The organism is Bacteroidota bacterium (assembly GCA_016711505.1).
GTDB lineage: Bacteria > Bacteroidota > Bacteroidia > AKYH767-A > 2013-40CM-41-45 > JADKIH01.
On sequence record JADJSV010000012.1, the window covers coordinates 1 to 51152 of the forward strand.

Genomic DNA, 51152 nt, shown 5'->3' on the forward strand with positions numbered 1-51152 from the left:
TCGATCCTGAGGTTCTGGAGGCAATGCTTCCTTTCTTCAATCAGCATTTCGGGAATGCAGCAAGCCGTTCGCATGCATATGGCTGGATAGCTGATGAAGCTGTAAAAATTCCCGTTCTGTTATTGCAGATTATATCGGTGCAGAGGAAAATGAAATTGTTTTACCAGGGCTCTACTGAAGCAATTAATCTTGCCATTAAGGAGTCGCTGAAGCCTATGTTACAAAACGCAAACACATAATTACACTTGCCACTGAACACAAAGCAGTTCTAGATACATGCAAACACCTTGAATCTCTTGGGCACAGAGATCACTGTACTTCCTGTTCTTGAAGATGGCATGCTCGACCTTAACGTTTAGATCGGAGTATTCGCAACGATACCATTCTTGTTTGCGCTATGCTTGCAAATAATGACTGGCGTAATCCTACCAATTGACCAGATCGCAGACATTGTTCATTCGAAAAATTCAATTCTGTTTTGTGATGCAACTCAGGCCGGTGGAAAGATCCGTAGCGATGTTTCAGAATTGAAAGCTGATCTGCTTTGTTTATCTGCACACAAAATGTACGGACCAAAAGGTATCGGGATGTTGTATGTGAGAAGAAAAAATCCGCGGGTTACACTTATTGCTCAGATCGATGGTGGTGGACATGAACGTAACCTCCGCAGTGGCACAGTGAATGTTCCGGGAATTGTTGGTTTTGCAAAAGCCTGCGAACTGGCCAGGAAAGAATTCATGCAAATGAATGGAACGATTTCAATTTTAAGAACACGCCTCGAACAGGAACTTTGTGATCTAGGAGCATCGATCAATGGTAATATCAAACATCGTTTACCAAATACATCCAACCTGACATTCCCGGGAAGAAAAGCAGATGAAATTATGAAGGCTCTTCCGAATATTGCAATGGCAACAGGCAGCGCATGTTCTTCAGCATTACCGGAACCTTCACATGTGTTGACTGCAATGGGATTGAAGGAGAAAGATGCGTATGCTTCGATTCGATTTTCTTTGGGGAGATTTACAAGTGGAGAAGAAATAGAAAAAGTAATCAGGATGTTTGAATCTCACTTGAGCAATCACTGAATCTCATCTATGCATTTTAATAAATTTCTCCTGATAAATACCAGCTTCTGTTTTTATTTTCATGATGAACAATCCCGGTAAAAAGTCAGTAACATTTATATAGATAGCTTCTGTTTCATCATAATTTTGTTCAAAAACTAAATGTCCTATCAGATCAAATATTTTACGCTTTCCATTTTTCCTTTTTCTGACTTGATATACATATCAGAAAACCTACCGGGTTAGGATATATGTAAATGTTATCATCAGAAATAATATCATTTCTATCAACCGTAGTTTCAATTTCAAGAATTACAGTATTGGTGGCAATTGGCAAATTATAATCAAAATAAATATGAGCAGTGTTTTTAATTAATGTACACTTCCGGTAAATTCTGATCTTCTGATCCTGTAAACAATATGTCCATGGCTAAGTTCTTCATTGGTAAAGCTATCAGCCAGATTGATATTATTATAATTAAAGCGAAGAATATTGCGGGTAAAGTTGCGTTACAACATCATGACTTGAATAAATTAATTCGAAACTCTGTGGATCCAGATTCATATCAATTGTGTCAACGATAAAAATATTTTCTGCAGACGCATTTCCTGTATTCTGAAAATTGATCGTATAAGTAAATTCATAAACAGAAGTATCTGCGTATTCCGGGAAAACCAGTTTGTTATTCGGATCAAACGAAGTCCTGACAGGCGTGCATTCTGAAATAAAATTATTAGTGGTGTCGGAATCAGCAAAAGGCTCCACCGACAATTGATAACATACTGTATCCGTTATTCCTGCTGTAGTATCCGTATTACTTTTAAGGAAAAAGACCGCCACGGGTCACGACAGAAATATCAGGAACCGTCCAACGGATGGTATCACCCGAAATTATATCGGGTGTAAGTGCTCCCCGGTGAAGGAAGGATACTTGAAAAAGGACCCCTGCAATATTACTGTAACGACAGCTGTATCATTGTAGCATTTCATTCCATATATTGAAAAGCTTCTCCGGCTCTGAAATAAACAGTTGTTTGTCTTCCCGGAATAAATGGCGAAAACCATAATACCACCGGCAAACAAATCAAAATCCGATTACACTTTACACCAAATTCCAATGAATCTGATAATGAATCACCCGGCGTCAGGCTTACATTTAAAATTCCATTTGAAGGACATTAATAAAACTTAACGAAGAATTTGTTGTATCAATTCTGACTTCATAATCTCCTACCGGTACACGAAATGAAAAAGTTCCGTATTGATTTGTATATGAAATTTGTTTTAATATTCCTGCAGAGTCAAGTCTGACAGGAATATTTTCCAAAGACGATTCCAAAGATTCTTTAACACAATTTGCATTCTGATCATCATAAACAGAACCCTGAATATTCCATCGGATGACGCAACCGTCGGAAGGCTGACAAAGCGGTAATTGATTAATAGTGCCACCATTGGTTATATAATTGGGAATGCAATTTATATTGGAATTATTAACAGTAATATTTCCTACAAATGTTATCGGAGGTAAACAAGTAAGCGGACAATTGCTAAGATCGATATTGTACATTGAGTCCGGTAAATAATCCAGTTCTGAAAGGTCAGAACTTTGCGCCTGCAAATAACCTAATGTAGAAGGAACATGTGGTAAAATCGAAATTCTCGAATTGGACATAAACAAAGCTTCAAGGTTTTCCGGCAATGACGGAAGCGAAGTTAAAATTGTATTATCCATCATAAGTGTCGTCAGCATTCGAGGGAGAGAATCTATGTTTACGATTTGTGTGTTACTTATATTGAGGTATTGAAGCGAATTATTTAACTGAGGAAGATATCTCAAACTATCCAGATCTATCGCAAGACGTTCAAGCTGCGCAGGCAATTCCGGAAGTGTATCAATAAGATTATCTCCGATATAGATCACTTTTAATGAATCAGGAAATGAGGGAATCTGGGTGATCCTGTTATCGCCCAGAGATAAATATTGCAATGAATCAGGCAAAGCCGGCAGAGAATTTATAATGCAATTTGAAGCATTTAAATATTCCAATCCTTGAGGAAGAGCCGGAAGAGAGGTAAGTGGATTTGCAAATACTTCCAAGTGAACCATGAATCAGGCAATGATGGAAGTATATTGATCCAGTTATGTGAAATATTTAAGTTGAGGAGTGGGGACGGAAAAGCAGGGATTGAACTAATCTGATTATATGACAAATTTGCCTCTTCAAGTACCGTAGAAAATAGACAGCAACATCAGGAATTCTGTTATGAGCTGCAATCCAGATACTTTTAAAAATTACCGCCCGCTGACATTGGAACTTGCATATTAATTAACTTGTTAACTGCAATTGAGGTATTCAATGGATGCAAGGTAATCTAGATCAGTAATATTGTTGTATGAACAATCCAGCTTTCAGGTTTGCCGGCATATACTGTAGATACGTTAAATTATTCCTCTGCAATAAAATTCTTCAAGATTTGGAAAATACTGAAGACCTTCTATAATATTAATTCCCGATAGAGAACAATCCATAATGGTTATATTGGAGAGTGCCGGACAGGTAGTATCCAGCGAATCATTGGCAATACATGATGACAATCCGGATGCAAGGAGATGATTTCTCCATAATGTATCCTGCAGAAAAATCTTCTGGCAAAGCGCATTACCCGAACACACCATTAAGAATATCAATATTAAATATAATCTGAAATTTTTCATTGCCATTGTAGTTAAAATAATAAATGTAATACAAAATTCATCTCCTGAAAACAGATAAGTGTTACAATGTATCGATTTTTTGAAAACCTGATTTAATATTTGGCCAACTAATCTGTTTGTGTTGTAAATAATTAACAGGTAAGGTTAAAAAAGTTTCCTTTATTACAACCTGATAAAATTGGCATCTGCCAATCTCTTCCAACTCAAGAATAATAATTCAGGCTTTAGGTTTAGATTTTATTGCTTCATTTTTTTAAGACTTAGATCACTAAAAGTTAGCTTAGTATTGAATTTCCTTCGTCCGATATAGATAAAAATCCGGAAGATTAAATATATTCGCAGCCTACATGAACAATCTCTAACTACCGATCACTTGAATCTACTAAATAGACTAAAAAGACTTTTACCCGAAGGCTTAATAATTTTTGCGCTCATTTTATCGATCAATAATTATTTTGGAAATGAATCAAAGGTCATAAAATCGGATGGAGATGGATACTACGACTACCTTCCTGCTTTAATGATCTATGGCGATCTGCCCAAAGCCACAGACTCTATCGCCTCTGAACGGATCCGGAATAATGGGGTTTACATTTCTTATAAAGACCATAAATTAAATAAATATCCTTGCGGAACTGCGACATTAATGTTGCCGTTTTTGTCTATGCCCATTTAACTGCACCCATGGGATTTTCAAATGATGGATTTACACTTCCTTATCAGAGAGCCGTCTTTATGCTGCAGTCGTTTATCTGTTGTTGGCCCTGGTTTTCTTACGAAAGCTCTTACTACTTTATAATACATCGCGAACGAATATTTTTCTGATCCAATGTCTGGTTGTTTTTTCAACCTCAATAATCAATTACATTTATTACGACCCCTCATTTAGTCACGTGTATTCATTTTTTGCGATTACTGCATTCTTGTATTTTGTGAAAGCATATTTTACCGATAAAAAGCAAAGTCACTTTCTGTGGGCATGTTTGTTTTTCGGATTGATTTTTATTCTTCGCCAATTGAATATTCTTATACTTTTCTTTATCCCGTTTCTCGCAGGCTCACCTGAAGAGCTCAAAGGTTTTTTTATGCGACTCTTCAAAGATCTGTGGTTTACATTCAAAGGTTTAATATTATTTTTAATCGTTGTATCAATTCAACTTTATTTCTGGCATTGGCAAACGGAGAATGGTTAGTTTACCCTTATCAATCCGAGTCTTTTAATTTTCTCAAGCCTGCATTCATGGATATTTTATTCAGCTACAGAAAAGGGTTATTCATTTATACACCCCGTTCTTTTTTGTCGCTGTTTGCATTGTTCATTTATATAAAGAAGAAAAAAATATTATTTACTCATTACCTGGTCTGCTTTCTTTCTTTTTTTTAACTTATGTACTCTCTTCTTCATGGTGGAGCTGGTTTTATGGTATGAGCTACGGATTAAGAGCGTATATCGATTTTTACACAGTGTTCTGCATCTTACTTGCAGTTTTACTCGAATCAAAAAACGACTTGTGATAATTCCGGCAGTGCTATTGTTACTGCTCACAATACCGGTGAATCTGATCCAGACTCTTCAGTATAAAAAGCAGATCCTTCATTGGGATAGTATGGATAAACAAAATACTGGACGATCTTTTTTGGAAACAAAGCATCAATTCAATGGAATGGTATGGAAAAGGAATTTGTTTTTTCAGAGGAGAAAACTAAACAACTGTACACATCAGCCACCGGAGACAAACGGGCAAAATCCAATTCATCTGTGGAAGTATATTTTCAGAATGCAGCACAGATCCTTGATTTCGAAAAAAACAAATATCATTCAGGTCAGTTTTAAAACAATTTTTCTCCGAAGGAAGATGCTTCCATTGAGCTAACTGTTAAAGGACATGATTAGTGGTGAAATAGCTTATAGCCATAGTGTTCCCTTAATTCACTTTCAGGAAAAGGTTTAAATACAGAGCAAACAGGAGTTTTCAATTACGAAGTACCAACAATGACAGCTGAAAACAAAGAGTATCGTTAAAAGTCTTTACGAAAGAGGAAATTGCTGAATTGAAGGATTTAAAAATTAGTTACATAAATTATAAATACTGACAAAAAAAGTTTTAAAGTAATACTTATTTTAGTATTTAAACACCGACGACAAGAGTTAAACGTAAACTCTTTGTCTCTTGTTTAAGATTCGCATTATGATTTCCATTTTAAAACCAGTAACAGTGAAATCCAGTCTTTCGTCATATGCAATTCTTGTCAGCGTGATCGTTTGCTTTATCATCAATTTCAGCTTTGATAGATTCCAGAAAACCAAAGATGTAATCAAGTACGATATTGTAACATATTACGAATATCTTCCTTTGATATTTATTTATGATGACATCCGGGTAGAAAACACTATGGCACTGAAGAAACTAAAGCCTGTGTTATCTGGACAGTTCCGACACCCGAAGGAAAAGTGTTATTAAAATGACAATGGGATTGTCTATCCTCTACTCCCCGTTTTTCTTTAGCTCACCTAATAGCTCAACCATTTGGCTATCCGGCTGACGGATATTCGCAACCATATATACAACTCCTTTGTTTGAGCACTATTTTTATTTACTGCTGGGAATGTACTACCTGAAAAAAATTCTACAACACTATTTATTTTCAGATTCAACGATAGCCATAACCATTTTGTTTATGGGAATAGGAACGAATATTTTATGCTACGCTTCACAATCAGCGCCAATGCCACATGTTTATTTGTTTTGTATGATCGCCATTTTCTTTTACTATACAACACAATGGAATCATACTCCAACAATAAAAAACTCCCTTTTGATTGGCCTTACATCGGGCTTGATTTCTTTGATCCGGCCATCTGACATTATCATTGTATTACTCTTTGCGCTTTACGGCGTAACCGGTCTGAAAGATTTGAGGTCGCGTGCGGCTTTTTTAAGAAAAAACTTTTATGATCGTACTGATAATTTTTTCTGCCTTTCTAGTCTGGCTTCCTCAATTTATTTATTGGAAAATTGCAACAGGCCATTTTATATACTATTCTTACAACAATGAAAGATTCTATTTACGCAACCTCGAATTATAGAAGGACTTTTCAGTTTCAGAAAAGGCTGGCTGCTTTACACTCCAATGATGCTTTTTGCATTTGCCGGTCTGTTTTTACTGAAAGATGAACTGAAAAAAATTCAAACGGGAATCTGGCTATTTATTCTCCTGAATATCTACATCACTTTTTCATGGTGGTGTTGGTGGTATGGCGGAGCTTTCGGCATGAGAAGTATGATCGATAGTTATGCAATTATGGCTTTACCACTGGCATCTACAGTAAACTACTTCAGAAACAAAAAGAGATTAGTACGCATTTTATTCTTCTCATCAGCCATCTTTTGTCGTGCTGAATATTTTCCAGACGTACCAATACGAAAAAAAAGAATTCTCCGATATGATGGGATCAACAGAAAAACTTTATTTCAAGATCTTTGGAAAACAACTTATAAACCCGGAGTACGATGAGCTTGCAACACAAATCGATGCCCGCGAAGCCGTTCTTGGCCGTAATAGTATATATATGAACCTTCACCTGTATATCCTTCCTTTCGAGTGAAGATTCGGTTTACATTCAATCACAATCAGGAAGATATCTCACATTGAGTTCAGATGAAAACAAGATCGAATTGTTGGCCGAAAATTCGAGACCGGTGAAAAAGGAGATCTTTGTATTTAAAAACTTCAAAATGATCTATGTGCTATCTCTGCACAAAATCATATGTATATTTCAGCTAATCTATACAAAAATGGTGAAGTCAGAGCAGAGGAAGAATCAATGTTAATATGGGAAACTTTTTCACTTATAAAAGTCGATAAATTCATTCGCTTTAAAGGCATCAAATGGAAAATATATTTCTGTTTCGAAAAATTCATTCCGACTCATTGCAAAAGCGATACAATCGAGATTCTGAAAATTTCATTTGCTGAAGACAAAATAGCCTGACAAGAGAAAATAAAATGCAGCACAGATACCCTCTTTCTTTGTCAACTATTTTTCTTCTGACAATATTTACAAGTACTAAACTAATTATCAGATGGCCTCTGCCTTCTCTCACGCCTTGCAGCTTTTGCAATCGGCAAATCAACACTAAAAAGTCCTCAATCAAAATTGCAGTACTCGGAATGCTTTGCGCAATTTTCCGGACATCGATGTCCTGAGCTTTTATTTTGGAATCCCTTATGAATCTTCTGGAAATATCGTGGATTCATTCATTCAATACCATTTGCACTTATCCTTTCACTTCGATCACAACTTTATTCTTCCGGTCGGAAAATATTTTTCAAGATCGTGGTACAGCTTGGTTGTCTTCTTTTTTATTGCAACCGTTTCACATGGAGTTTTAGATGCAATTACTAACGGCGGACTGGGAGTTGCTTTCTTTTCTCCATTTGATAATAACAGATATTTCTTTCCATGGCGTCCTGTACAGGTTTCACCTGTAAACGTCCATAGCTTTTTTAGTGAATGGGGAATCAGAGTATTGAAAAGTGAGTTTGTTTATATCTGGATTCCATCGATCATGCTCATGGTTATTTCGAAATCAGTTGCAAAAAAATAAACTCTTTTTTCAAACACAAGTATCTATGCAAAGAAAAACGTTGAGAACCCAAAGGGTTTTAAACAGTCTTTTCAAGTACTACCTTGAATGCTGTAAACTTATAAACTCAACGCTATGAAAACAAATGTAGAAATGTTCTCTGAGAAAGTCAATCAATTGTATGTTGGATTAGATGTACACAAAAATCAATGGTCAGTTTGTATGCGGACGGAGGAATTTGAACACAAAACCTTTACTCAGCCACCAAATCCTGAGATTTTGTACGATTACATCCAAAAGAATTTTTCAAGTTATCAAGTTATATGTGCTTACGAAGCCGGTTTCTGCGGTTACTGGATCAGTGAACAGTTAAAATCGTATGGTTTTGAATGCTTGGTATTAAATGCAGTTGATATTCCCGGAAGCGATAAAGACATCCAAAGAAAAACCGATCGTGTTGATTGCAGGAAAATAGCCCATGAATTAAGCAAAGGTGAAGTACAGGGAATCTTTCAACCAGACAGAGCACAACAAGGATTTCGAAACTTGTTTCGTCAGCGAAATAAATTAGTAAAACAATTGAGGTTGTAAAAAACAATATTCGTTCTCTTCTTTTTTAACGGGACTCAAATCGAAAAGGAATACGAGAATGGAAATTGAGTCTTTCGTTTAGAAAATGGTTGCAAGCAATACCAATGGATACAAATACTAATCGCCTAAGTCTTGATTCCATGTTACGTCGATTGGACTTTTTGCAGCAAGAATATTTAGTAGTAGTAAAACAATTGTTATCCTACGTGCAAAACTAATCACAAGGAGAATTATAAATTATTGAACACTATTCCCGGCATAGGCAAGATTGTTTCTATCGCTTTACTATGCGAAATAGGAGATGTCAATAGATTTAAGAGAGTAGATGAATTCTGTAGTTACATGGGATTAGTACCCAACATATATCAATCAGGAGACAAATTAAGAGTACGAGGACTAACCAAACGATGTCAATCAGTTCTACGTTCGTATATAATTGAAGCTGCCTGGACTGCAGTTAGAAAAGATCCCGAATTAATTGAGTATTACAAAAGACATGTTGGAAAAAAAGTAACAGGGAAAATAATAGTAAAGGTTGCAAGAAAATTATTGGTAAGAATCTATTATACATTAAAATTTAAGCGACCATATATTATAAATTACAATCAGATCAATCCAAAATAAAGTGACCGCAATTAGTGAACTGCAGCGCCTTCATGGAAGACTGCTCACACAAGTAGGCGGCCTTTATTATTACAATTAATAAATGCTTGCAGCTTCAAAACGATGACTGCTTATTGGAGTTTACCCAACTAGGTATGGATTGCTGATCTTATTAATTGCCAGAAAAACGCTTCACACGAGGCCTGGCCATGTTTTTTCCGGCAATTAACAAGACACCATCAAATAATAAATTTTTAAAATAATTTGGATAAATTCTTTCATTGGAGTTCACTAAAATTTGTCACAAGAACACTGATGCTACCCTTAAATCAACCTGATGTGCTCTTGTGCTGACTTTTAGTGATCTCGTATGTTTGAAAAATAAAACACAAAGTTCACTAAAATTCGTCACAAGAACACATAATTGAAACTTCACTTATGCTCTTGTGCCAAAAACTTAGTGATCTTAGTGTTAAATTAAGCAGCAACATTTTAGAAGCACAAGTGCAATCAAGGTTGATCAGAAACAATAGCCAATCGATATTCCCCCAAACCTGTGACTTAATCCTGATATGAACTCCTTCGAAACATAAGACTGAAAATATTCCAGAACCACTTTTCTGATCTTGATATTAATTCCCAGGGTATGTTGCACTTTAAATAAATTTATCTCTTCTGAAGAAAGTACATATTCGCTTTTTTTATTGAAAATTCCACCGCTCAAAGTTGAATTGTAAAAATTACAATTTAGAGTGCTTTTTCCAAACAAAAATATAGTGGATTTTTTATCAGAAGTTTCATAGAACTTTCCTGATTTAATTTGCACACCGGCTGCAACATCATCACGCAATGTACCTGCATTAACAGTCCCAACTCCTGCAAAGTGAAATTTTCCCGGAACCTTAATGATCATTCTTTCATAATTCAACTGGTAGTTCAAAAGAAAATCATTCCTAATCTGATGATCCCAACCTAAAGGTAAAAGATTCTCCAGCCACGTATGTATAGAAGTCTGCATCTCTTTGCCAAATGCCGCCGGACCAATAAAACCCAAAGAAATGGATGAACTCACTACACTTCCGGATTTGGAATCGTAGGATCTTACGTAAGATTTAAAAAGCAAAAATGCAGAGAACGGATGATCGCCATAAAGTATCTCATCATGACGAATGGAAGAAGGCGTAAAAACATTATGCTCTATCGATAAACCATATACCCTTTGCAAGGATGAACCTTTTACCAGTAGAAAATTCAAAGGATTATTCTTTAATCCGGGTGATTGAAATTCGAGGTTAATACCTTGTGTGTAATAATAATCCTGGGCCGTAAAAAAGTCGTTGTCGTAATAAAACCTCACCCCTTTATCAGATCCAATTTCACGAAGTGAGGTCACATTATCGATATTTTGTCCGTTTACACCATGAGAAAAGATGATGAATAGAATTAACAATCGATGGATTGGATTTTGCATACTATCTTTTAAATTTATACTTTAAAAACAAAAACATGAGCCAGGCATTTGTAAAAGAAGAAGACGGACAATGGTTGCACGATATCGCTCCAACTATGCCCGCTTTACTAAATTACCTCAGTCGTGAGAACAATGGTATTACCATCTACGAAAAATCAAATCATACGGATCCTCTGACAGGAAAAGAAGTTTTTACTATGAGCAATGGATTGGCTTATACTATTGGACCAGAGGGGAAATGGGAGATGGTGGATTGAAACTAGGTCAAAGGTCAGAGGTCACGGTGCTTACAAGTAAACAGCGTGACCTCTGACCTTTGACCTTTGACCTCTTTTAAAACATCTTCTTCAATCCACCCATCAGATCATCAACACCTTTTCCGCCTGAAAGAGAACCAACGATATCTTTCAAATCAAAACTTTTATCATTGGGATCGTTTGTTTTTGAAACGAAGGCGCCCATTACTTTTGGAATTAGAGATTGTACGATGCTATTTGCCTGTTCAGGACTGATGCCAAATTTCGATGCAAGATTTTTTGCAACGCTTGCACTGATGTTTTGTATCATTGGATTGTTTGCTGTATTTCCTCCGCTGAACATAGATGTAAGTTGACTTATTCCACCACTGGCAACGGTCGACTTCAATTGGTCCATTATTCCTGTGGTAGCTTCTTTTATTGCAGCATCATTGTGCTGATTGGGAATTGCAGGATTGTCTACGATTGCAGAGCCGGCGTGTTCTTTTACGAGGTTGAGGAGATTTTCGAACATGATGTTTTTGGATTTATGTAAGTGAAGATAATCAATTTACTATTTACAAAGTGATGTGTAATTTTAAATGCATTACTTTATTTTTTTAAAACACTGAGAACACAAGAGGTCAGGAAGTTTTGCAACAACCTATTCTTAAATTTCCATATTGTCTATCAATCGAACATTTCCACAAAAAACAGCAGCGAAGATCCTGGCTTTTTTTGAATCATCATTTTCTGAAATCGGTTGCAGGTCACTTGCATCTGCGATCTCGAGATATTCTACTTTCAGTGGCGGGTGCGAATTGATTGTATCGATTGCATTTTTCAATGCTACACTTGCACCTAACTTCTTATGGTTATCGCGGACATACTTCATCGCTTTGTAGATCTGCGTTGCTGTTTCTCTTTCTTCAGGAGACAATCTTAAATTTCGCGAACTCATTGCCAGACCACTTTCTTCACGCATTGTTTCACAACCGATAATTTCGATTGGGTAATGAAGTGCGCCTGTCATTTTCCTGATCACTGCCAGCTGCTGATAATCCTTTTCTCCGAAATAGGCTTTTTGCGGCTGAACGATTTCAAACAATCTTGAAACCACCTGTACCACTCCTTTGAAATGACCGGGACGGTGAGCACCTTCCAGTACATGCTCCAGCTTTCCCAGGTCGATCTCTTTACCTTCCTGCAAACCGTGAGTATAAATTTCGTCAACGGAAGGCTCAAATAATAAGTCAGCACCTGCAGCCTTTAATTTTCTGTGATCATCTTCAGGTGTTCTTGGGTAATTCTTCAGATCTTCAGGATTATTGAATTGTGTTGGATTAACAAAAATGCTCACAATTACCAGATCGTTTTCCCGTTTGGCCTTTTCTACCAAAGAAATATGTCCGGCATGAAGCGCCCCCATTGTAGGAACAAAACCCAGCTTAAGTCCACTTTCACGTTGTTTTGCAATAAAACGAACGATTTCCTGAGTTTTGGTATAGATCAGCATCTTTTATAATCAATTTTAATTTTAATAATCATTAAGCACAAAATGATAAGAATTCCTCCTTAGTAATCAACTAGTTAGATGCAGTTACTTCATTTTAACTGTCACCTTCTTCAAGGATTACCGTTAAAACCACTTGCAGATTTGAAGAACTGCTCTATATTCACTATCTTTGCGTCAAATTTATAAATCCAATCTCAAGAATGAAGAAAGCGAAAGTTTTATTTATTTCACAGGAAATTACACCGTTCCTTGAGTTGACTGAAATTTCGAAAATTGCCCGATTCCTTCCCCAAGGAATTCAGGAAAAAGGAAAAGAGATCAGAACATTCATGCCACGCTTTGGACTGATCAATGAAAGAAGAAATCAGTTACATGAAGTAATTCGTCTTTCAGGAATGAATCTTATCATCGACGATTCAGATCATCCATTAATTATCAAAGTTGCTTCTATCCAGAGTGCGCGGATGCAGGTTTACTTTATCGATAATGACGAGTATTTCCAACGAAAATCAATCTTCCGCGATGCGAAGAAAAAATTCCACAAAGACAATGAAGACCGTATGGTATTCTTCTGTCGTGGAGTATTAGAAACCGTTAAAAAACTGGGCTGGGCTCCCGATGTTATCCACTGTCATGGCTGGATGACCTCTCTGATCCCTTTCTTTGTTAAAACCGGTTACAAAGACGATCCGATGTTTAAGAACAGTCGTGTTGTTTACTCTTCTTACTATCAGGATCTGGACGATACAATGAGTCCAAACCTTATCAAGAAGTTGAAAATGGACGGCGTAACTGCTGAAGATTCGAAACTTTACAAAGAACCTTCTATGGTAAATGTAAATCTTGCAGCTATGAAGTTGTGTGATGGAATTATCAAAGGTTGTGATGGTAAAAACGCAGTATTAGATACATATCTGAAAAAAGCCGGTAAGCCTGTATTGGATTATCAGAATTTTGAAGATGAAAGCGCTTTCGTAGCGGCCTGCTCTGATTTTTATGATGAACTTTTAGAACAAGAACCTGTTCTTGCTGAATAAACTATGAATCAAAAATTTCCGGATGCCTCCCCATCTAAAGGAAATCTTGTAAACAACAATTTACAGAACCTTACGAATTCAAATAAAAAGACTTCCTCTACCCTTTGGTGGAGGAAATCTTTTTTAATAATTCAACCTATATTGGTTGGAATACTCCTTTTTTCAGGATGTAAAGATCCTGATGAACTGGGTTTGAATGTGCTTCCACCCGGAGACCAGTTACAAACTGAGTTTTCGGATACAAGTACGTTGATCACAACTATTCTTCTTGAAGACTCCCTGCAGACTGACGAACTTTCGCTGCAATTACTGGGATGCATCAACGACCCGACATTTGGAATTGCAAATGCTTCGATCTATACTCAGGTTAATCTTGCCGGTACTCCTGCATTTGGTACAAATCCGATTGCAGATTCACTGGTACTTGTTCTTGGCTACAATAGCATCTATGGCGATTCATCAGAGGCTCAATCGGTAAATGTTTATCATCTTACCTCAGACATGAGCATTGACAGTACTTATTACTCTTACTCGACCTTTGCATATGATCCGACATCAGTTGGTAGCACTACTTACCTTCCTTCATTGAAGAATGTAGTTCTCGATTCAGATACAGCAACTAAACTGGCACCTCATCTCAGAATAAAATTAGATAATTCGTTGGCCGATCTTATTCTATCACAAAACGGATTAAGTACATTGAACAGTAATGCTGAATGGCTTGCTTTTTTCAAAGGATTAAAAATCGAAGCAGGATCATCAGTAACTTCCGGTAAAGGAGCAGTTTCAGCGTTGAACTTCTTCAATTCCACCATGACACTTTATTTCCATAATGACACTGTACCTAAAAAATACAATTTCTCCCTTGTTAATGCACGGGTAAATAATTTCACACATAACCTTGCCGGATCAGTTGTCGAACCTTACGTAAATACAGGCACAACAGATTCTCTTTGTTTTGTACAAGGAATGGCAGGAGTTAAGACTAAGATTTCAATGCCTCATTTGAAACATTTTAACGACTTAGGCAGTATTGTAGTAAATAAAGCAGAGTTATATATCACTGCTCAAAGTAATGTACCGGCATTATATCCTGTTCCGTCACGTTTATTCCTGACAACAAAATCTGACGCCGGATCAATCTTGTTTCCAATCGACTATTACGAATCGAGCGGATACTTTGGGGGAGATTATAATACGTCTACGAACGCTTACGTATTCAATATCGCACGACAAGTTCAGGGTATCCTGGATGGAACATATAGCAGCACTGATTTTTATCTCGTTGTTGCCAGTGCAGGTGTCGTTCCTAACAGAGTCGTAATTGGAAGTAGTACGAATGCTGATTACAAATTGAAGTTATCTGTTTACTACACCAAAATAAATTAATTACACACCATGTGCGGAATCGTTGCATACATAGGACACCGTGAAGCCTATCCTATCATTATTAAAGGACTTCAAAGACTTGAATATCGTGGATATGATAGTGCAGGTGTTGCCATTTTAAATGGAGACCTGAAAGTTTACAAGAAAGCCGGAAAGGTAAGTGACCTTAACGACTTTGTTAAAGGAAAAGATGTTGTCGGAAAGATCGGAATGGGACATACCCGTTGGGCTACCCATGGAGAACCGAATGACAGAAATGCTCACCCGCATTATTCTCAATCATCGAAGTTTGCAATCATTCATAACGGAATCATTGAAAACTACTCTTCCATCAAGGCTGAGTTAATTAAACGCGGACATACTTTCAATAGCGATACCGACACAGAAGTTCTTATTCACCTGATAGAAGATATCCATGAAAATGGAAATGTTAGTCTTGAAGAAGCTGTACGTTTAGCATTAGGCGAAGTAATCGGTGCTTATGCAATCGTCGTTCTTTCGAAAGACAATCCGAATGAATTGATCTGTGCACGTAAAGGCAGTCCGATCGTTTTAGGAGTCGGTAAAAACAAAGACGAATATTTTGTTGCATCTGATGCAACACCGATCATTGAATATACAAACAATGTAATTTATCTGAATGATGGCGAAGTTGCTTACATCAAAGATGGCAAGCTGACTGTAAAGACTATCGAAAATCAGGTAAAGACACCATATATCCACGAACTTGAAATGAAACTTGAACAGCTTGAAAAAGGCGGTTACGAGCATTTCATGTTAAAAGAGATCTACGAACAACCACGTTCGATCTGGGATAGTATGCGCGGACGTATCGATGCCAAAAAGGGCTTCTTACGTTTGGGTGGTATTGCTGAATACGAAAATAAATTTGTTAAGGCTAAACGTATTGTCATCATCGGATGCGGAACTTCATGGCATGCCGGATTAGTTGCAGAATATCTGATCGAAGATCTTGCACGTATTCCTGTTGAAGTTGAATATGCATCTGAATTCCGTTACAGAAATCCTGTAATCTATGAAGATGATATTGTGATCCCGATTTCTCAGTCTGGAGAAACTGCAGATACGCTTGCCGCAATTGAATTAGCAAAATCAAAAGGTGCAACTATATTCGGTGTATGTAATGTTGTCGGATCATCGATCCCGCGTGCTACACATGCCGGTGCATATACGCATGCCGGTCCTGAGATCGGTGTTGCTTCCACAAAAGCATTTACAGCACAGGTTACCGTTCTTACTTTAATGGCTCTTCAAATGGCTCGTTCAAGAGGAACCATTACTGATTCCCGTTTTCATCAATTGCTGAATGAGCTTGAAGCAATTCCTGCAAAAGTTGAACGTGCATTACTTGCCAATGATGCTATCAAATTATTAGCTGAACGTTTTAAAGACGCTCCGAATGCATTGTACCTTGGTCGTGGTTACGGATTCCCTGTAGCGCTTGAAGGTGCATTAAAGCTGAAAGAAATCTCTTACATACACGCTGAAGGTTATCCTGCTGCCGAAATGAAACACGGTCCGATCGCTTTGATCGACGAAGAAATGCCGGTAGTTGTGATTGCAACCAAGAATGAGACTTATGAAAAAGTAGTTAGTAACATTCAGGAAGTAAAAGCCCGTAAAGGTATTGTGATAGCCATTATCACCGAAGGTGATGAGACTGTAAAAGGTATGGCAGATTATTGTATCGAAGTTCCTGAAACCGATGATATCTTAGTTCCATTGATCTCTGTTGTTCCACTTCAATTGCTTTCTTATCACATTGCAGTGTTAAGAGGATGTAATGTTGATCAGCCGAGGAATCTTGCGAAGTCAGTGACGGTGGAGTAATCGTCTTTGAACATATTTAAAAATCCCGCTTTGAAATTTCAGAGCGGGATTTTTTTTGACATGCAAATTCAGGCTATTGGTCAAAAGTCAAAAAATAAACACAAGACCACAAGTCCACAAGAAGAACACGGAATATTGAACTTAAAAAAACTCTGCGCAAAATCTGCGGGATCTGCGAGATCTGCGGGAAACAATAAGCATAAAAACAACCCGGAATGTGTAATAATTACAGACTATCTCCAGAATTACAAGCCATGTTTTTGCTTAACTTTAGCCCAACCAAAAAAAATCCATTTAACTGATATGAAATCAAAACTGTTTTTGGCAGCTACATGCCTGCTTTTTGCAAATGCTGCATCGGCATTGAATCCGTCGAAAGAATATGCTACCAAACCTGAGAAGTATGGTATGACTTATAAAGAAGAAAAAGTTCCTACAAAAGACGGTGCTTCTTTGAATGCATGGTTCTTTGAAACTGCGAAGAAGACAACAAACTGGGTAATCATAAGTGGCAGCGGAGATGGAAACATGGCCGACAACATTGAGATCGCAAGTCAGTTTTTATCTGCAGGCTGGAATGTTGCCATGTACGATTATCGTGGTTATGGAAGCAGCAGCGATTTTGCTATTGATCCTGAAACATATATTTATCCGCAATTCATCGCTGACTTAAATGGTGTTGCAGATTATTTACGCAAGTCGAGAGCGATCACAAAGTTTGACTTATACGGAACAAACATAGGCGCAGGATTATCGCTTGGTGTAGGTTGTAACCGTACTGAGACAAGAAAGATCATCGCCGACGGAAGCTGGACAGGACTTGAATTGATGAAAAAGAAATTCAAAGATGTACTTGCTAAAAATGTTGTCATCCCATTTGGTTACGATAAAAATTACGAACCAATGTATGCATGCGACCGTTCCCGTCCTACAATCAAAGGTGTAATGCTTATCGTTTCTGCAAAAGATTCAATGATCAATCCGAACGACATGAAACTTCTGAAATGTCAGACAACAATGTATATCGTAGCAAACAGTCCTTCGAATGCAGAAAATTTCAATACAGATAAGAATGTTTATTTTGAGAAGGTGAATAAGTTTTTGAATCAGTAAGTAGCACTGCATACTTTCTGTAAATTACTTTTTCTGATTAAAATATTATAGGGGTTTAAAGTAGCTAACGCGCTTTGAGCCCCTTTTCTTTTATTTCAACGACAGACTATAAACTAAGTGGTAAAACAATCGCATTGAAAAACTCGCACGATAGGCGGAATATTGAGCGGAAATTAAGATCACACTTTCAAATTAAGGACATCATCAAGCGGTATTCCGCCGGGGAGTTTGGAAGTGTTCAGTTTTAAAAAAATCCATTCATGCATGACAGTGTATTCCTAATTCCCCGGCGGAATACCGCTTGAAATTTTACTGGCATGAAAATGCATATTTAATTTCCGCTCAATATTCCGCCTATCATTCTACCTTTCTATTAATTTCGAAATGTATGAGAATAGTTTTTGGAAAGTTGTTTTTTAAAAATTCCGGTGATTGGGAGATTAGAAAAATACTAAGCGTAGAATAAAATCCTATGTACTTAAATAAAAAATTTACACATTCTAATCAAAGCAATTCGAATTACGAATCCCGAATTACAAAAAACTAAACCTCATCCTCCGCAACTGCCACTACTCTTTTGATCTCAGGAACCATCTTCAAGATCGTTTGTTCAATACCGGCTTTCAAAGTCATCGCACTCATGCTGCATGAACTGCATGCACCATGAAAGCGGAGGCGGACAACCATATCGTCTGAGATATCAACTAATGAAACATCGCCATTGTCTGATTCCAGATAAGGCCGCAACTGACTTAATGCTTCTTCAACTCTTGCGCTCAATTCCATTTCGTACTCTTTCGTTATTTCTATTCTATTAATATGCTATTGCTGAAACTCGTTCTGTTGGCGATTGATTTGCATTTCGAATTGCAACTTGTCTGATCATATTGTCTGCCACTTCACTGAATGCTTTTGATACTGCAGTATCGTCATCCAGCGAAACAGGAATTCCTGAGTCACCACCTTCACGAATACTTTGTACCAATGGAATTTCTCCAAGGAATGGAATGTTCAGTTCTTTTGAAAGATCGGCAGCGCCTTCTTTACCGAAAATATAATATTTATTGTCAGGTAATTCTTCAGGAGTGAAGTATGACATATTTTCTACCAAACCCAATACAGGAACATTTACACTTTCTATCTGAAACATGTTGATTCCTTTTCTTGCATCAGCTAGAGCAACATGTTGTGGTGTACTCACAATCACTGCACCGGTTACCGGTACTGCACTCACAAGTGTAAGGTGGATATCGCCCGTTCCCGGAGGAAGATCGATCAGCATATAATCCAATGCACCCCACTCTGCATCGCTGAATAATTGTTGCAATGCTTTTGATGCCATTGGTCCGCGCCACGGAATGGCTTTGTTCGGATCGACCAGCATTCCGATCGATAAAACTTTTACTCCGTATTTTTCAATAGGTATCATATATGAAACACCATCGCGTTCGTTGACGAACAATCGTTCGTGCTCAGCACCAAACATGATGTGTTGTGATGGTCCGTAAATATCTGCATCGATCAATCCGACCTTTGCACCTTTTTTTGCCAGTGCTATCGCAAGGTTAGCCGCAACAGTTGATTTTCCAACTCCGCCTTTACCGGATGCTATAGCAATAATGTTTTTACCTCCGGCAACAATGCACCACCTTTTGCACGGGCACCACCTGTTGTGCGGGCAGTCATGTTGACTGTCACATTCGCTTCCTGATCTACAAAATGGATGATGGCATTGATGCATGCTTGCTGGATCATTGCTTTCATCGGACAAGCGGGAGTGGTAAGGACAACCGTAAACGACACATTTTTCCCTTCTGCTTCAATATTTTCGACCATATTGAGAGTGATCAGATCTTTTTTCAGATCCGGCTCGATCACATTTTTGAGGGCTTCTACAACCTGTTCTTTCGTAATTGACATGGTGCGAAGGTAGGGGTATTTTGATAGAAATACATGGGGATATAAAGGTCAAAAATCAAAAGTTAAATGCAAGTCAAAATGAACGAAATATTCACAACAATTTGAAATTGTATTATCAAATTCGGCTAAGATGTCGGATAGATGTAAGCTTTGTTTCTCAAATATGCGACCCCTTCAGGGTCGGGTGTTTTTAATTTCCAGTGTTTTTTTTATCGAAGTAGCGGTTAACATATTAAGGTGTTTGAAATAAATTAATCACCAATGCGATCTTCAATTATTCACCGCCAATTTGAAATTGGAGCGCCATTTCATATGCGACCCCTCCGGGGTCGGTTCGGTTTGTGCTTTGTTTTTCTACAAATATGCGACCCCTTCAGGGTCGTGCGTTTTTTAATATCCGGCGTTTTTTATCGAAGAAAACTTTGACCTATTAATTCGTTTGAACTAAATGAAGGACCTATACTATCTTCAATTATGGACACCCCATTTGAATTTGATCGTCCATTTCATGTGCGACCCGCCGGGGTCGGGTCGGGGGTTGGTTTCGTTTTTAAAGCGCCCCCCTCGGGGCCGCGCCTTTTCCGGGTTTCAGACTGAATTAACGTTGTTAACTTATCAGTTGTTGAAGAGGGGGTCTCCTGGAAAGGCCGCGTTTTTTTCTTGTGTTTTTAGACCCTGAATTAACATCAGACTGCCGACCCCGGAGGGGTCGCATATGAATTATGAATTATGAATTTTAAATGGAATTAAAATCAAAATCGATATGCATTTTCTATCGCCGGAGAAGTCTTTATTCCAATCGGGAAAAATATTACTACAGACTCAACTCCACCATCGGATCCCAATACAACTCTTTAAATTTAACAACCTTATCATCTTTCACTTTGATGCCTTCCTTTTCGAGGAGGATCTGCATCGCTTTTGGTGTTCCGAAATGATGTTTGCCTGTCAATAATCCGACCCGGTTAACAACACGATGTGCAGGAACTTTCGGTTTGACATTGTGGGCACCATTCATTGCCCAACCAACCATCCGGCTCGATTTAGCAGTGCCGAGATATTTCGCAATTGCTCCATAACTTGTTACGCGCCCTTTCGGAATTAAGCGGACAACGGCATAGACCTGATCGAAGAAAGATTCTAAATTGGAAGATTCTTTGGCCATTGCTGGTAATTTGTAATTAGTAAATGTAGAGTTTAAGCGTTTAAACTGAATTGAAGGTAACAAATTTTCAATCCATCTTTTAACCACATTTTTTCATAGGTGGTTTTGATCGATAATACATCATCCAGAATTTCTGAATTGTAGAGATCATTAGTTTGTTTGAAAGTGGTTAACTTTTGTTCGGCGATCATTTCAAGAGTGTAATCGTAGAAAGCACGACTGTCTGTTTTCAAGTGCACTATTCCATCGGCTTTCATAAACTTTCTATACAGATCAAGATAACGTGGAGAAGTCAGGCGTTTTTTCGCTCTAGATTCCTCTAAATTCGGATCAGGAAAAGTGATCCATACTTCACTCACTTCATTGGGACCAAACAGGGCTGCACAATTCTGGATCTGCATTCTTACAAAACCGAGATTGGCAATATTATTTTCTACTCCGGTTTTTGATCCGCGCCATAAACGTGCGCCTTTCCAGTCGATACCGATAAAATTCTTACCGGAAAATTTTTCAGCAAGGTTCACTGCATATTCTCCCCTACCACAACCTAACTCAACAACGATTGGATTCTCGTTTTTGAAAAAATCCTGATGCCATTTGCCTTTCAATTCATGGTCTGCCGGCGGATAAGAAAAATTTGGTTGAATTAAATTCGGAAAATTCTCATTTTCTGCAAAACGTCTTAGTTTGTCTTTTCCCATAGGTTGGCGAAAGTAGAATATTTCCCGCAGAATACGCGGAATACGCAGAAATTCCGCAGAAATTCCTGCGGAATTAAGTATGAAAATTAACTAATCATAAATCAAGTTGGTTTGTAAAAATTTTATTAAAAACAATTTTTAATCTCGCAGAGATCTCTGCGGATTTTCTGCGTATTCCGCGTATTCAGCGGGAAAAAATTGACTCTGATTAGAGAATGCAATCAAGTCCGCTGCATGTATCTCGTTAAATAAATTCAATCTTCCTTCCTAAACCGAAACACCACTCCCCCATTAAATAAAAACGACTCTGTTGTTTTACGAAAGACACTATTCGAAAGATCGGTTTCAATATTTTCTCTGAAAAGCTGAAAACTCCGGCCATAGGTTCCTCCGGCTTCGGCAAAGATAACAAGATGCTTTGTGAGATAATAATTCACATATAACTTGAGTTGATTATGCCCTACTCCTTTTTCACCTTCTCTTACGAAATCATTTGCAACAGCAGTACTATTGGTGCGATAAGAAGTTGTTATTGAAAGATAGATCAGTCCGGCGTAAATTTTTTTATTGAATTTCTTTTCAAGGTTTAATGAATTTGGCAAGTCGCCGAAAAAATTTAATGTCTTGTTGATCTTCCATTCAATTCCAACAAACGGAATAAAAAAGTTACCGAAATATTCACGGTTGTAATAAAGCCCAATTCGATATCGAACATTGTCTTTGTGCTTGTAATTGAATAACAATACTCCGCCATATTGCATATCAGTTGATGCTAAATCATTCAAGCCCGTATTTGCTCTTGTAATGAAAAGAAAAAGTGTTTTCCATTTTTTATTTTTCCATTGCTTATTATAACCAACATGAATACCATGAGATCTCAGTGAAGTAGAAAAGGATGTATCACCTTTGACATTAAAATTTTGTAAAGAATAATTCATTCCAATAAGAAACACATCTTCATTTTCTCTTACAATTGGGGCAAGCAAACTCGTCTGCCATTGTGTTGCACTAAGATTCTTCTTTGATTCACCACTATAACTTATTCCCGGAAATGACTGGAATCTACTATTGAACAGGTCAACAAATGGCTGGCTTATACCTTGGGCTGAAAAGAGAAGTAAATATAGGAGCAGCTTTAATTTAAATGTCATTTTGGGCTAAGATATTATAATTTATTTAATTCATACTGGGTGATATTCGTGTTTTAGTTGGAGAGTCTACAACTTCGATTTTTTTTAAACACTAAGAGCACAAGAGTGTACGGCTTAATTTTTACAATACAGATCAATCCGTGATCTTATAGTGTACCGATAGCTATCGGTATTGTATTCTCAGTGTTTTTTTTAAAGCAGTCCCGAGAATTTCCAAAAAAATCATTCTCAGTTAGCCGCTTTTTTCTACCTTCATCTTCTCAAATAAACTTCGATGAAAAGAAATCTACTCCTAGCCCTATTACTTGCCACTTCAACTGTATTCGGCCAATTTTCAAATGATCCTGCAGTGAATGCAGTTGTCAGAGATTCATCCGGACCGGGTTGAACCCATTGTTCGGCACAACGTATGTAAGTTGGTTCAATCAGAATGCTTCCTCATCATACGATTTCAGCATGCAAGCTATGGATGAAATGGGATATCAGTTACTACCGTCTTCCGGATTGACAGTCAGTAATTACCCTCAAAGTTCTGCAATCTTTGTCTATGATACAAAGGTCGATCATGAGAACAATATGGTTTCTGCTTTTCAGGATGAACGTTCAGGTTTATTAGACATAGTTGCTTATCGTGTAGATGCTCTTGGCAATTTCAATTATGGAAATGCCGGTATAAGTCTGACAGATTCTGCCGCTTCCGGTGGTATTGCTCCGAATGTCGGAATTCTTGCAAACAATGATGCAGTGATTGCATGGATCGCCTCTGGAAATCCGAAAGACTGGATCTCTTTTCAGAAAATAAGTCCTGCAGGAATTACTGCTTACTCTTCGCCTAAGCGTATCATCGATTCTACAAACGTTGCAAGCTATAGCAGACCGCAAGTTGTTTCAATGCTGAATGATGACTTTATGATCTTGTATATTGAACAAACAGGAAGCGGACTTCCTGCAAGTAAAATGTTCATGCAAAGATTTAATGCCGCGGGAAATTCTGTCTGGTCGGCGCCTGTTCAAATTTCTTCCAAGCTAATTGGATTCGCAGCATACCCATCAGTTGTTCCGGATGGAAATAACGGCGCATACATTGCTTACTCATCCGGCAATCCAACAAATCCTTCTTTCAATGATGTCTACGTTCAGCACATCGATGAAAACGGAGTTTTATGGAGTGTTGACGGAACAGAAGCGTGTACTTCAACTCTTACTCAACGGATGTCACCTAAGGTTCGCTTCGAGAACGGCATGACGAATCCAATGGTATTGATAAAAGAAACAGACGGCTCTCAGGGAAGCGCCGGAGTTACAGTGCAGTCATTCGACAGCGTTGGTAACCGTTTGCTTGGTCCGGATGGTGTTGCTGTAACACCTATCACTGCTGCTTATGATGAGCCTTACGATATGCGTAAGACAAGTGATGGTATGATCATCCTTTATGCAGAAGGTCTTTTCGGTAATCAGCAATTGTATGCAACAAAGATCGACATGAACGGCAGCCCGTTGTGGACGCCGGCGAATGTAACTCTCTCTTCAGTTGCAAGTAATAAATCAAGAGCTCAACTTACACCGGCTTATATTAGTCCAACGATTGAAAGTGTAATCGCTGTCTGGGAAGACGACAGACAAGATGTAGGAATTTATACTCAGAATATCAATAACGATGGAACGATTGGAATCATAACCAATGTCTCTGCATTATCAGCTTCAGGATCTGCTGCAATTGTATTTCCGAATCCTTCAACAGACGTTCAAAGTTTATTGATCAATTCTACTGCATCTGACCTTGTTAAAATTAATCTGTATGATGTAACAGGAAAGTTGATCTCTAATTCAGATAACCAACAAATAATTTCCGGTTCAAATGAATTTACATTCGAAGAACTTTTCGGAAATACAAAATTATCTCCTGGTGTTTACACAATCAGAATTTCCGGAACGAGAATTTCGGAGAATGCGAAATTTGTTGTAAGGTAATGCCGATCAAAATACACTTAACTCATTACCCTCTTCAATGAACCATGCCCACAGAAAATAAAAAGAAAATTCTCTTTGCGTGTATGGATTGGGGACTTGGACATGCTACACGTAGCGTTCCATTGATCAGAAAGTTTCAGAAGGAAGGACACGAGATTGTTTTAGCCTCAGCCGGCAGTGCTTTGGGATTCTGGAAAAATTATTTTCCTGAACTAATTATACTTGAAAAACCGGCATATAACATTCGGTATTCCATTAACTTTTCTGTAAGTGCAATGCTTTTCTTTCAGTCGCTGGCCTTTCTGAAAACTATTAAAAAAGAAAATCTGTGGCTGAATAAAATTATTGATGAGCATGGATTTCATGAAGTCTATTCAGACAATTGTTATGGTTTGTACAATCAGAAAATAAATTCCACTATCATTACTCATCAATTGATGGTAAAATGTCCGAAGTCGTTACGCTTCCTTGAAAAATCCTTGCATAAAAAGATTCTGAGTTTTACCGATAAATTCAATAAGGTTTTGATTCCGGATTATAAAGGTGAAGGCAATCTTTCAGGAGATCTTTCACATAAATATCCGGTTCCGGAAAATGCCACTTTCATAGGTCCATTGAGCAGATTTGATCAACGGGAAAATGAATTCACAAGCAAAGAATATGAGTTCTGCGCCATACTCAGCGGACCGGAACCACTGCGGACTGATCTGGAAATTCAGTGCATCGACCTTTTCCAAAAGACAGAAAAAAAATGCCTGATCATCAGGGGACTTCCTGAAAATAATGATTCGATACAAGTAGAAGGTCTGGAGATTCACAATCACCTGAATGATGAAGAATTCAGAAAAAAAGTAATTGCTTCAGATAAGATCATTTGCCGTTCCGGGTATTCAACGATCATGGATCTTTATGCATTGAATAAAAGAGCAATTTTCATTCCCACACCCGGACAAACAGAACAGGAATATTTAGCAAAGCATCATAGCGGTTAAAAGGATTGCGGATTGCGTGCTTTCCAGTTAACAGACATACTAAAATCGGATACTTCAATCCGAAAACCCGCATTCTGAAATACTATTTTAAATTTCCCGCAGACTTGCGCAGAATACGCAGAAAAACCGCAGAAGCCTCTTCGAGGCTATTGGCCATTTACTTTTCTTAAGAAGTGTTTTTTGATTGCATCAACATTCATGAATCTAAATTGCTTTTGTTAATGGAAAAATGTTTGAGAGCTCTGCGGTTTTTCTGCGTATTCTGCGCAAGTCTGCGGGAAATAAATGACGATTAACTGAAAAACTCAAATCGAAGCATCAATCCGAAATCCGCATTCCGAAATCCGAAATTTTAAACGAAGTGATTTTTAAATTAACTGAAAAAAGGCAGATCAAGGCAGCATTCCTTAATCCGAAATTTTTCTAAACTTACTGCGTGTTTACAATAATATTTGAAGTCTTAATAGTATTGCTTGCATGCAATCCTCGGTCATAAATAAAAATTTCATAATAAAACGTATCATTTACAAGTCCGACATTCAATGGTAGTTCTCTTTCGATCTCGCCTTTCAGCGCCTTGTTACTTCCATCCGGTGTGAGATATGGAATTCTTGCGCTGATGTCAACTGTATCAATCGTCCAGACGTTATTAATCAGATGATACGTTTTCACTTTAAAGTTAGTGTAGTACGGATTCGTTGCATCTGCAGGTACATCGAAGATGGGATCATTTAGTCCCGATTCAGGAGTATAATATCCGATATCACCGTCACCATCTGTAAATCCTATTGTAACAAGTAAATACTGATCCCTTCCATTGACATCCTTTACACCTTCAATTTTCTTAAAATCAATCGCCGGGATGATCGGATATTCCAATGGCTTTTTACAAGCGCTAAATGCAATAGCCGAAATGCAGATTAGAGTAAATATTTTATGGATACTTTTCATAGTATTTTTGAAAGTATAAATTTAAAGAATATTTCGTTTATTACTAACGAATATTTCCAATTCCTTATTTTACAAATATACGACACCTTATGGCACTATTGCTTCCCGTTAAAAATGTTAAGCCACAGTTTGGTAAAAATTGCTATTTAGCGCCCAATTCGACCGTTGTCGGCGATGTTGTAATGGGTGATGATTGCAGTGTATGGTTCAATGCTGTTATCCGGGGTGATGTTAACAGTGTCCGTATCGGCAACAAGGTCAATATCCAGGATGGAGTAATTGTACATTGTACCTATCAGAAAGCAAAAACAACAATTGGTAATAATTGCAGCATCGGACATAATGCCATCGTTCATGGTTGCCATTTGCACAATAATGTTCTGATCGGAATGGGTGCGATCGTAATGGATCATGCAATCATAGAAGCCTTTTCGATCGTCGCTGCAGGATCCATAGTTTTAGAAAATACCATTGTAGAAAGCGGATTCATTTATGCCGGAGCTCCTGCTAAAAAAATAAAACCTATTTCCGACGAACAAAGAAAATTGCTAGAGCTATTGCCGGATCGGTATGTGATGTATGCGGAGTGGCTGAAGTAGAAGGTGGGGAATAGGACCAGGAGTATTTAAAAAATTGTCTTCCTTTTTTCATGGGTTACCTTTTCAGATAAAAGGTATTAAGAGGTATAATCCACTAAACCCAATGAAAATACTCGCCCTCCTGACCTATATTATGTTTGCACTCTTTGCCGTTAATTGTGGGCAAATGCAAAATCAATTGAAGACATCCTCATTGAAGGAAGAAAAAACTGATTTGTATAGCCCGAAAAATACAGCTATAAAAACTGGTTTTGAAAATGGATTTCAATAGTCCAGTTATTAAAAATTCCGATAGCATAAAAACCGCCTCAAAAGGAATTATACGTGCAATAGATATTGTATATTCAGATTATCCGGCCGGTTTTTCTTTTTCTAAATTGATAAAAGAACGATTAAAAAGTTTAGAAAAGATATGTCCTGAAATTTTTCTTGATCATAATATAAAATGGAGATTGATCCGCCAGTCTAGTGCTAAAACTGAAGAAACAGCAAGAAAATTATTTCATGGAATTGTGATCTCCTATCGTCCTGCTCAATGTTGTTTTGATTCTTTTCATCAAAAGTGGTGAATGGTCTCGGTGAAACAAAAATACAAAGAAAGGACTATTTCATCTTTTTTCAAAACCAGATACTGCAATTGTAACTCGTAAACCAACATGGAAGGATATGCTAATTGTAGCTGATGTAACTGGAAGTATGTCGCCCTATACAGCACAACTTCTTGCCTGGCTGCAGCTGAATTCACTGGATGGTAAATTAAAGCAGTTTGTTGCCGAAGGATGAAAGGGGGAATCGGGCTTCAAAATATTGGAAGTGTGATGATTTCGAAGGTCCGCGGTGGCGGACAGAGAACGAGGATGCGCTCGGCGAATTAATTCATTGCCGACATTGGGCACCTATGCGCGTAGTTCACCCTTATAAAGTAAAACCGGTAAAAATAAGGTGTGGTGGTGGACACGGACTTGCTGTACTGGCGGATCTGTTCATACTATTGAAAATGATATTACAGATCTGTCAAAGTTAAATGAAGGTCAGCAAGTAAATATCGGAAGTTTTACCTATAGTAGGGGGAAGTTCGTTTCTGTCAAACGGCGCAAGTCAAAATCAAAAGTCAAATGAATCATTTGTCGGTTCGTTAAAGGCATGTGTTACCGAGTCGGGTTTTGCTTGTTTTTGACTCCCCACCTATTTCCAAAAATCCACCTTCTCCAGATGAATCTTATTCTTAAAAAAGAAACGGGTACTTTCTTCGAAAGATTTTGTGAAGTCAGAAACATAAAAATGATGGACCGGATTTTTCTTTTTGCCTAAAAGATTGTTTTTCTTCAGAACTGCCTTAACGCTGTCGGCAACAACTCCGGCTGTGTCAATAATATTTACATCACCCTTGTAATATTCTTCAACTTCAGTTCTGATCAATGGATAATGAGTACATGCTAAAATCAGGGCATCGATCTTTGCAAGTTTTCTGCTCGACAAATAAGAAGCGATCACAGATCGTGAGATCTTATTATTAAAAAACCCTTCTTCGATCATTGGCGCCAGTAATGGTGTTGCGAGAGAAGCAACTTCTTTTTTTGAAGCAGCTTTTATCTTCTTAGCATAGATATCACTCTTGATAGTTCCTTTTGTTCCGATCACGCCTACCTTGTGAATCGAATTTGTATGTGTGACCAGATCAACGACCGGACTGATCACATCGACCACAGGGATCTTTCCGCCAACAAAGTCCTTTACTGTCTCATAGGCAATTGAACTTGCAGTGTTGCATGCAATGACGATCATTTTACAATTATTCTGCATTAAAAATTGTGCAATTCGGATCGAATAGTATTTTATAGAATCGGGTGACTTATCACCATACGGTAAATGGGCAGTATCCCCAAAATATACCAAAGATTCGTTTGGTAAAACTTTCTGTATTGCATTGGCAACTGTCAATCCGCCAATCCCTGAATCGAATACTCCTATTGGCTGTGATGAAAGATCAGTAGTCTTTTTTTTCTTTACCGGCATGGGGGCGAAATTAATAATTAATAAATGATAATGAATAATTAAAAATGAATAATGAGCGAAGCACTCAGAGTACTTTGGATAGAACCTTTAATGGCATTTTATTAATTGATTGGGATTACTTCATTCTTTTTGGTTGTAACTTCGAAGGGCAGATTTAATGCGATCAGATTGCAGAGTTCTTTGATCAGTTTTTTTCTGGGATAAGAGTCTACTGTGACTAATGAAATTTCCCTGACAGGCTTGGGATTTGCAAACTCGTGAAGCTTTGCTTTTTGTTTCGATGTCATGGTCAAGGTCGATAAGCGCGGCACGATCGTAATCCCTTCTAACTTGTCGACCAGTTGGATCAATGTTTCAATACTTCCAGCTTCGTAGAGCAAATTGTTCTTTGTTCCTTCCATTTTTCTCAACTCACACAAATTAAAAACCTGATTCCGCATACAATGGCCTTCTTCCAGTAACCAAAGGTGATGCACATTCAATTCTCCCGGTAAAATATATTTTTTCCTTGACTGCAATTCATTTTTCGAGGCATATACGAAGAACTCTTCATTGAAAAGCTTGTTTTCAGTTAAGCCATTTTCCAACAATGGTGTAGCCAAAAGCGCAGCATCAATTTCACGCCGCTTTAATTTAGGAATGATCTCTTCTGTGGTCATCTCCTTCATACGTACAGACAATAATGGATATTGATTGGTAAACTGTTTTATGAACAAAGGAATCAGATAGGGTGCTAAGGTCGGAATTACAGCAAGATGAAATTCGCCCGAAATTTCCCCCTGCAATTCTTTTGCATAACCTTTCATCCGGTTCAGTTCAGACAAAACTGATTTAGCATGAATAATCAGCTGCTCTCCCTCTTTTGTAGGTATAACAGGTTGTTTACTTCGGTCAAAGATCTTTACGCCAAGCTCTTCTTCCAGTTTTTGGATCATCATACTTAAAGTAGGCTGAGTTACAAAGCACTTTTCAGCGGCTTTTGCAAAATGACGGGTTGAGTCAACTGCAACAATATATTCAAGCTGGACCAGGTTCATAGATAGTATCTATACAAAGATAGAAAATATCACTTTCATTTATACATATAATAAGTCAATATTTGTGCTAAATATCATTTCAAAGTCGGAGACTTAAATGTAAATTGTCATCAGAATAATCGCCTGACAAAATTATTTTTATCACTAGAAATTAATCATTCCATTAAATAACTATCATAACTATGAAAGAACAGGAAGACAACAAAACAACATTAGCTGATGTCAATACCAGTGAAGCGAAATGCCCTTTTCATGGCGGAGCTTTAAAAACAAGTGCAGGAGGTGGTACACGAAACCGCGACTGGTGGCCGAACTTATTAAAGTTGAATATTCTCCGTCAGTATTCTTCTTTGTCAAATCCAATGGATGAAAAATTCAACTATGCTGAAGAATTCAAAAAACTGGATCTGAATGCTGTGAAAAAAGATATATTCAATGCTATGACGGATTCGAAAGAATGGTGGCCTGCAGATTATGGTCACTATGGTCCGTTCTTTATTCGTATGGCGTGGCATAGTGCCGGAACATACCGGATTTCAGACGGACGAGGTGGAGCAGGATTTGGAATGCAGAGATTTTCTCCTCTCAACAGCTGGCCTGATAATGTTAATCTGGATAAAGCACGATTGCTTCTCTGGCCGATCAAACAGAAATATGGACAAAAAATTTCATGGGCAGATCTAATGATCCTTGCAGGAAATTGCGCATTGGAATCGATGGGCTTTAAAACTTTTGGTTTCGGTGGCGGTCGTGAAGATGTATGGGAACCGGCAGAGGATGTATATTGGGGATCTGAAAGTGAATGGCTCGCAGACAAGCGCCATACCGGTAGTCGTGATCTTGAAAATCCTTTAGCTGCTGTTCAAATGGGATTGATCTATGTAAATCCGGAAGGACCATTAGGTAACCCTGATCCACTTGCTGCTGCAAAAGATATCCGCGAAACATTTGGTCGCATGGCAATGAATGATGAAGAAACTGTTGCTCTTATTGCGGGTGGACACACATTCGGAAAAACACATGGTGCTGCTGATCCGTCAAAATATGTGAGCAGAGAACCGGCGGGTGCAGGGATTGAAGAGCAAGGCCTGGGATGGAAAAATTCATTTGGTACTGGACATGGAGTGCATACAATTTCAAGCGGACTTGAAGGTGCATGGACAACTACACCGACAAAATGGAGTAATAACTTTTTTGATAATCTCTTTAACTTCGAATGGGAATTGACAAAAAGTCCGGCAGGAGCTCAACAATGGAAACCAAAAGGTGGTGCAGGTGCAGGAACAGTTCCTGATGCACATGATCCATCATTACGTCACGCTCCTACTATGCTCACGACAGATCTTTCTTTGAGACTGGATCCTATCTATGGACCGATCTCAAAACGCTTTCATGAAAACCCTGATCAGTTTGCTGATGCATTTGCACGTGCATGGTACAAACTTACGCATCGCGATATGGGCCCGATTGCCCGATACCTCGGTCCTGAAGTTCCGAAGGAGGAATTGATCTGGCAAGATCCGCTTCCTGCAGTGACATTTAAGTTAGTTGATGCAAAAGATATAGCTGATTTAAAAACAAAAATATTGAACTCAGGACTAAGCGTAGCTGAGCTTGTATCGACAGCATGGGCTTCAGCTTCTACTTTCCGTGGCTCTGATAAACGTGGCGGTGCCAATGGTGCACGCATTCGATTGGCTCCACAAAATAAATGGGAAGTAAATAATCCAACTCAGCTTGCAAAAGTTCTGAAGACACTTGAAGGAATTCAGTCTGCATTTAATACAGGCGGGAAAATGATATCGCTCGCAGACCTGATAGTTCTTGCAGGTTGTGCTGCAGTTGAAAAAGCTGCAAAAAATGCCGGACACAATATAACCGTACCATTTTCTCCGGGAAGAACGGATGCATCTCAAGCTCAAACGGATGTTGAATCATTTGCCGTTCTTGAACCAAGTGCAGACGGATTCAGAAATTATTTTGAACCTAAACATACTGCATCTGCTGAAGAGATGCTTGTTGACAAAGCACAATTGCTAACATTGACTGCACCTGAAATGACAGTTTTAATAGGCGGAATGCGTGTATTAAATACAAACTATGATGGATCAAAAAACGGAGTGTTCACAAAACAATCTGAATCACTTTCGAATGATTACTTCATAAATTTACTTGATCTAAACACAACCTGGAAAGCAACTTCTGATTCACAAAATGTTTTTGAAGGCCGTGATCGTAAGACAGGTGAAGTAAAATGGACAGGTACCCGTGTTGACCTTATCTTCGGATCAAATTCTGAATTAAGAGCACTTGCAGAGGTATTTGCTTCTTCAGATGCGAAAGAAAAATTTGTGAAAGATTTTGTTGCTGCATGGAATAAGGTGATGAATCTGGATCGGTTCGATCTTATTCGTAATTCGTAATTCGTAATTCTAAGGTTAAAATAATGAAGGGGTTTAAGTGTTTTGACACTTTAAACCCCTTCATTATTTTAACCTTTTTGAAACAACAACTGCTAAAAATCAAACAGGTCACCTAAAAAAGAATCGCGTTTCTTTTTTTTATAATCGTATTTTTTATCACCGATATAATTTTGGCCTTCGCGGGGTTCTGTCTTGAAAGGTTGGCCGGGTACGGCTTGTGTAGAACGATCAATGATCTTATCAAGTTCGCCCCTGTCGAGCCATACTCCGCGACATTCAGGACAATAATCAATTTCAACTCCACTGCGATCTGTCATCACAAGGTTCACATTACAATTTGGACATTTCATAATCTTGCGTTTATGTTTTAATTATTTAACAAAGATAAAACAATTCAAAGATTCATTTGGAAGGCGCACAGCTACATTAAAATACTTTAACTTTTCATAAAAAGGAACACAAATTTCTCTTTAAAACAATCTTCCGGGAAACAGCACTAATTGAATAAAATTAAATTCCAACTGATCAAATGAAAAGTTGTAGCCATCGTACATCTTTACATTCAGTTCAGGAAAATATCTAAGTGTGGTTCTCAGATAAAATGTCTGCAAGCGATTGGGACGAATATCCCAACCAAAAGTTATACCTGGCCTCATACCAATAAAGGAGTTTACAATGGAAAAATGATACTGATTCATTTCAGAAACTGTCAATTTTTCACTACTCAAAGCCCCGCCTGCAAAAAATGCAAAGCCATTAAAATCGAATAGAAATTTGTATGCTTCGAAAGTCAATGCTTTTCTTTTAGCAATTTGAGAAAAGCCGTAGGCATTAATTTCACTTTTAATGCTTCGATATATCAAATTAAATTGCAAGTCAGGTTTATGAAAATAATATCCGATTCCGAATTCAGGAAAAACAGTTGACTTGTGATTATCAATGAACGGAAGAGAAAAAGTATTATGTTCTGAGGATTCTAAAAAAAATACTGAGGAAAATCCGGTTGAAAATACAAATCCATCTAACTTGTTTAATGAAGAAAGTGTATCCGTAAGCCATTTAGTTCGTCCTGATTGCCAGTCCCTTTCTGCGCTCAAACTTGTTTCAAACATTAATTTATAGCCAAGAGAAAACCAAAATTGATTAGTTCTGATTTTCATGGACGATGTAGTACTCACAAAATAATTTTCTGAATTATTAAGAATAAAACCGCATCCTAATTCTACTAACTGATTCTTCCTGCAATAATTTAATCCGGCCAAAACCGGATACTTAAAGCGCAAAGCAGTAGCTCCGTCATCCTGTTTAAATTGCGTACTTAGTAATGAAACTCCCAAGTATGGCCGGATCTTATTATGTTCTAATCGCCATGGAAAATACTTTGCTCCTGTTTCAACTCCTGTATTAAATTCACTTTTCTGAAGAGAGAATATTGGAACTGAAATATAAAAATCCGCTTGTCCCCAGAAATGAGTTCCGCCAATAATGAATCGAAATTGAGAATGTTCTTTTAGTTTATAACTTTCTAATACCCCCAAGGTATTTATAAGGCCGGAATGCGTTCCACTTGCTGAAAAAGTTCTGAAGTCGAAACCCACATTTAACTGAGCAAATCGATGACGAGTCTTACCGCCTTCTACATAGGGCTGAGCTTTTGAATGAAGACTGAAAGAAATGGCGATCAGCAGGAAGACGCGATTCATGATAATATGTATAACGATCTTCTGTTTTATTTATACCTGTACAACTTTCTTTACAGCAAACTTTCGACTCCATTTTATAATCAATGGAACCAAAATCAATGAAGGCAGAAGCCATAAAAATACTGAAGGTAATTGTATAGGTAAATATTTTGCGTTGACAACTAAAAAAGCCGTCAGCGATGCAATGTATCCACCGGTCATTCGTGAGATGTGCGCCAGCAACCAATAATTTTTAAAACGTGATCGACCTTTGTAATTTTTCAGGTCATCTATAACGAACTGCAGACCCAGTGCTCCAAAAACAACAAACACGATACCGAAATTATTCGCTCTTGTAATTAACCATACTCCGATTCCCAGAAGTAAGATTCCACTTAGAGTCATAAATATGGTCAGGAGCCAATCAGCGAATTGTGGCTTGCTTTCTGTTCCTTGCAGTGTCAATTTGATATATCTATTGCCTGTTCCAACCATATACATGGTGAAACTCCCGACCATAAACATCAAATCATTCGGGTGAATCAGAGAAAGTCCAAGTGCGGAAAATCCCGCCAGCATCATACCGGCAACAAAAATTTTCCCAACCAACCGGTGACGCTTACCTCCCTTTTTCATAATCAGATTTATACTGCCCGTAATTAGTCCCACAAAGCCACCGGCAACGTGAAGAATGAGTAGAATTGTAAATAGTTTTTCCATTTGAATTATAGTTTAACGAACCGGTTACTTCGATTCTGCAACAAAGAAATTGCATTAATCTCCGGATTACAAATTATAGTGACAGACATCAAGACTTTGTGACCGGTAACACTTTCAGGGATTGATAACAAGGAAAAAAGCTGAATAACAAAGAAATTCAGATCAAAGAGCGGCTTTTATCTGCGGGACATAGGCTCGGGAAACAGGAATTTCTTCGGCATCCGGTGCTTCAAACCGCAAACTAAGACCTTGGGCATTACCGGAAAAAGATTTTATTTTTTGAAGGTTCACCAGGTAACTCCTGTGACATCGTTTGAAATGCGGAAAATCGGCAAGTGACTGCTCAACGGCCTTTAGGGTATTCCGAAGAATCACTTTTTTGTTGTTTAAGCAAACTTCCACATAGTTTTCTACAGCTTTTACATAAAGCAGATTATCGAGTTCTACACTGAGATCCTCCGATTTATTCTGAGAAGGAATTTTCACGACTAGTTTTTCATTGACCTCTTGATGGGCTTGAATATTCTGATTCAGAGATTGCGCTTCCTGAAGAGCTGCTTTTAAACGGTTGTGATAAATTATAAATGTGCTGATCGTCACCGGAAAAACACCAATGAGTAAAGTAATTGCCTGAAAAACAAAAAATGCCCTGATCGAAAATCCCCAGAATCCCAATAGAACAGAATAGATCCAGTTATTCATTCCGATAAATAAGAACATCCACAAAATATAAACAATGTTCTTTCCAACTGTCCACGATTTGAAGTTATACCATTTAGGAAAAATAAAAGTGAATGCTAAATTGCTCAACAGCATTGAAAAAGATGTAATAGCCCCATATCCCAGGATGTGAAGGAGCTTACTTTCACTTTTGTAACTGAGCAGTCCGAAAGGTTGAAAGATAGCAAGGAATAAAAAAACAAAAAGGCCGAACATAAAAGCCTGAATCAGTTTTTTCTTTTGTGATAAACTGAAAGGATATGGTTGATTGAGAAGTTGTAGAGTCACTTGATATAACCTGTATTGATCTAAGTGGCTAATATACGAGTTGTAAAGTTTAATCCAGAAAGTTATTGATCATTTCAACTGTTGTCCTGATCTTCGTTGTATCTTGAGGAGTTGTCAATTCGCCAATATATTCCCCATGTCCACCCGGAATAATTTCAAGCTGCGAATTTGAGATAAGTTTATGCATTTCATTTGCATGTTCAGGAGTTGTCACATCTTTATCTCCGATAATAATCAATGCAGGAACTTTTATCGATCTTATTTGCTCATCTGTGATATCGGGAAATGATTGCATTCTTGCTACGTCGCGTTCGTACATTCGGTGAAGTGCGTTTGTATCCGGATTGATCTTTAGAAATGCGTCTTTGTACGGTTGCGGCATCCCTGCAAAAGTAGGATTGGCCATCATTTCCCAAAACCAATCTGGCGCACCGGATTTCTTATAAAAAGTAGAAGCCACAATTATTTTATTAGTCAACTCCGGATGCCTTATTGCAAATTGAAGCGTTGTGCTTGCCCCATTGCTGAATCCAAAAATATTTGCTTTGTCGATTTTTAAATACTTCAAAAGTTCTGCAATGTCATCTGCATCTTTTTCAAAACTCAATGGCCTATCAATATCAGCTGTGTGTCCATGCGCTTGCATTTCAACTGCAATCACCTTATTATTTTCAGCTAATTTGTTCAACACTTTGCCATATGTAGTTTGAATGGTTGAACCACCACCATGAATAAGGACTAATGGAGTTCCCTCCCCATGAATTTCAAAATACATATTCAGACCATTAACAGGAGCATATCCTGTAAGATTGCCATCATTACTTTCTGTGGATAAATATTCAACACTCATATTATTCTTTTGTGAATTTGCATAGCCTGATAAAATCAATGCCGTAAGAAATATTTTGACCGATCGAATTATCATTTATAAAATCCTCTTATACAGAATTAATTTTTTATGAGTTATTGATAATTAAATAAAATGATAAAAAATTAAAAAGTAACATTCTTAGCCAAAGTCTTGAATCGAACTCCGCTATCCTGAACACTCTTCAAAAGAATAATTTGCAAAACCTCCCGCCCACTTTTCTACTTCCGGACCTTCAGTAATTTCTTTTTCACCTTGTACAAGGCCATAGTGTCGAATAGAGACAAATTCGTCAGGTTTGTTTTCAGCTATTTCAGATACCATTCCTCCCTTTTCTCCATTCGCATCTACTCCGACAAAAAGAATCTTGCTTCCTTTTTTCCAATTACCTTCATAAGTTGAAGTTGGGTTAAACAATGCTGTCCATTGTTCATAGTTTTTTTTACTACTCAGACCAAGCATTTTATCATAAACAACACTTAGCGGAGCTGAAATAGCAATTTTGAAATGCAGTTTTTTCATTTCTCGTTTTTTTAATATTTTTTTGAAATATAATTTATTCCTGCAAATGTCGATAACCGAATTAACTAAGTCGTAGTGTAAATACGACAATCTTCGTGGCTGAATACGACAAATTTATTTTGGATTACTCACAAAATGACAGGTGTTAATTTCACTTCAAAATTAACGAAAATTTTAAAATGTTATTTAATGCAGTTCCTATTTCCCCAACACAAGTTATTAATCTTTAACAACCTTTCCACTCTTTAAATTTCTGTTGCCATCGAATATTTCATAGAAATACAAACCCTTCGAAAGGTCATCAGTATTGAACGTTAAAACGTCAACGAATTCGCTCCGGTATACTTGCTCACCTAAAACATTGGTGAGAATAAATGTCATTGGAATTTGATGATTTGTTTCAAGTGTTAAATAAGTTCCGAATGGATTAGGATAAACAGAAAATTCCGATGCCAAAAAACCATTCTGAATGCTTGTCGGTTTTGATTGCTCAATAGAAAAAAGATCTATGGCCGCACTTCCACCACCATTATATGTAGGAGTGTATGCTCTTACACCAACCTTATGAGTCACCGCAGTTGCAATGAATGTATAGAAGTTCGTATGCCACACCGTATCAGCTGAACTAAAAATGGCAGATTGATTTACGTCTATATCATCAATAAATAAATGCCAGACACAATCTCCAGATCCACCCCATCGGTTTGATCCACAATAATTATACGAGATCGTATAGGTAGTTCCAATTATCAAATTGGATATATCCTGATACATTCCTTCACCTGTATTAGGATTTCCTGCAAGACATCGTGCATAGATATTTCCATTTGCCGCAGTAGGCGGAATTGTTGAGGGACACAACGTCAGATTTCCTTCATCCGGACCAAGTCCGACATTAGAATAATTATTCCAACCATCAGGTGGTAAGTTCGTTTCACAAACAGCTATATTGCTCCAGAGTTCTAAAGACGGATTTGTGAAACTTTGACTATAGGCAGAACTGAAACCCAATAGGTACAGAAAAATCAATTTGCATTTTTTCATTTTAGTTTCTTTAAAATTTGCTGAATTACGAATCCGTGCCATGTCCCGCACTACTATTTGAAATCTAAACTAAACAATTAAATTGAATTCTGTTAACCTTTATAAATTTTCTAATTACACATTGGAATAACCTGGCATACACAAGGCTATTTTCAATTATTTCAGTTCTTCACAACAAAAATTGTGGTGAATAAGCAAATTTACTATACTCAAAACTACATCTTCATCGCTTTCCAAACGTAAAATCTTGTCGATGTCTTCGAGATCAAAATTCCATATTGCACCAGGTAAGAGTTCGTCAATGTGAGGCTTAAGTTTCTTTAACTGAACTTTTGTTTTGACAGAAGTTTTGAATACAAAAATCATTTTTCTGATAGACTATTCAACAATTCTTCAAGATTTTCCAAAGTTGCAGTAAATCCTAATCTGAATCCATCCAACAATTTTTCCATACGATCAAACGATTCATTAAAATTACAATTGTCACTTTAGTAACTCCGTTTTCTTCACTGAAAGTATAATCCCATTCTGATCCCGGCAATTCCGGATTTTCATCTTTATCGGAAAAGCATTATGTAATTTAAAATTTGTTTTAGGACTAATGGATGTGTATTCCTGAATGGCCCATCGTTCCTGACCATCCGGACTTACCATGGCATAAAATCTTTTTCCACCAACTTCAAAATTCATATACTTTGTCTTCGCGACAAACGGTGCAGGCGCCGACCACTGATCAAGAATATCTTTTTTTGTAAATGCATCCCAAACTAAAGAAAGTTCAGCTGCAAATTCTCTCGTAATAAATACCGTTTTTGCTGTCTTGTCAACGGTAAAATCAAATAACAAATCGTTTTTCATTTTTTATTTTTTTTAATGGTTGATAATACTTTGTCGAGTTGAGTAAATTGTATTTCCCAGCTTTTCCTGAATTGTGATATCCAGTTATCAAACTCCTGCATTTTTCGGATTAAAGTGATAATAAATTTCTCTCCCCGAGTGTTCAGCTTTGATCAACTCACATTCTTGTAACACTTTAATATGTTTCGAAACTGCTTGCCGGCTCATATCGAATTTTTCAGCCATTGCATTTGGCGTTAATGCCTGAATAGCAATTAACGTTAAAATAGCTCTGCGCGTAGGATCGGCTATGGCTTGGAAAAGGTCTTGTTTCATTTCTATCAGGTTAAATATGCAACTTTCAGGTTGCAAATATATATGCAACTTTTGAGTTGCGCAAATTTATTTTAACTAATTTTTCCCTTTGAAAACCGCAATTTCTACCGCAAAAACTAAAAATAGCAATGTATTTTGTTTAATCCGGTTTACTGACCAAATATATTTGTACATCTCCTGCCCATTTTGTAATTTACTTTTCACTAACCCTAATACCCAACAGTTATGAAAAAACAAATTACTTTTATTATCGGAGCATTGCTGATTTTCACATCGCAATTGTTTTCACAGATCGATGTAAAAACAATCGATATGGCTAAAGTCAATCAGGCAAAGGTTGATGGCAAACTTAACGGATCTGAAAAGTATGTTAATTTTGATGCCCTGGGAAAAAGTCAAGCCAGGATTTCTCCAAATCTGACAATTCCAAATTCAGTGAACACTGCAAGCGGTTGCGCATGTTGGATCCCACGTGACTCAAGCTGGCAAGTTGCGCAGTTCGACGGATCAGGTGGTAGTGGTGGTCCCGGCTTACCTCCCGATTATAGAAATGATGACTGGTCAACAACACAGATCACTGTTCCATTTCCATTTTGCTTTTACGGACAGCAGGTAAATTTTATGTACATCAACAATAACGGAAATGTATCGATCAATAATCCATACGCAACATTCACAGCGAATTCGTTTCCTGATCCAACCTATACAATGATTGCACCTTTCTGGGCCGATGTAGATACACGTGGTGCTACAAGTGGAATTGTATATTATCAACTTACTCTTACGCATTTAATTGTTCAATGGGAAAATGTCGGTTATTTTAATTCACATGATGACCTTGGAAATACTTTTCAATTGATCATTACAGATGGTTTCGATCCATTATTACCTCCCGGATCAAACGTTTCATTTTGTTACCAGGACATGCAATGGACAACAGGTGATGCTTCACAAGGTGCAGGTGGATTTGGCGGAGTACCTGCAACAGTTGGTGTAAATAGTGGAAATGGAACTGACTATATTCAAATTGGTTTGTTTGATCAGGCAGGTTCGCAATACGACGGGCCATTTGCAAACAACGATGGTATAGATGCTCTCGATAATCAGTCATTCATTTTTAATGTTTGTCAAAGCGGAAGTAATGTTCCACCAATTTTGAATTCTTCACAGGCGTGTGATCCTTTGACCGTTTGTGAAGGTGATACTTTATTAATTGAAGGTTCATTCTTATCTCCTGAGCAAGGACAAATTACAACAGTCACTACATCAACTACGATGAGTGGTGTTACCGTTACTTCATTGCCCGGAAATACTTCTACATTTACTGTTCAGGTAGTTGGTCAGGCTTCTAACATTGGATTGAATCAACTGATGATCATTGCTACTGATGATGGAACACCGGCACAAGCATCGCAATTGCCAGTTGTTATTAATGTGACACCGGGAGCTGTACCACAAATTGCTACTACAAACGTAAGTTGCAATGGCGGACACAATGGTTCTGTTCACATGAACGTTGGCGGTACAGGTCCTTTTGAAATAATGTGGATGCCGGGAGAACGAACAACTCCTAATCTTACCCATCTTACAGCAGGAACATATAGTGTGAATGTGATCAGTCCAACTGGTTGCTCATCTTACCAATACATAACTATTACAGAACCTCCTGCATTAGCTGCGACAACAACATCAACAAATGCAGACTGTTCCGGACAACCGGGAAGTGCTGTTTGTACTGTTGCCGGTGGAACCGCTCCATATACTTATAGCTGGAATACGACTCCTGTTCAAAATACAAGTTCAATCACCAATCTTACAGCAGGAACTTATGTTGTAACAGTAAGAGATGCTAATAATTGTAACACCTCCAATTCAGTTGTAATTACAAGTACAGTCGGATTTACTGCCAGCATGAGCACAACAGCAGCAACATGTCAGGCGTCGGATGGTACTGCACGTGTCCAGATCACAGGTGGAAGCGGAAACTTCTCATATGTATGGATCCCTTCTGTGAGCACAGGTGCTAATGCTACCGGATTAACTGCAGGTGTTTATTCAGTTACAGTAACAGACAATGTTGACGGATGCCAGCAAACACTTTCAGGAACTGTAAGCAATACAGCAGGAATCGTTGCGAGTATAGTTTCATCAAGCAATGCAACTTGTCAGAATGGTGAAGATGGAAGTGCTACAGCAAGCGGTTCAGGTGGAACCCTACCGTATTCATACTTATGGATGCCGGGTGGTGCAACAACTGCAAGTGTAAACAACCTTTCACCGGGCACATACACAGTTGAAGTTTCTGACTATGTCGGATGTCCTGATTATGAAACAATCGTAATAGGTTTTGAATTCGCATCACCTGTAGTTGAGTTAGGCGCTGATACAACAATTTGCGCAGGATCTACTCTAACACTCGATGCAGGTTCAGGGTATCAATATCTCTGGTCAGATAACTCAACAAATCAAACACTAACCGTTTCTACTGACGGAGTTTACTCTGTGTTGATTACAGACGGAAATTCATGCGAAGCATTTGATGCCATTGTTATTACTACAACACCATGTAATCCGAACAGAAATACATCACAGCCAATCCGGAATGTTGGTATATATCCAAATCCTAGTACAGGTATGATCGATATCAATTTCGGAAATGAAACTCCGGGAGTTGTTGAAATAAACATTATTGATGCATTTGGAAAACGCATTTTGTATCACAGGAAAATCTGAAAGCAAATGACACTGCAAACTAAACCTGAAAGATCTTTCTTCAGGAATTTATTTTGTTAAAATATCATTTGGAAATGAAAGTCAGACGATTCGACTGATAAAAATGTAATAATACTTTTTCTCTGTAAAGAAGAGAATTAAACAAACGGGCTATTGTTGATAAGATCAATTATAGCCCGTTTTATTTTTCCATTAAGGACAAGCTGTGTTAAGTAATTTTTTTTTAACACAAGTATCTATGCAAAGAAAAACGTTGAGAACCCAAAGGGTTTTTAAACAGTCTTTTCAAGTACTACCTTGAATGCTGTAAACTTATAAACTCAACGCTATGAAAACAAATGTAGAAATGTTCTCTGAGGAAAGTCAATCAATTGTATGTTGGATTAGATGTACACAAAAATCAATGGTCAGTTTGTATGCGGACGGAGGAATTTGAACACAAAACCTTTACTCAGCCACCAAATCCTGAGATTTTGTACGATTACATCCAAAAGAATTTTCAAGTTATAAAGTTATATGTTCTTACGAAGCCGGTTTCTGCGGTTACTGGATCAGTGAACAGTTAAAATCGTATGGTTTTGAATGCTTGGTATTAAATGCAGTTGATATTCCCGGAAGCGATAAAGACACCCAAAGAAAAACCGATCGTGTTGATTGCAGGAAAATAGCCCGCGAATTAAGCAAAGGTGAAGTACAGGGAATCTTTCAACCAGACAGAGCACAACAAGGATTTCGAAACTTGTTTCGTCAGCGAAATAAATTAGTAAAACAATTGAGGGTTGTAAAAAACAATATTCGTTCTCTTCTTTTTTTAACGGGACTCAAATCGAAAAGGAATACGAGAATGGAAATTGGAGTCTTTCGTTTAGAAAATGGTTGCAAGCAATACCAATGGATACAAATACTAATCGCCTAAGTCTTGATTCCATGTTACGTCGATTGGACTTTTTGCAGCAAGAATATTTAGTAGTAGTAAAACAATTGTTATCCTACGTGCAAACTAATCACAAGGAGAATTATAAATTATTGAACACTATTCCCGGCATAGGCAAGATTGTTTCTATCGCTTTACTATGCGAAATAGGAGATGTCAATAGATTTAAGAGAGTAGATGAATTCTGTAGTTACATGGGATTAGTACCCAACATATATCAATCAGGAGACAAATTAAGAGTACGAGGACTAACCAAACGATGTCAATCAGTTCTACGTTCGTATATAATTGAAGCTGCCTGGACTGCAGTTAGAAAAGATCCCGAATTAATTGAGTATTACAAAGACATGTTGGAAAAAAAGTAACAGGGAAAATAATAGTAAAGTTGCAAGAAAATTATTGGTAAGAATCTATTATACATTAAAATTTAAGCGACCATATATTATAAATTACAATCAGATCAATCCAAAATAAAGTGACCGCAATTAGTGAACTGCAGCGCCTTCATGGAAGACTGCTCACACAAGTAGGCGGCCTTTATTATTACAATTAATAAATGCTTGCAGCTTCAAAACGATGACTGCTTATTGGAGTTTACCCAACTAGGTATGGATTGCTGATCTTATTAATTGCCAGAAAAACGCTTCACACGAGGCCTGGCCATGTTTTTTCCGGCAATTAACAAGACACCATCAAATAATAAATTTTTAAAATAATTTGGATAAATTCTTTCATTGGAGTGCACTAAAATTCGTCACAAGAACACAATATTATAATCGCCCTATTTTTGCACTTGTGCTGAAACCTTGGTGAACTCGAATGTCTGGTTTAAAATCTATCTCTTTTATTTCGAAAGATTTCATTTATTATAATTGGCTAAATTAAATATTTAGTCAGTCTGTAATAATTATTTTATTTGTTGCAATTATTTTATTGTCTTGTGTTAACTTAAAAATATACAAACCACTTGAAAGTTCATTTCTACTAAATACGATATTCTCTCCACTGATATTTTCAATTTGGGCCACAGTTTGGCCGAAACAATTTTCTACGGTTAGTCTTGCATTATATAAATGCTGGTCAGATATCAGAACAGTCCGAACAGAAAACGGATTAGGTGAAAATGCAACATTTATATTTCTGTTGTAAGAAGTTACATTAATATTCAAGTTACAAGTCGGACCTGACGTTGGATAAACTGCTGTATCATTTAAACTGTAACAAGTAAGTGAGTGTCCACACTCAAGTATAACTGAAATAGGTTCAACCAAGCCATTTGTACTGCCAATCCCTTCAATAAGAAATTGAGCTGTATTGTTTCCGGTCAGTGCATAACGTTTGAGATAGCCATGAGGAGTATTAATACTATCTATACCTGAAACATAAATATCACTTTGAGGGTTGTTATATGTGACAGGTAATGTATCACCTACTGAAAGATCAAAATCAAACAACAGATATTCATTTGTATCATTGAGTTGTCTCAGAAAAATCTGCTGTCCGCTTGATCGAATAAAAAAGGCGGGTAGTGTGTCAATGTACCAGAAGGAGCCTGAACAATCCGGAGGTGGCGCTGTCCACCAGTAATAATAGCCCTTGCCCTTTCTTATATACTTGTTTGTAAGTATATGAATTAATAAGAGTATCTCCATTTAAGTAATAATTCTTCGACTCTTCCCGTATACAAGGTGCAGGCACTGCGCAGGAACTTAGAATTTGCCATACAGGATTATTTTGGAAATATAGATTAGGCTGCGCCTTTGTATAAGTCAAAATGAGAAATAGTATAGTATTTATTAAAGCAAATTTCATCTAAACATTATCTAGGATTAAAACAAGCCTGCGAGCTTCGTAATTCGAAGATATAACTTTTATGGTTAACTCCAAGCGGTGTGTTGATTTCTCATTTTTACAATAATACCGCTTGTATTTCCTTTCGATACTCCGGATTATCAGTCATTCCATTGTGACCTTGACCATCAAGTGTGATCAATTTATCTTCGGGCTTAAATTCCTTTTCCAGTTTTAACGATGATCCGTAATATATCACCTCATCCTGATTTCCATGAAATATAACAATTGGCATTTTGCAATCTTTATAAACTCATTTGTTTTAAATTTATATTTTAAAATAAAGGTTGGAATAATTGGAAATGTATGCGACTTCAAGTCTGTTAAGTTATAATAAGGTGCCTGAAGAATCAGTAATTTAGGTTTATTAGTAGATGCTAAATAAGCAGCAAGCCCCGATCCTATTGAATAACCCAAAACTACAATCTTGTCTTCGCTATACTTTTTCTTCATTGCATCGTAAACTAATTGCAGGTCTGCGAAAAGTTGCTTTTGACTATTAATTGAACCATCGCTCTTGCCATACCCTCTATAGTCTAATATGAAAACATCGTAATTCAGATCTGTATAGGTCTTGGCGACACTACCCCAATTACCTAATGAACCTGCATTGCCATGGAGATAAAAAACTAAACCTTTAGAACTATCAGACTTAAATAATAAACCATTAAGCAGGACATTATCATTCGTTTTGATATTAATTTCTTCAAATTCCTGATCAAAACTAAACTGATATTCCTTGTTTAATTTTTGAGGAAAGAAAATCAGTTTTTCCTGAAAGAAAAATAAAATTCCACATACAACCAGATATAGAATTAAGAGAACATTAAGTGTTTTAAATAAAATTCTTTTCATCGCAAAATTAAAATTCGCTCCAATAATTTATTTTGTTTCGTTAACGCCATATTGTATTGCCTCTTTCAGAACTTCAATGTTAATATCCTTAAGCGTTTTGAATTTAATACAATACCCGGTAACACTTGCCTTGCCAAGATCTTTTCCATAAGTCTTAGACAAGTACGACTTATCCTCAAGGCCAAGTATGTAAACAGAGATCCCTGTTGTGTTGGCACTCAAACCAATTTGGTAAAACTCTTTGGTTTTTCCTCCGGCATATTTCATAGTTTGAAGCCCGTATCCAATATTGGGATTCGATACAATTTTATTCTCACTATTTTTCCCGTCCAGAAACCATAACTTACAAGCCGGCATCAATTTCAGAATGATTTGGTGTAATTCCTGCATATCGTTTTTCTTCGCTTCGGGTTGACTTGAGATATAGTCTTTGATTTGTTCTTTTATATTCATCTGATCACTTAATTAGCAATTTTTCTTGCACTAATTTTTGAAAACATTACTTTTCGAAAATGTAAGATAAATGTAATTCAAACTTCCCTTTCTTAGAATTAGTAGTACTTACAACTATATCGTAAAAGTATTTTTTACTCCTGCTTGCTGAATGATACTGTAGAACTATCAGATATTTTAGCAATGGTACACCAAATTTCAATCAGATGATTCGGTTCGCAAAGCCCATTAACCTTTACCTTCAATTCATAAAAATATTCATCAGCCTGCTTTGAATATTTTACTGAATGTGAGACCTCAGGAGGTTGACAACCACCAGAACTTGTAACCACTCCTAATAAAGTAAACGCAGAAAAATCAATACCTGAACGTCCACCAATTATCTTTCGAAATTCTTTCTCTGAATTAATTACATAATGCCAATCGCCATAGAGTCTTCCATGTCTAAGTTCAACTTGGTTACATGTAACTTCATTTAACGTATCATTTCCACCTATTGAAAATGAAAATTCGGAAATCGCTAACAAATTAATTAACAGGAGGAGTGTTTTCATTAATTTTCTTAAGTTCACTGGTTCTCCGCATCACTTTTGTTTCGGATCTTGAACTACTATTTTCGATCCATTTAAAAAATAATGTTTAAGTTTGAGCGGGCAAATTACAAAATAATATTTCAAGTTAGAGCTATAATTCAGAAAGCTACTTGAATCCTGCCTTTTCTGCAAAGAAAAGTTCATTTCATTTAAAACGAAAATTAAGTAGATAAATCAGAGATTATGGCGTCAGGATTTTTTGCATTATTAGATGATATTTCAGCATTGGTAAAAGTAAGCGCAGCCAGTCTGGATGATGTACCTACTCAGGTCGCCAAGACCACAGGAAAAGTTTCGGGCATTGTCATTGACGATACAGCGGTTACTCCAAAGTATGTAGTGGGCCTTGATCCATCCCGCGAACTTTCTATCATTTATAAAATTGCCAAAAAATCACTGATAAATAAATTACTTATTCTCAGCCCCGCTGCCTTTGTGCTTGGATACTTTGCGCCTTGGGCAATTACTCCTGTTCTAATGTTTAGTGGAGCATATTTATGTTTCGAAGGTTATGAAAAGGTACATTCTATGTTCAGTAGACATGATAATGCACATGTTAATATTGAAGAGATAAAAGCTATTACACCGGAGGAGCTGGAGAAAGAACGAGTTACAAGTGCTGTTCGTACGGATATTATCTTGTCAGCGGAAATCATGGCAATTGCATATAGCCAGGTTGTGGGCAGCCCTATATTAAACCAGATAGTGGTGATGTTGGCAGTAGCTGTTTTTATTACAATTGCAGTCTATGGACTTGTTGGCTTTATTGTAAAACTGGATGATATAGGAGTACACTTAGCTCAGGAAAAATATCACAGCTTTACCCGGAAATTCGGTCGTGGAATTGTAAAATCTATGCCGCATATCTTAAGTGTATTAAGCGTTGTCGGTACTGCTGCCATGCTTTGGGTAGGTGCAGAGATCATAGCGCATGGCATTCCATTTACAAATCATTTTACTTCACGATCTTGAAACCAAATTATCTGCAATGCCTGTTGTAGCCTGGTTTGCTAAGGCAGTTGCTTGTGCTATTGCCGGATTGATCTTAGGCTTTGTTGTGGAGAAAATTGTTTTACTTGTGAAGAAAGGTTTTAAAAGCAAAAGTAAAACCAATATTGAGGACTATCCTTTTCACACTTATGTCCCATGATCAATTGATCGCATCCTTTTTCTGTTAAGCGCAGTTTCGTTGCATACGTGATCTATTCCTATTATTCCACCACTACCTTTCCTTGCTTAATTTCACCTTCTTTTGACATCACCTGAATAAAATAAACTCCTGAGTATTGATTCAAATCAATCTCGGTTGTACAACAACTTATCTGATGTGAATAAATTATTTGCCCAAAGTGTATTGAATATCCTCCAATGTTTTAATTTCTGCATCACCACTATTAATGTAAAATATTCCTTTATTTGGATTTGGGTAAATGGATAAATACATTCCCTAATACAAATTTGAGTGCAAATTTGTTTCGAAAATGTTTTCAGGCTTGATACTACTCCTGGATTTGTTGAAATCCCATAGAGTTGTTGTATAGGGGGATTCGACAAATAATAAACACCTTCCTGGCTTATTGGAAACCTGGAAGTATCCCTACAATTAGAATTTCCAATAGAATCAGTTTTCACAAAAGTATATTTATGCTATCAGGTTGTACACCGTTTAAATAAGTATAACCAACAAGAGCATATCCCCCCCATCTTGTGACTGTATGATTGATGAAGATTTATCATTCCAAATATCACCGTATGTTTTAGCCATTCAAAATTTCCTACTGAATCGCTTTTTCTTATTAAGAATGCGTGGTTTGCACAAGCCAATCTGTTTTGTGCTTCCTGTAATAGCATACCCCCTGGATCTGACGTTTGATTACATCCTCACCTGCTTCCTAAAATGTATTACCGTAAGTTTTAAACCAAAGGGGATTTCCTGCACTGTCTGTTTTTAACAAAAATATCTTGATCTGCACCAAAGCATTGGGTAAAAAGGACCGGTAACAATAAATCCATTATCACTTGTATGCACCATTTTGTTGGCTATCATCGACATATTACCACCATTCGTGAAAAATCTTTTGCCCAAATAAAATTTCCATATTGGTCTAACTTAATAAGTGAGAAAAATATGACTGTGATGCCGATCGTAATATAATTAATCCACTATCACTACATTGGTAAATTGATTTTATCAAGGTTTGAAAGTAGGCGGGAGAAATTAAATACGACCAGATAATATTTCCAGATGAATTGTTCTGTAAATTGCAAGGACCTGTAAATTGTCTGGCAGTTCCTCCCAGTCAAATCCAATACTTATTTTTTGTATACAATATAACTCATCATATTCAACGGCAGTCTCCGATAAGTAGTTGTTTGCTTAACATTACCTAAAGAATCAGTTGTTATAAATATTCCGAATCTTGAATGACCTGTTCCAAAACCCAGGTACTACCAACAAGAGAAAATCCGCCATCCTGATTTGAAATCATATCATAAGGTATATCGCTGTTTACACCAAAGAAATCTTTAACCCATTTGATGCTCCCATCGCTAGCCATGTTCATTAAAAAGATATTTCCACCGGCACCAAAACCTTGAGTGACACCGGTTATGAAAAAGTCGCCGTTATTATTTTGAATGATTTTAGAAGCATAATCCACATAATGAGTACCATAGTTTTTTTGAAATGTCAACTGCGCAGTCAATTCTTTTGCTACGAATACCAAGAAAAATAGTATTAAGCGTGCCTTTTCTTCATAGAGTTAAAATATTGCCATAATGTATTTGCCACTCAACCAAAGGTGGAATTTAGGAAAACGATTGATTGTAAAACCTCAATAATTTTTTCCAAATTAATTGTCCTAAAATACAAGTATATCAATTTTTACTGAATTCCTGAACAATTTGCCCTAATTTTATAATGCGATTCCGAAACCATGATGCTTAATTTTCTCCCGCAGATCTCGCAGATTCCGTAGATTCATCGCAGATTTTTGTTGTCTTTGAGTGCCTTGTGAATTGTAAAAATCGGCGGGATCCTTGGGAAATAAACAGCGCTTAAAAATTTCCACAGATTTTCGCAGATAAAGGCGCAGATAAGGCGCAGATCGGTGATGGGTTTACAAAGACTTTACGCATATGATAAGTATTATTAATTAAAATCAGATTTTGTGATTTGCTTAGCTGATAAAATTATTGGCGCTTCTAACTAAAACTCTTTAATTACTTTCACAAGATCTGCGCCTATCGGATTTATCTGTGAGATCTGCGGGAAATTATTTTTTTTGAAAAATTTCCCGCAGATCTCCGATAGCTATTGACAAAAAGCGAAAAATGAGGAATCCGAACTACTACGGCATTACAATGTTTCACTGGTGTTTTAAAATTGATTTCTTGATTTTTACTTATAAAAGATGAAAGGATATTATTGTTTATGCGACCCTCTTCGGCGTCGGGCTCGTCAGGGCTTTTTCCTTTGCTAAATACATGACCTCTTCGAGGCTCTGCAATTTGTGAAGAAGGTTGCCAATTTGATAGTGGTTACTCTTCAAAAATGTTTTTGAAAAAAAAAATTAATTTGATTCGTTTAGAAGTAAAATAAGATCTG

The 51152-nt window shown here is 37.3% G+C and carries 49 protein-coding genes and 6 pseudogenes; 25 read left to right on the forward strand and 30 right to left on the reverse strand.

Translation table 11 applies throughout. The features are described 5' to 3' along the window. Positions 1-1088 (forward strand): annotated as a pseudogene (locus IPL24_12405) (aminotransferase class V-fold PLP-dependent enzyme). Between the two features lie 3 nt (positions 1089-1091). Here the strand turns inward: IPL24_12405 and IPL24_12410 are convergent. The 4 genes from IPL24_12410 to IPL24_12425 all read right to left on the reverse strand — a co-directional run bounded on the left by IPL24_12410 (position 1092) and on the right by IPL24_12425 (position 3787). Then, positions 1092-1250: a T9SS type A sorting domain-containing protein gene (locus tag IPL24_12410; GenBank protein MBK8364434.1), complete on the reverse strand. Its 159-nt coding sequence runs from the start codon at positions 1248-1250 to the stop codon at positions 1092-1094. Positions 1251-1545: 295 nt separating this feature from the next. Then, on the reverse strand, positions 1546-1908 hold the full coding sequence (locus IPL24_12415) for a hypothetical protein (protein MBK8364435.1): 363 nt from the start codon (positions 1906-1908) through the stop codon (positions 1546-1548). Between the two features lie 316 nt (positions 1909-2224). Continuing rightward, complete coding sequence (locus IPL24_12420) at positions 2225-3169, reverse strand: hypothetical protein (GenBank protein ID MBK8364436.1); 945 nt, start codon at positions 3167-3169, stop codon at positions 2225-2227. A gap of 342 nt (positions 3170-3511) precedes the next feature. After that, on the reverse strand, positions 3512-3787 hold the full coding sequence (locus tag IPL24_12425) for a hypothetical protein (GenBank protein MBK8364437.1): 276 nt from the start codon (positions 3785-3787) through the stop codon (positions 3512-3514). 373 nt (positions 3788-4160) lie between these two features. Here IPL24_12425 and IPL24_12430 point away from each other — a divergent pair, with 373 nt between their 5' ends. The 8 genes from IPL24_12430 to IPL24_12465 all read left to right on the forward strand — a co-directional run bounded on the left by IPL24_12430 (position 4161) and on the right by IPL24_12465 (position 9591). After that, entirely contained in the window at positions 4161-4463 is a 303-nt protein-coding gene (locus IPL24_12430) for a hypothetical protein (protein ID MBK8364438.1), read from the forward strand. A 993-nt stretch (positions 4464-5456) separates the two neighbouring features. Beyond that, positions 5457-5621: a hypothetical protein gene (locus tag IPL24_12435; protein MBK8364439.1), complete on the forward strand. Its 165-nt coding sequence runs from the start codon at positions 5457-5459 to the stop codon at positions 5619-5621. A gap of 382 nt (positions 5622-6003) precedes the next feature. Next, positions 6004-6249, forward strand: coding sequence for a hypothetical protein (locus IPL24_12440; GenBank protein MBK8364440.1), 246 nt, complete (start codon positions 6004-6006; stop codon positions 6247-6249). Between the two features lie 145 nt (positions 6250-6394). Beyond that, positions 6395-6844 (forward strand): hypothetical protein, encoded by a 450-nt coding sequence (locus IPL24_12445; GenBank protein MBK8364441.1) that lies wholly within the window; start codon positions 6395-6397, stop codon positions 6842-6844. Positions 6845-6922: 78 nt separating this feature from the next. Next, on the forward strand, positions 6923-7303 hold the full coding sequence (locus IPL24_12450) for a hypothetical protein (protein ID MBK8364442.1): 381 nt from the start codon (positions 6923-6925) through the stop codon (positions 7301-7303). A 734-nt stretch (positions 7304-8037) separates the two neighbouring features. Further along, positions 8038-8397: a metal-dependent hydrolase gene (locus IPL24_12455; protein ID MBK8364443.1), complete on the forward strand. Its 360-nt coding sequence runs from the start codon at positions 8038-8040 to the stop codon at positions 8395-8397. Between the two features lie 114 nt (positions 8398-8511). Next, complete coding sequence (locus IPL24_12460) at positions 8512-8967, forward strand: transposase (protein MBK8364444.1); 456 nt, start codon at positions 8512-8514, stop codon at positions 8965-8967. 240 nt (positions 8968-9207) lie between these two features. After that, positions 9208-9591 (forward strand): IS110 family transposase, encoded by a 384-nt coding sequence (locus tag IPL24_12465; GenBank protein ID MBK8364445.1) that lies wholly within the window; start codon positions 9208-9210, stop codon positions 9589-9591. Positions 9592-10090: 499 nt separating this feature from the next. Here the strand turns inward: IPL24_12465 and IPL24_12470 are convergent, their stop codons facing one another. After that, positions 10091-11041, reverse strand: coding sequence for a lipid A deacylase LpxR family protein (locus IPL24_12470; GenBank protein MBK8364446.1), 951 nt, complete (start codon positions 11039-11041; stop codon positions 10091-10093). Positions 11042-11076: 35 nt separating this feature from the next. On the opposite strand from IPL24_12470, the gene IPL24_12475 reads away from it, so the two are divergent. Beyond that, positions 11077-11298: a hypothetical protein gene (locus IPL24_12475; protein ID MBK8364447.1), complete on the forward strand. Its 222-nt coding sequence runs from the start codon at positions 11077-11079 to the stop codon at positions 11296-11298. A 76-nt stretch (positions 11299-11374) separates the two neighbouring features. On the opposite strand, the gene IPL24_12480 is transcribed toward IPL24_12475, so the two are convergent. Both IPL24_12480 and IPL24_12485 read right to left on the reverse strand, forming a co-directional pair. Continuing rightward, a complete protein-coding gene (locus tag IPL24_12480) occupies positions 11375-11812 on the reverse strand; it encodes a DUF937 domain-containing protein (protein ID MBK8364448.1) in 438 nt (145 codons plus the stop codon). Between the two features lie 135 nt (positions 11813-11947). After that, positions 11948-12793 carry a pantoate--beta-alanine ligase gene (locus IPL24_12485; GenBank protein MBK8364449.1) on the reverse strand — a complete coding sequence of 282 codons (846 nt, stop codon included), beginning with the start codon at positions 12791-12793 and terminating at the stop codon, positions 11948-11950. A 200-nt stretch (positions 12794-12993) separates the two neighbouring features. On the opposite strand from IPL24_12485, the gene IPL24_12490 reads away from it, so the two are divergent. From IPL24_12490 to IPL24_12505, 4 genes are all read left to right on the forward strand, one after another. Next, positions 12994-13830 (forward strand): glycogen/starch synthase, encoded by an 837-nt coding sequence (locus IPL24_12490; GenBank protein MBK8364450.1) that lies wholly within the window; start codon positions 12994-12996, stop codon positions 13828-13830. Between the two features lie 3 nt (positions 13831-13833). Then, positions 13834-15219, forward strand: coding sequence for a DUF4270 domain-containing protein (locus tag IPL24_12495; GenBank protein ID MBK8364451.1), 1386 nt, complete (start codon positions 13834-13836; stop codon positions 15217-15219). A 9-nt stretch (positions 15220-15228) separates the two neighbouring features. After that, on the forward strand, positions 15229-17070 hold the full coding sequence (glmS, locus tag IPL24_12500; protein ID MBK8364452.1) for a glutamine--fructose-6-phosphate transaminase (isomerizing): 1842 nt from the start codon (positions 15229-15231) through the stop codon (positions 17068-17070). Positions 17071-17373: 303 nt separating this feature from the next. Further along, positions 17374-18183, forward strand: a complete 810-nt coding sequence (locus IPL24_12505; GenBank protein ID MBK8364453.1) for a hypothetical protein — start codon at positions 17374-17376, stop codon at positions 18181-18183. 543 nt (positions 18184-18726) lie between these two features. Here IPL24_12505 and IPL24_12510 read toward each other — a convergent pair. The 5 genes and pseudogenes from IPL24_12510 to IPL24_12530 form a co-directional block, all read right to left on the reverse strand. Next, the gene (locus IPL24_12510) at positions 18727-18969 is read right to left on the reverse strand and encodes a NifU family protein (GenBank protein ID MBK8364454.1); all 243 of its coding nucleotides are present in this window, start codon (positions 18967-18969) and stop codon (positions 18727-18729) included. 28 nt (positions 18970-18997) lie between these two features. Further along, positions 18998-20103, reverse strand: a pseudogene (locus IPL24_12515) (Mrp/NBP35 family ATP-binding protein). An 814-nt stretch (positions 20104-20917) separates the two neighbouring features. Further along, on the reverse strand, positions 20918-21268 hold the full coding sequence (locus IPL24_12520) for an MGMT family protein (GenBank protein MBK8364455.1): 351 nt from the start codon (positions 21266-21268) through the stop codon (positions 20918-20920). 32 nt (positions 21269-21300) lie between these two features. Further along, positions 21301-21969, reverse strand: coding sequence for a tRNA (guanosine(46)-N7)-methyltransferase TrmB (trmB, locus tag IPL24_12525; protein MBK8364456.1), 669 nt, complete (start codon positions 21967-21969; stop codon positions 21301-21303). A gap of 254 nt (positions 21970-22223) precedes the next feature. After that, complete coding sequence (locus IPL24_12530) at positions 22224-23120, reverse strand: hypothetical protein (GenBank protein MBK8364457.1); 897 nt, start codon at positions 23118-23120, stop codon at positions 22224-22226. Between the two features lie 393 nt (positions 23121-23513). Between IPL24_12530 and IPL24_12535 the strand changes: the two genes are divergently transcribed. Both IPL24_12535 and IPL24_12540 read left to right on the forward strand, forming a co-directional pair. Next, positions 23514-25091: a T9SS type A sorting domain-containing protein gene (locus IPL24_12535; protein ID MBK8364458.1), complete on the forward strand. Its 1578-nt coding sequence runs from the start codon at positions 23514-23516 to the stop codon at positions 25089-25091. 44 nt (positions 25092-25135) lie between these two features. Then, entirely contained in the window at positions 25136-26083 is a 948-nt protein-coding gene (locus IPL24_12540) for a glycosyltransferase (protein ID MBK8364459.1), read from the forward strand. 429 nt (positions 26084-26512) lie between these two features. Here IPL24_12540 and IPL24_12545 read toward each other — a convergent pair whose 3' ends face one another. Further along, the gene (locus IPL24_12545) at positions 26513-27034 is read right to left on the reverse strand and encodes a hypothetical protein (GenBank protein ID MBK8364460.1); all 522 of its coding nucleotides are present in this window, start codon (positions 27032-27034) and stop codon (positions 26513-26515) included. An 89-nt stretch (positions 27035-27123) separates the two neighbouring features. Between IPL24_12545 and IPL24_12550 the strand changes: the two genes are divergently transcribed. From IPL24_12550 to IPL24_12560, 3 genes are all read left to right on the forward strand, one after another. After that, positions 27124-27633, forward strand: coding sequence for a gamma carbonic anhydrase family protein (locus IPL24_12550; GenBank protein ID MBK8364461.1), 510 nt, complete (start codon positions 27124-27126; stop codon positions 27631-27633). A gap of 103 nt (positions 27634-27736) precedes the next feature. Next, a complete protein-coding gene (locus tag IPL24_12555) occupies positions 27737-27904 on the forward strand; it encodes a hypothetical protein (GenBank protein MBK8364462.1) in 168 nt (55 codons plus the stop codon). Beyond that, positions 27891-28202 carry a hypothetical protein gene (locus IPL24_12560; GenBank protein MBK8364463.1) on the forward strand — a complete coding sequence of 104 codons (312 nt, stop codon included), beginning with the start codon at positions 27891-27893 and terminating at the stop codon, positions 28200-28202. The genes IPL24_12555 and IPL24_12560 overlap by 14 nt, the downstream gene beginning before the upstream one ends. Positions 28203-28818: 616 nt before the next feature. On the opposite strand, the gene IPL24_12565 is transcribed toward IPL24_12560, so the two are convergent. Continuing rightward, the gene (locus tag IPL24_12565; protein MBK8364464.1) at positions 28819-29649 is read right to left on the reverse strand and encodes a glutamate racemase; all 831 of its coding nucleotides are present in this window, start codon (positions 29647-29649) and stop codon (positions 28819-28821) included. A 101-nt stretch (positions 29650-29750) separates the two neighbouring features. Further along, the gene (locus IPL24_12570; GenBank protein MBK8364465.1) at positions 29751-30686 is read right to left on the reverse strand and encodes a hydrogen peroxide-inducible genes activator; all 936 of its coding nucleotides are present in this window, start codon (positions 30684-30686) and stop codon (positions 29751-29753) included. Positions 30687-30868: 182 nt separating this feature from the next. Between IPL24_12570 and katG the strand changes: the two genes are divergently transcribed. Then, positions 30869-33109, forward strand: coding sequence for a catalase/peroxidase HPI (gene katG, locus IPL24_12575; protein MBK8364466.1), 2241 nt, complete (start codon positions 30869-30871; stop codon positions 33107-33109). Positions 33110-33201: 92 nt separating this feature from the next. Here the strand turns inward: katG and IPL24_12580 are convergent, their stop codons facing one another. The 10 genes and pseudogenes from IPL24_12580 to IPL24_12625 form a co-directional block, all read right to left on the reverse strand. After that, entirely contained in the window at positions 33202-33459 is a 258-nt protein-coding gene (locus tag IPL24_12580; protein ID MBK8364467.1) for a zf-TFIIB domain-containing protein, read from the reverse strand. A 120-nt stretch (positions 33460-33579) separates the two neighbouring features. Then, complete coding sequence (locus IPL24_12585) at positions 33580-34812, reverse strand: hypothetical protein (GenBank protein ID MBK8364468.1); 1233 nt, start codon at positions 34810-34812, stop codon at positions 33580-33582. 30 nt (positions 34813-34842) lie between these two features. Further along, positions 34843-35511 carry a hypothetical protein gene (locus tag IPL24_12590; protein ID MBK8364469.1) on the reverse strand — a complete coding sequence of 223 codons (669 nt, stop codon included), beginning with the start codon at positions 35509-35511 and terminating at the stop codon, positions 34843-34845. 162 nt (positions 35512-35673) lie between these two features. Beyond that, positions 35674-36519: a LytTR family transcriptional regulator DNA-binding domain-containing protein gene (locus IPL24_12595; GenBank protein MBK8364470.1), complete on the reverse strand. Its 846-nt coding sequence runs from the start codon at positions 36517-36519 to the stop codon at positions 35674-35676. Between the two features lie 49 nt (positions 36520-36568). Further along, entirely contained in the window at positions 36569-37369 is an 801-nt protein-coding gene (locus tag IPL24_12600; GenBank protein MBK8364471.1) for an alpha/beta hydrolase, read from the reverse strand. Positions 37370-37555: 186 nt separating this feature from the next. Further along, a complete protein-coding gene (locus IPL24_12605) occupies positions 37556-37909 on the reverse strand; it encodes an SRPBCC domain-containing protein (GenBank protein ID MBK8364472.1) in 354 nt (117 codons plus the stop codon). A gap of 219 nt (positions 37910-38128) precedes the next feature. Then, a complete protein-coding gene (locus IPL24_12610) occupies positions 38129-38953 on the reverse strand; it encodes a T9SS type A sorting domain-containing protein (protein ID MBK8364473.1) in 825 nt (274 codons plus the stop codon). 156 nt (positions 38954-39109) lie between these two features. After that, on the reverse strand, positions 39110-39319 hold the full coding sequence (locus tag IPL24_12615) for a hypothetical protein (GenBank protein MBK8364474.1): 210 nt from the start codon (positions 39317-39319) through the stop codon (positions 39110-39112). Then, positions 39316-39811, reverse strand: a pseudogene (locus IPL24_12620) (SRPBCC domain-containing protein). The gene IPL24_12615 and the pseudogene IPL24_12620 overlap by 4 nt, the downstream one beginning before the upstream one ends. Next, positions 39808-40126 (reverse strand): annotated as a pseudogene (locus tag IPL24_12625) (winged helix-turn-helix transcriptional regulator). Before IPL24_12625 ends, IPL24_12620 begins: the two co-directional pseudogenes overlap by 4 nt. A 225-nt stretch (positions 40127-40351) precedes the next feature. Here IPL24_12625 and IPL24_12630 point away from each other — a divergent pair. From IPL24_12630 to IPL24_12645, 4 genes are all read left to right on the forward strand, one after another. Next, positions 40352-42859, forward strand: coding sequence for a hypothetical protein (locus tag IPL24_12630; GenBank protein ID MBK8364475.1), 2508 nt, complete (start codon positions 40352-40354; stop codon positions 42857-42859). A gap of 25 nt (positions 42860-42884) precedes the next feature. After that, positions 42885-42968 carry a T9SS type A sorting domain-containing protein gene (locus IPL24_12635; protein ID MBK8364476.1) on the forward strand — a complete coding sequence of 28 codons (84 nt, stop codon included), beginning with the start codon at positions 42885-42887 and terminating at the stop codon, positions 42966-42968. Positions 42969-43373: 405 nt separating this feature from the next. Further along, on the forward strand, positions 43374-43775 hold the full coding sequence (locus IPL24_12640; protein MBK8364477.1) for a transposase: 402 nt from the start codon (positions 43374-43376) through the stop codon (positions 43773-43775). Positions 43776-43852: 77 nt separating this feature from the next. Further along, a complete protein-coding gene (locus IPL24_12645; protein MBK8364478.1) occupies positions 43853-44158 on the forward strand; it encodes an IS110 family transposase in 306 nt (101 codons plus the stop codon). Between the two features lie 528 nt (positions 44159-44686). Here IPL24_12645 and IPL24_12650 read toward each other — a convergent pair. From IPL24_12650 to IPL24_12665, 4 genes and pseudogenes are all read right to left on the reverse strand, one after another. After that, the gene (locus tag IPL24_12650; GenBank protein ID MBK8364479.1) at positions 44687-45445 is read right to left on the reverse strand and encodes a T9SS type A sorting domain-containing protein; all 759 of its coding nucleotides are present in this window, start codon (positions 45443-45445) and stop codon (positions 44687-44689) included. A gap of 257 nt (positions 45446-45702) precedes the next feature. Next, a pseudogene (locus tag IPL24_12655) lies at positions 45703-46499 on the reverse strand (alpha/beta fold hydrolase). A 27-nt stretch (positions 46500-46526) separates the two neighbouring features. Beyond that, positions 46527-46952 carry a DUF1801 domain-containing protein gene (locus IPL24_12660; protein ID MBK8364480.1) on the reverse strand — a complete coding sequence of 142 codons (426 nt, stop codon included), beginning with the start codon at positions 46950-46952 and terminating at the stop codon, positions 46527-46529. Positions 46953-47086: 134 nt separating this feature from the next. Beyond that, positions 47087-47506 (reverse strand): hypothetical protein, encoded by a 420-nt coding sequence (locus tag IPL24_12665; protein ID MBK8364481.1) that lies wholly within the window; start codon positions 47504-47506, stop codon positions 47087-47089. A 222-nt stretch (positions 47507-47728) separates the two neighbouring features. Here IPL24_12665 and IPL24_12670 point away from each other — a divergent pair. Then, a pseudogene (locus IPL24_12670) lies at positions 47729-48695 on the forward strand (DUF808 domain-containing protein). A 1252-nt stretch (positions 48696-49947) separates the two neighbouring features. On the opposite strand, the gene IPL24_12675 reads toward IPL24_12670, so the two are convergent. Next, a complete protein-coding gene (locus IPL24_12675; protein MBK8364482.1) occupies positions 49948-50238 on the reverse strand; it encodes a hypothetical protein in 291 nt (96 codons plus the stop codon). Positions 50239-51152: the final 914 nt, after the last annotated feature.

Excerpts from the sequence above, each read along its gene's own strand:
- IPL24_12425 (MBK8364437.1), bottom strand. The coding sequence starts at position 3,787 with ATGAAAAATTTCAGATTATATTTAATATTGATATTCTTAATGGTGTGT.
- IPL24_12435 (MBK8364439.1), top strand. The coding sequence starts at position 5,457 with ATGGAAAAGGAATTTGTTTTTTCAGAGGAGAAAACTAAACAACTGTAC.
- IPL24_12445 (MBK8364441.1), top strand. The coding sequence starts at position 6,395 with ATGTACTACCTGAAAAAAATTCTACAACACTATTTATTTTCAGATTCA.
- IPL24_12450 (MBK8364442.1), top strand. The coding sequence starts at position 6,923 with ATGCTTTTTGCATTTGCCGGTCTGTTTTTACTGAAAGATGAACTGAAA.
- IPL24_12460 (MBK8364444.1), top strand. The coding sequence starts at position 8,512 with ATGAAAACAAATGTAGAAATGTTCTCTGAGAAAGTCAATCAATTGTAT.
- IPL24_12470 (MBK8364446.1), bottom strand. The coding sequence starts at position 11,041 with ATGCAAAATCCAATCCATCGATTGTTAATTCTATTCATCATCTTTTCT.
- IPL24_12475 (MBK8364447.1), top strand. The coding sequence starts at position 11,077 with ATGAGCCAGGCATTTGTAAAAGAAGAAGACGGACAATGGTTGCACGAT.
- IPL24_12480 (MBK8364448.1), bottom strand. The coding sequence starts at position 11,812 with ATGTTCGAAAATCTCCTCAACCTCGTAAAAGAACACGCCGGCTCTGCA.
- IPL24_12485 (MBK8364449.1), bottom strand. The coding sequence starts at position 12,793 with ATGCTGATCTATACCAAAACTCAGGAAATCGTTCGTTTTATTGCAAAA.
- IPL24_12490 (MBK8364450.1), top strand. The coding sequence starts at position 12,994 with ATGAAGAAAGCGAAAGTTTTATTTATTTCACAGGAAATTACACCGTTC.
- IPL24_12495 (MBK8364451.1), top strand. The coding sequence starts at position 13,834 with ATGAATCAAAAATTTCCGGATGCCTCCCCATCTAAAGGAAATCTTGTA.
- glmS (MBK8364452.1), top strand. The coding sequence starts at position 15,229 with ATGTGCGGAATCGTTGCATACATAGGACACCGTGAAGCCTATCCTATC.
- IPL24_12505 (MBK8364453.1), top strand. The coding sequence starts at position 17,374 with ATGAAATCAAAACTGTTTTTGGCAGCTACATGCCTGCTTTTTGCAAAT.
- IPL24_12510 (MBK8364454.1), bottom strand. The coding sequence starts at position 18,969 with ATGGAATTGAGCGCAAGAGTTGAAGAAGCATTAAGTCAGTTGCGGCCT.
- IPL24_12520 (MBK8364455.1), bottom strand. The coding sequence starts at position 21,268 with ATGGCCAAAGAATCTTCCAATTTAGAATCTTTCTTCGATCAGGTCTAT.
- trmB (MBK8364456.1), bottom strand. The coding sequence starts at position 21,969 with ATGGGAAAAGACAAACTAAGACGTTTTGCAGAAAATGAGAATTTTCCG.
- IPL24_12530 (MBK8364457.1), bottom strand. The coding sequence starts at position 23,120 with ATGACATTTAAATTAAAGCTGCTCCTATATTTACTTCTCTTTTCAGCC.
- IPL24_12540 (MBK8364459.1), top strand. The coding sequence starts at position 25,136 with ATGCCCACAGAAAATAAAAAGAAAATTCTCTTTGCGTGTATGGATTGG.
- IPL24_12545 (MBK8364460.1), bottom strand. The coding sequence starts at position 27,034 with ATGAAAAGTATCCATAAAATATTTACTCTAATCTGCATTTCGGCTATT.
- IPL24_12550 (MBK8364461.1), top strand. The coding sequence starts at position 27,124 with ATGGCACTATTGCTTCCCGTTAAAAATGTTAAGCCACAGTTTGGTAAA.
- IPL24_12555 (MBK8364462.1), top strand. The coding sequence starts at position 27,737 with ATGAAAATACTCGCCCTCCTGACCTATATTATGTTTGCACTCTTTGCC.
- IPL24_12560 (MBK8364463.1), top strand. The coding sequence starts at position 27,891 with ATGGATTTCAATAGTCCAGTTATTAAAAATTCCGATAGCATAAAAACC.
- IPL24_12565 (MBK8364464.1), bottom strand. The coding sequence starts at position 29,649 with ATGCCGGTAAAGAAAAAAAAGACTACTGATCTTTCATCACAGCCAATA.
- IPL24_12570 (MBK8364465.1), bottom strand. The coding sequence starts at position 30,686 with ATGAACCTGGTCCAGCTTGAATATATTGTTGCAGTTGACTCAACCCGT.
- katG (MBK8364466.1), top strand. The coding sequence starts at position 30,869 with ATGAAAGAACAGGAAGACAACAAAACAACATTAGCTGATGTCAATACC.
- IPL24_12580 (MBK8364467.1), bottom strand. The coding sequence starts at position 33,459 with ATGAAATGTCCAAATTGTAATGTGAACCTTGTGATGACAGATCGCAGT.
- IPL24_12585 (MBK8364468.1), bottom strand. The coding sequence starts at position 34,812 with ATGAATCGCGTCTTCCTGCTGATCGCCATTTCTTTCAGTCTTCATTCA.
- IPL24_12590 (MBK8364469.1), bottom strand. The coding sequence starts at position 35,511 with ATGGAAAAACTATTTACAATTCTACTCATTCTTCACGTTGCCGGTGGC.
- IPL24_12600 (MBK8364471.1), bottom strand. The coding sequence starts at position 37,369 with ATGAGTGTTGAATATTTATCCACAGAAAGTAATGATGGCAATCTTACA.
- IPL24_12605 (MBK8364472.1), bottom strand. The coding sequence starts at position 37,909 with ATGAAAAAACTGCATTTCAAAATTGCTATTTCAGCTCCGCTAAGTGTT.
- IPL24_12610 (MBK8364473.1), bottom strand. The coding sequence starts at position 38,953 with ATGAAAAAATGCAAATTGATTTTTCTGTACCTATTGGGTTTCAGTTCT.
- IPL24_12615 (MBK8364474.1), bottom strand. The coding sequence starts at position 39,319 with ATGATTTTTGTATTCAAAACTTCTGTCAAAACAAAAGTTCAGTTAAAG.
- IPL24_12630 (MBK8364475.1), top strand. The coding sequence starts at position 40,352 with ATGAAAAAACAAATTACTTTTATTATCGGAGCATTGCTGATTTTCACA.
- IPL24_12650 (MBK8364479.1), bottom strand. The coding sequence starts at position 45,445 with ATGGAGATACTCTTATTAATTCATATACTTACAAACAAGTATATAAGA.
- IPL24_12660 (MBK8364480.1), bottom strand. The coding sequence starts at position 46,952 with ATGAATATAAAAGAACAAATCAAAGACTATATCTCAAGTCAACCCGAA.
- IPL24_12665 (MBK8364481.1), bottom strand. The coding sequence starts at position 47,506 with ATGAAAACACTCCTCCTGTTAATTAATTTGTTAGCGATTTCCGAATTT.